The organism is Bradyrhizobium sp. 138 (assembly GCF_023074075.1).
Lineage (GTDB): Bacteria > Pseudomonadota > Alphaproteobacteria > Rhizobiales > Xanthobacteraceae > Bradyrhizobium.
The window spans coordinates 112967-166892 of sequence record NZ_JADPKT010000087.1; the positions used below are offsets into that span (position 1 = coordinate 112967).

43 protein-coding genes and 2 pseudogenes are annotated in these 53926 nt (G+C 65.4%); 24 read left to right on the plus strand and 21 right to left on the minus strand.

The features are described from left to right. Positions 1 to 94: 94 nt before the first annotated feature. Positions 95 to 238, minus strand: a complete 144-nt coding sequence (locus IVA79_RS30695) for a hypothetical protein (protein ID WP_247560179.1) — start codon at positions 236 to 238, stop codon at positions 95 to 97. 42 nt (positions 239 to 280) lie between these two features. Between IVA79_RS30695 and IVA79_RS37060 the strand changes: the two are divergent. The 3 genes and pseudogenes from IVA79_RS37060 to IVA79_RS30705 all read left to right on the plus strand — a co-directional run. After that, positions 281 to 436: pseudogene (locus tag IVA79_RS37060) on the plus strand (TRAP transporter large permease subunit); the annotation flags it as partial. Positions 437 to 758: 322 nt separating this feature from the next. Continuing rightward, complete coding sequence (locus tag IVA79_RS30700; protein ID WP_247560265.1) at positions 759 to 983, plus strand: hypothetical protein; 225 nt, start codon at positions 759 to 761, stop codon at positions 981 to 983. Between the two features lie 39 nt (positions 984 to 1022). Continuing rightward, positions 1023 to 1910: a DUF1259 domain-containing protein gene (locus IVA79_RS30705; protein WP_247560181.1), complete on the plus strand. Its 888-nt coding sequence runs from the start codon at positions 1023 to 1025 to the stop codon at positions 1908 to 1910. Between the two features lie 248 nt (positions 1911 to 2158). Here IVA79_RS30705 and IVA79_RS30710 read toward each other — a convergent pair whose 3' ends face one another. Beyond that, positions 2159 to 2812, minus strand: a complete 654-nt coding sequence (locus tag IVA79_RS30710; RefSeq protein WP_247560183.1) for a hydrolase — start codon at positions 2810 to 2812, stop codon at positions 2159 to 2161. A 128-nt stretch (positions 2813 to 2940) separates the two neighbouring features. Between IVA79_RS30710 and IVA79_RS30715 the strand changes: the two genes are divergently transcribed. Continuing rightward, the gene (locus IVA79_RS30715; protein WP_247560186.1) at positions 2941 to 3822 is read left to right on the plus strand and encodes a LysR family transcriptional regulator; all 882 of its coding nucleotides are present in this window, start codon (positions 2941 to 2943) and stop codon (positions 3820 to 3822) included. A gap of 83 nt (positions 3823 to 3905) precedes the next feature. Next, on the plus strand, positions 3906 to 4733 hold the full coding sequence (locus IVA79_RS30720; RefSeq protein ID WP_247560188.1) for a hypothetical protein: 828 nt from the start codon (positions 3906 to 3908) through the stop codon (positions 4731 to 4733). A 94-nt stretch (positions 4734 to 4827) separates the two neighbouring features. Here IVA79_RS30720 and IVA79_RS30725 read toward each other — a convergent pair whose 3' ends face one another. From IVA79_RS30725 to IVA79_RS30740, 4 genes are all read right to left on the minus strand, one after another. Beyond that, complete coding sequence (locus IVA79_RS30725) at positions 4828 to 5229, minus strand: nuclear transport factor 2 family protein (RefSeq protein ID WP_247560190.1); 402 nt, start codon at positions 5227 to 5229, stop codon at positions 4828 to 4830. 275 nt (positions 5230 to 5504) lie between these two features. Next, positions 5505 to 6089 (minus strand): DUF1254 domain-containing protein, encoded by a 585-nt coding sequence (locus tag IVA79_RS30730; RefSeq protein WP_247560192.1) that lies wholly within the window; start codon positions 6087 to 6089, stop codon positions 5505 to 5507. Next, positions 6086 to 6664 (minus strand): DUF1214 domain-containing protein, encoded by a 579-nt coding sequence (locus IVA79_RS30735; protein WP_247560194.1) that lies wholly within the window; start codon positions 6662 to 6664, stop codon positions 6086 to 6088. The genes IVA79_RS30730 and IVA79_RS30735 overlap by 4 nt, the downstream gene beginning before the upstream one ends. 9 nt (positions 6665 to 6673) lie before the next feature. Further along, a complete protein-coding gene (locus IVA79_RS30740) occupies positions 6674 to 8962 on the minus strand; it encodes a PBP1A family penicillin-binding protein (RefSeq protein ID WP_247560195.1) in 2289 nt (762 codons plus the stop codon). Between the two features lie 293 nt (positions 8963 to 9255). Here IVA79_RS30740 and IVA79_RS30745 point away from each other — a divergent pair, with 293 nt between their 5' ends. Together IVA79_RS30745 and IVA79_RS30750 are read left to right on the plus strand one after the other, a co-directional pair. Next, on the plus strand, positions 9256 to 9771 hold the full coding sequence (locus IVA79_RS30745; RefSeq protein ID WP_247560197.1) for a YcgN family cysteine cluster protein: 516 nt from the start codon (positions 9256 to 9258) through the stop codon (positions 9769 to 9771). Between the two features lie 155 nt (positions 9772 to 9926). Next, a complete protein-coding gene (locus IVA79_RS30750) occupies positions 9927 to 11510 on the plus strand; it encodes an MDR family MFS transporter (protein WP_247560199.1) in 1584 nt (527 codons plus the stop codon). Between the two features lie 4 nt (positions 11511 to 11514). Here IVA79_RS30750 and IVA79_RS30755 read toward each other — a convergent pair whose 3' ends face one another. Next, positions 11515 to 14013 carry a GAF domain-containing protein gene (locus tag IVA79_RS30755; RefSeq protein ID WP_247560201.1) on the minus strand — a complete coding sequence of 833 codons (2499 nt, stop codon included), beginning with the start codon at positions 14011 to 14013 and terminating at the stop codon, positions 11515 to 11517. A 446-nt stretch (positions 14014 to 14459) separates the two neighbouring features. Then, positions 14460 to 16100 (minus strand): annotated as a pseudogene (locus IVA79_RS30760) (thiamine pyrophosphate-requiring protein); the annotation flags it as partial. 355 nt (positions 16101 to 16455) lie between these two features. Here IVA79_RS30760 and IVA79_RS30765 point away from each other — a divergent pair. From IVA79_RS30765 to IVA79_RS30775, 3 genes are read left to right on the plus strand one after another with little or no spacing between them, the layout of a single operon-like run. Continuing rightward, the gene (locus tag IVA79_RS30765; RefSeq protein WP_247560204.1) at positions 16456 to 16920 is read left to right on the plus strand and encodes a (2Fe-2S)-binding protein; all 465 of its coding nucleotides are present in this window, start codon (positions 16456 to 16458) and stop codon (positions 16918 to 16920) included. Position 16921: 1 nt separating this feature from the next. Further along, the gene (locus IVA79_RS30770; protein ID WP_346658213.1) at positions 16922 to 19177 is read left to right on the plus strand and encodes a molybdopterin cofactor-binding domain-containing protein; all 2256 of its coding nucleotides are present in this window, start codon (positions 16922 to 16924) and stop codon (positions 19175 to 19177) included. Positions 19178 to 19183: 6 nt separating this feature from the next. Next, positions 19184 to 19819 (plus strand): hypothetical protein, encoded by a 636-nt coding sequence (locus IVA79_RS30775; RefSeq protein WP_247560209.1) that lies wholly within the window; start codon positions 19184 to 19186, stop codon positions 19817 to 19819. A 4-nt stretch (positions 19820 to 19823) separates the two neighbouring features. Here the strand turns inward: IVA79_RS30775 and IVA79_RS30780 are convergent, their stop codons facing one another. The 4 genes from IVA79_RS30780 to IVA79_RS30795 all read right to left on the minus strand — a co-directional run bounded on the left by IVA79_RS30780 (position 19824) and on the right by IVA79_RS30795 (position 23281). Then, entirely contained in the window at positions 19824 to 20216 is a 393-nt protein-coding gene (locus IVA79_RS30780; RefSeq protein ID WP_247560211.1) for a hypothetical protein, read from the minus strand. A 1314-nt stretch (positions 20217 to 21530) separates the two neighbouring features. Then, a complete protein-coding gene (locus IVA79_RS30785; RefSeq protein WP_247560213.1) occupies positions 21531 to 21695 on the minus strand; it encodes a Flp family type IVb pilin in 165 nt (54 codons plus the stop codon). A 307-nt stretch (positions 21696 to 22002) separates the two neighbouring features. Beyond that, positions 22003 to 22239 (minus strand): hypothetical protein, encoded by a 237-nt coding sequence (locus tag IVA79_RS30790; RefSeq protein ID WP_247560215.1) that lies wholly within the window; start codon positions 22237 to 22239, stop codon positions 22003 to 22005. Positions 22240 to 22297: 58 nt separating this feature from the next. Further along, complete coding sequence (locus IVA79_RS30795) at positions 22298 to 23281, minus strand: Ku protein (protein ID WP_247560217.1); 984 nt, start codon at positions 23279 to 23281, stop codon at positions 22298 to 22300. A gap of 236 nt (positions 23282 to 23517) precedes the next feature. Here IVA79_RS30795 and IVA79_RS30800 point away from each other — a divergent pair, with 236 nt between their 5' ends. The 13 genes from IVA79_RS30800 (at position 23518) to IVA79_RS30860 (ending at position 39511) form a co-directional block, all read left to right on the plus strand. Then, on the plus strand, positions 23518 to 23673 hold the full coding sequence (locus IVA79_RS30800; protein ID WP_167406553.1) for a hypothetical protein: 156 nt from the start codon (positions 23518 to 23520) through the stop codon (positions 23671 to 23673). 230 nt (positions 23674 to 23903) lie between these two features. Continuing rightward, the gene (locus IVA79_RS30805) at positions 23904 to 24569 is read left to right on the plus strand and encodes a response regulator transcription factor (RefSeq protein WP_063195961.1); all 666 of its coding nucleotides are present in this window, start codon (positions 23904 to 23906) and stop codon (positions 24567 to 24569) included. 92 nt (positions 24570 to 24661) lie between these two features. After that, entirely contained in the window at positions 24662 to 26038 is a 1377-nt protein-coding gene (locus IVA79_RS30810; protein ID WP_247560219.1) for a sensor histidine kinase, read from the plus strand. A 159-nt stretch (positions 26039 to 26197) separates the two neighbouring features. Further along, positions 26198 to 27598, plus strand: a complete 1401-nt coding sequence (locus IVA79_RS30815) for a hypothetical protein (RefSeq protein WP_247560221.1) — start codon at positions 26198 to 26200, stop codon at positions 27596 to 27598. 100 nt (positions 27599 to 27698) lie between these two features. Next, complete coding sequence (locus IVA79_RS30820; RefSeq protein ID WP_247560223.1) at positions 27699 to 27968, plus strand: hypothetical protein; 270 nt, start codon at positions 27699 to 27701, stop codon at positions 27966 to 27968. Between the two features lie 131 nt (positions 27969 to 28099). After that, positions 28100 to 29206, plus strand: a complete 1107-nt coding sequence (gene ccmI, locus IVA79_RS30825) for a c-type cytochrome biogenesis protein CcmI (protein WP_247560225.1) — start codon at positions 28100 to 28102, stop codon at positions 29204 to 29206. A gap of 37 nt (positions 29207 to 29243) precedes the next feature. After that, entirely contained in the window at positions 29244 to 29753 is a 510-nt protein-coding gene (gene ccmE / locus IVA79_RS30830) for a cytochrome c maturation protein CcmE (protein ID WP_247560227.1), read from the plus strand. Beyond that, on the plus strand, positions 29750 to 31732 hold the full coding sequence (locus tag IVA79_RS30835; RefSeq protein ID WP_247560229.1) for a heme lyase CcmF/NrfE family subunit: 1983 nt from the start codon (positions 29750 to 29752) through the stop codon (positions 31730 to 31732). Before ccmE ends, IVA79_RS30835 begins: the two co-directional genes overlap by 4 nt. A gap of 4 nt (positions 31733 to 31736) precedes the next feature. After that, the gene (locus tag IVA79_RS30840) at positions 31737 to 32219 is read left to right on the plus strand and encodes a cytochrome c-type biogenesis protein (RefSeq protein WP_247560231.1); all 483 of its coding nucleotides are present in this window, start codon (positions 31737 to 31739) and stop codon (positions 32217 to 32219) included. A 348-nt stretch (positions 32220 to 32567) separates the two neighbouring features. Further along, the gene (locus IVA79_RS30845) at positions 32568 to 34148 is read left to right on the plus strand and encodes a Do family serine endopeptidase (RefSeq protein WP_247560233.1); all 1581 of its coding nucleotides are present in this window, start codon (positions 32568 to 32570) and stop codon (positions 34146 to 34148) included. Positions 34149 to 34420: 272 nt separating this feature from the next. Continuing rightward, positions 34421 to 35101, plus strand: coding sequence for a response regulator transcription factor (locus IVA79_RS30850; RefSeq protein WP_247560236.1), 681 nt, complete (start codon positions 34421 to 34423; stop codon positions 35099 to 35101). After that, the gene (locus IVA79_RS30855) at positions 35085 to 36545 is read left to right on the plus strand and encodes an ATP-binding protein (RefSeq protein WP_247560238.1); all 1461 of its coding nucleotides are present in this window, start codon (positions 35085 to 35087) and stop codon (positions 36543 to 36545) included. Before IVA79_RS30850 ends, IVA79_RS30855 begins: the two co-directional genes overlap by 17 nt. After that, positions 36542 to 39511, plus strand: coding sequence for a bifunctional [glutamine synthetase] adenylyltransferase/[glutamine synthetase]-adenylyl-L-tyrosine phosphorylase (locus tag IVA79_RS30860; RefSeq protein ID WP_247560240.1), 2970 nt, complete (start codon positions 36542 to 36544; stop codon positions 39509 to 39511). The genes IVA79_RS30855 and IVA79_RS30860 overlap by 4 nt, the downstream gene beginning before the upstream one ends. Here the strand turns inward: IVA79_RS30860 and IVA79_RS30865 are convergent. The 5 genes from IVA79_RS30865 to IVA79_RS30885 are packed head-to-tail and all read right to left on the minus strand — an operon-like array spanning position 39486 to position 45454. Next, complete coding sequence (locus IVA79_RS30865) at positions 39486 to 39719, minus strand: formate dehydrogenase subunit delta (RefSeq protein ID WP_247560242.1); 234 nt, start codon at positions 39717 to 39719, stop codon at positions 39486 to 39488. The two genes, IVA79_RS30860 and IVA79_RS30865, sit on opposite strands and share 26 nt — an antisense overlap. Then, on the minus strand, positions 39709 to 40536 hold the full coding sequence (gene fdhD, locus IVA79_RS30870) for a formate dehydrogenase accessory sulfurtransferase FdhD (RefSeq protein ID WP_247560244.1): 828 nt from the start codon (positions 40534 to 40536) through the stop codon (positions 39709 to 39711). Before fdhD ends, IVA79_RS30865 begins: the two co-directional genes overlap by 11 nt. Before the next feature lie 4 nt (positions 40537 to 40540). Beyond that, positions 40541 to 43414 (minus strand): formate dehydrogenase subunit alpha, encoded by a 2874-nt coding sequence (gene fdhF, locus IVA79_RS30875; protein ID WP_247560246.1) that lies wholly within the window; start codon positions 43412 to 43414, stop codon positions 40541 to 40543. Positions 43415 to 43424: 10 nt separating this feature from the next. Further along, the gene (locus IVA79_RS30880; RefSeq protein WP_247560248.1) at positions 43425 to 44981 is read right to left on the minus strand and encodes an NADH-quinone oxidoreductase subunit NuoF; all 1557 of its coding nucleotides are present in this window, start codon (positions 44979 to 44981) and stop codon (positions 43425 to 43427) included. Further along, positions 44978 to 45454 carry a formate dehydrogenase subunit gamma gene (locus IVA79_RS30885; protein WP_247560250.1) on the minus strand — a complete coding sequence of 159 codons (477 nt, stop codon included), beginning with the start codon at positions 45452 to 45454 and terminating at the stop codon, positions 44978 to 44980. Before IVA79_RS30885 ends, IVA79_RS30880 begins: the two co-directional genes overlap by 4 nt. 226 nt (positions 45455 to 45680) lie before the next feature. Here IVA79_RS30885 and IVA79_RS30890 point away from each other — a divergent pair, with 226 nt between their 5' ends. Next, on the plus strand, positions 45681 to 46574 hold the full coding sequence (locus IVA79_RS30890; protein ID WP_247560252.1) for a LysR family transcriptional regulator: 894 nt from the start codon (positions 45681 to 45683) through the stop codon (positions 46572 to 46574). 97 nt (positions 46575 to 46671) lie between these two features. On the opposite strand, the gene IVA79_RS30895 is transcribed toward IVA79_RS30890, so the two are convergent. The 4 genes from IVA79_RS30895 to IVA79_RS30910 all read right to left on the minus strand — a co-directional run bounded on the left by IVA79_RS30895 (position 46672) and on the right by IVA79_RS30910 (position 52797). Further along, positions 46672 to 49002, minus strand: a complete 2331-nt coding sequence (locus tag IVA79_RS30895) for a PAS domain-containing sensor histidine kinase (RefSeq protein WP_247560254.1) — start codon at positions 49000 to 49002, stop codon at positions 46672 to 46674. Positions 49003 to 49228: 226 nt separating this feature from the next. Then, positions 49229 to 50602 (minus strand): cation-efflux pump, encoded by a 1374-nt coding sequence (locus tag IVA79_RS30900; protein ID WP_247560256.1) that lies wholly within the window; start codon positions 50600 to 50602, stop codon positions 49229 to 49231. Positions 50603 to 50807: 205 nt separating this feature from the next. Continuing rightward, complete coding sequence (locus IVA79_RS30905; RefSeq protein ID WP_247560259.1) at positions 50808 to 51776, minus strand: zinc-binding dehydrogenase; 969 nt, start codon at positions 51774 to 51776, stop codon at positions 50808 to 50810. A 25-nt stretch (positions 51777 to 51801) separates the two neighbouring features. Beyond that, the gene (locus IVA79_RS30910) at positions 51802 to 52797 is read right to left on the minus strand and encodes a nitronate monooxygenase family protein (protein ID WP_247560261.1); all 996 of its coding nucleotides are present in this window, start codon (positions 52795 to 52797) and stop codon (positions 51802 to 51804) included. Positions 52798 to 53926 lie beyond the last annotated feature (1129 nt).

Below are 53926 nucleotides of genomic sequence, written 5' to 3' on the forward strand. Positions count from 1 at the left end.
TTCGGTGGATCGATAGCTCCCGAGGCTTGCAGCATCAATGGTGCAATCGAGTTGCGATTGCGTCCTACTGTCGCTTGACAACTGCTGCCATCGCTCAAGCCGAGCGGCCGGCCGCAAGCTCGCGCGTGATCCACTCGGTGAAGGCGCGGATGGCGCGACGCTGCTGGCCTGCGCGGGGAAAGACCAGATGATGGCCGACATAGCGAATGTCGGTGGAACGTCTGGCAAGGGGCGCCACCAACCGCTTGGTCGCGAAACCTGCTCATCTTCTTCGTAATCATCGCCCCCGTTCGGCGTCGGCTATTACGCCGCCTGCGCCATCAGCCGCATCAGTCCCGACGAAGGCATCGGACCGATCGTCGGCTATATCGTGGCCTTGCTGATCGGCACGCTGGTGGTTGCTGCGATCCCCTGGATTTCGACCGGATTTCTGTGAGGCAGAAAGGTGAGAGCCCAGTCAAAGAGTGGCCGTCGATGTGGTTCCATCGAACGGTGACCCTTTCGTGATGCGCCTCGGGCAGGCGCCGGTTGACAGCTCTGCGGCCAGGGTTTTTCATTCGCGGTACCGGGGACCGTGCGATCTCCCCGTGAGGCGACACGCTCAAGCATCGCGTCCTGATCACCAAGGGCGCAGCATGTCTCCATACCCGATCTCATCCGAAAAATTGTTGGTTCATCGTGCGCGGCGGCCACGCCGAGGCGGCGCCGTGACACAGGCCGATCTCACCTGGGGCTGGGATCCCGCAAGGAGAACAATCATGCGTACAGGAATCTTTTACGCGGTCCTGTGTTTCGCGGCAGGGCTGTCGAGCGCATACGCTCTGACACCGGAGGAGCTCGTCGCCAAACTCCAGGCTGCCGGCTATTCGCAGGTTAGCGACATCAAGTCGACCGCCGAGGGGACGACCGCAAAGGCCGTGAAGAACGGCAAACAAGTGCGGCTCGTCGTCGACAGCGGCGGTCAGATCAAAGAGCAGAAATGAGGCGCCGGCGGGCGAAATCCAGCCTTGAGGAGCAGTTCAATGAGAAAGACGATTCCGGCTTTGATGGTCATCGGCGCCTGCTTCATCGCGACGGCTCAGGCGCAGAATGTCGATTGGCAGAAGATCGACGAAACGCTGGGCCGGAAGCCCAATGTTGCGGATGATGTTCATCGCTACGGCTTTCCCCGCACCGATCTCTCCGTGATTTTGGACGGGGTACCGATCAAGCCGGGGCTCGCGCTCGGCGGCTGGGTCGCGTTCAAACCTGCACATGGCGGCGCCATGGTCATGGGTGACCTCGTGCTGCTCGAGACCGAGGTCAATCCCGTCATGGCCAAGATGATCGCGAACGGTCTTGCGATCACGGCCGTGCACAATCATCTCCTGCGCGCGAGCCCGGCGACGTTCTACATGCACATCGCCGGCCACGGGGATCCCATCAAGCTGGCTTCGGCAATTCACGGTGCGCTCGCCGAAAGCAAGACCCCGCTGACGGGTGCGGCACCGGCCAACCCGGCGCCCGCCATCGACCTCGATACCGCGAAGCTCGACCAGATCATCGGCGTCAAAGGGCAGGGCAATGGCGGCATCTATCAGTTCAACGTGAAGCGGCGGGACCCGATCACGGAGGACGGCATGCCGCTGACCCCTGTCGGCGCGTTGGGCGTTGCGACCGCCATCAACTTCCAGCCAACCGGCGGAGGCAAGGCGGCCATCACCGGTGATTTCGTGCTGACCAGCGACGAGGTGAACCCGGTCATCGCCGCCCTGCGGACGCACGGGATCGAGGTAACCGCGCTGCACAGCCACATGCTGGATGAACAGCCGCGGCTCTTCTTCATGCACTTCTGGGCCAACGACGATGCCATCAAGCTCGCTGAAGGCTTGCGGGCGGCGTTGGACAAGACCGCCAGCACGAAAGGCTGAGACGTTGTACGCGACAAGCTGGAGTTTTGAGGCCAGACCATCGAATCGCCGCTGGAATCCTCAAAGGTTGGCGAAACTGGCCCGCGACGACTCGCGCAGATGGCGTCGAAGGTGCTGCAATCGAGTCCGCGGCCCGGCCCCGTGTTCCAGGCATGGACGACCCGCATAGGGAAGGGGGATGACGAGGCGCGACAAGCGGTCAGCTTTCGCCGCGCATCGCTCGTGGTTCTCGTCACCCCCCGGTTAGATCAGCGTGCGGCGCGCGGCACCGGCGTGTTGAGCAGTTGCTGCTCCCACAGGAAGGCGATGCCGCTTCCGGCGGAATGCTGCACGAGCAGCTGCGCAAGCTCGGCGGCATGCTCTGTCCGGGCCCAGTCGCGCTGCCACTCCGAAGCCACGGCCAGCCAGGTCACCATGTTCACGCCAGCCGCGATCATGCGCTGGATGGCGACCTCGTGGGCCTCGACCGACGTGCCGCCGGACGCATCGGTGACAACCGTCACGTCCCAACCTTCGCCGCGCGCCTGGATCGCCGGCATCGCAACGCAGACCTCGGTCCATAGGCCGGCGATGATGAGCTGCTTGCGGCCGGTGGCTTTGACAGCGTTGACCACCTTTTGATCTTGCCAGGTGTTGATGAAGGTCCGGTCGATCACCTCCTGACCGGGGAAGACATCCGTGATCTGGGGGAAGATGAGACCGCCGCGATCGGCGATCACGCTCGTCAGGATGGTGGGAACGCCGAAGGCCTTCGCGGCCTTCGCCAGCGCCGTCGAATTGTTGACCACCATGTGCGGATCGTGGCTGTTCAGATTCGCAAGCTGATAGGGCTGATGGTCGATCAGAACGAGCACCGAATCTTCGGGGCGAAGAAGCGAAGCAAGCCCGTTACGAAAGCTCATGAATATATCCTCTGTTGTGGGGGGACATGCGCCGACTGCGGCGCCGTGCCCAGACACTTGTCATTCCCCTTTGTGATACGATAGCGCCCTGTTCTGCCAAGCTGTGTCGCCAATTGAGGAACGCCGAGTTGGACATTGAAGACGTGACGACATTCGTCGAAGTTGCCGATGCCGGGGGCATTTCGGCCGCCGCGCGCCGGCTCGGGGTCTCGAAGTCGATTGTCAGCCGGCGGCTATTCCGGCTTGAGACGGAGCTGGGCGTCCAGCTTCTTGCAAGAACCACCCGTGGCGCCGCTCTCACAGAAGCCGGCATCACGTTTCGAAGCCATGCAGCCGTCGTCCGCGCCGAGATCGACACGGCCATGGAAATCATCCGGCCCGCGGGCGATCTTCGCGGCCGCCTGCGAATTGCCGTGCCGCTGACCTTCGGGCCGACCCATTTCGCGCCCATACTCGCAGAACTGGGGCGACGTCACCCGCAGCTTCACATCCACACCGCCTATAGCGATCGCTTCGTCGATATCATTGCCGAGGGATTCGATTGCGCCATTCGGGTTGGCTATCTTCCAGACTCCAACCTGATCGCGAGACGTGTCGGGCCGATCTACGGGAAACTTGTCGCGAGCCCGGACTACATCAAGGCGCACGGTGCCCCGGAGATGCTGGACGAGATCATCGCCCATGAAGCGCTGATGCAGGGCACTGAAACCTGGCAATTCATGGATGGCGACGACATCGTCACGGTTCATCCGCGCGGGCGCTTCAAGGCCGACAACGGCACAGCTCTCGCCGTCGCCGCGGCCGCAGGGCTCGGCGTCGCCTGGCTCCCCGATTGCGTGATCCGTGAATACCTGGCGTCGGGCGCGCTTGTTCCGGTCATGACACGCCATCCACCACCCTCGGCAGGTGCATACGTCGTTCGCCCGCCGGGCCAGCATCCCGCACGGAAGGTCCAGGCCCTCACTGAATTGTTGATCGAGCGTCTCGAAGAAAATCCGCCCCTTGCGTGAACCGCTCCTTGGCACACGGACACCAAATCACGAGAAGTCATCCGGGGCGGCCGGATCATGAACTCTCGCGGAGCGAGCCGTCGATGAGGACTGACGTGTCCGATACCCGGAAACTGACGCCCGCACTCTCGACGCCTGAGCGCAACCTGCTGAGGCGAGAAATAGATAAAGGACTGGCCGACATAGCGGCTGGCCGCGTCAGAGACCTCGGTGTTGACGCGCTCCTTGCCAAAGGAAGGGAGCTATTCCAGAAGCGCTCAAGCTCCAATGTAAGGCAATTCGGAGTTGATGGTCGAAAGACGCTCATCTTGCTGCTTCTCCTTTTCGCGATCCCCGCGGGCGACTGCTCCGCGCAGACACCGCCGCCGCCATTCGACGAACATGCGTTCGGGCGCGTGCGGCCGACGGTCGTGAAGAGATTGGCGACCCGCTTTTCGCTAGGCGCATTCGCTGGCCGCTTCGAGGAGACGTCGCTCGGCGCAGTCCGCCAAGCCGTGGGTGAAGGGACCATCCAACACCAGGGCGACGCTGGAGGTAGCATCTATTGGCTGTGTTATAAGCGCGCGCAGCATCGATTATGGGTGTCCAGCGGAGAGATAGGCGGCCCGGACCATCTCGTCACAGAGATCGTGGAAGAGCTCACCGAGAAAGACACCGAGACCTCGACCGATTGCGCCGTCATCCCGGAAAAGTTCGCGCCCCTCGTCTTCGACGGCAAGCTGCATTTGGGTATGTCGCGTTTGGAGGTAGTCAAGGCGCTGGGACCGCCGTCGAAATCGGAAGCTGCTCAGATGGTGTATTCTCACGAAGGAAAGCTCGCAAACGGTTTCGATGAGACCGCATGGTTCATTCTCCGATTTCGTGAGGAAAAGCTCGTGTCCATGCGCGGCGGCAAGACCACGACGAATTGAAGTCGCTGCTAGCAGCGTTCAAGCTTCACAGCGGGGGCTTCTTGCTAGTCTTTTTGCAGTCCGAGAACGGTGAGCCGTGACCAGACAGCGCTGACTACGCGTGTCCCTCACCCGTATTCTCGATAAAGCCGCCCTTTGGAGCCTTATGAGGCAAGTCCCATCCGAAGTAGACTTCCACCCGGACGATCTTGCCGCCGCGCACGGTGGTGACCTCACAGTTGCGAAACTTGTGGTCTCGGGCGGCTGCCTCATAGACGATAACTGCACGGTCTCCATCTTCGATCGCGAGCATCTCGTCAAACGAGGTAGTTTTCTCGCTGTTGGGCCAGCAGCGGCTCAGATAGGTTGCGCGATCCAGTTGATTGTCGATTGGACTGGAAAAGCGATAATCGTCTGATAGGAGTGCCTCGATCGCTGCCCGATCCTTGTCGACGTATGCCTTCAATCTGGCACGTGCCAGCTTGAGCGTGCTTTCGCGGCGCGACATCTCATTCATTCCTGTCTCCGAGGGTTAGCCTTGTGAGCGCCCGACTCGGGATAACGGCCGATGTCCGTTTTTGATCCGCATTCGAACCCTTCCGCAACGTCGGCTTCGGGGCAAAACCCGCCATCCGCTGTACGCACGACAACGTCCGCTATGGCCGAAAGCGTAAGCTGTGTTCCTGCATGCTGGTCGAGCGGGCTGATCCAAACGAACTATCAAATCCTTCCGAACGCGATCGATCGCGCTGCCGTACTCGCCGCTCCCTGACGTGCCGAACTGGCCGCGCTTCAGCGCCGGCCGCGCGGCGGCTCTGCCTTGGCGGGCTGCTCGGTCTGCGGTCCGCAGCTCGCGGCCTGAAGCGTCGCCTGCGCCTGCTGAATCAGGCCAGGCTCGGGGGCGAGCGCCTTCATCAGGATCAGGCCGGTGGTAGAGGGGGAATCGATGATCAGGCGGTCGGCCGCGGTGACCTCTTCATCCTCGGGCAGCTCGTTGTGCTGCGCTTCCGTCATCAAATCGAGCTCGATCACCTTGCGGCCCGCGGAGCGGTCGTTGATGGCGTAATAGGCGATCTCGTTTCGGGTGTAGAACGAGACCGAGGTGTAGGCCTGGCTCACCGGCACCGTCAGCTTGATCGGCCCGCCCGAGAGGTCGTAGCGGCAGATCGCCAGCGCGAAGGCCGGATCCATGAACGGCATCGGCGAGGTCTGCGGATCGGCGAGGGGAAGCTGCGTCACGCCGTTCAGCTTGGTCATCGGCGTCAGTCGTGAATAGGCATCCTGCGTCGCGATCCGCGGCAGCGCCAGCACGCTGACGAGATGGACCACGAGGCCCAGAACGATGCCGGCAACGATGGTGAACGCCAGGCGGATCATGAGCAGCCCACCGTCGAGATGGAAGGCATCGGCGCATCGCGCTGGGTGCGCGTCGCCACGCCCACCGGCGTGTCGTAGAGGCGCAGCATCAGGGCGTAGCGCTCGATGCCGCCGGTCGGCAGCCAGTTGCCGGCGCGCGAGCGCGAGGCGATGCGGACCTCGAACGAGCCGTCGGACGACCGCACGATCTCCTGGCTGGTGAAGCCGTAGCGCTGGAGCGAATTGGCGACGAGGTGGCCCTTGCGGTCGTACAGCGTCAGCGTCCAGAACCGCGCAGGCGGCGTCACGCCGGAAACGACGACGTCGCAGCGGCCGTCGAGCGCCTTCTTCTTGTCGTCGGTGGTGGCGGTGAAGGCGACGCCGTCGCCGGTGCCGATCGGCAGCTCGCCGTTGCGCACGATGGTGGCGCGCGAATAGGGATCGACGTCGGCGGTGCCGGTGCGCGGCCGCGCGGTCCAGGCGCCGATGGTCAGCGCGCCGATCTCGGTGCCGCGCGTCGTCGTCATCCAGGTCGCGCCGACGCCGACCACGGTCGCGAGCAGAAGGGCCGTCAATGTGATCAGGATCAGCCGCACTTGTTTCGATCAGTTCTTGCGCGGGACGGAGGCGTTGGCATTCTCTTCCGCATAGTTCTGCGGGAAGGCGAGCGCGCTCGTCGCCGAGGACGGCCCGGCCGGCTTGGTGCCGGCGTCGGCCGATTTCTTTGCGGTCTTGGCCGCGTCGTCCAGCAGCTTCTCGACGCGCACCAGGATGTCGGCGCCGCGCTTGGTCAACACCGGCGGCGGGCCCGGCTTGGTCTCCAGGATCTTCGGCGCCGCGTTGGCCTGCGCGTTGCTGACATGCTGCGGCGGCAGCTTCTGGCCCATGCCGATGCCGGGGATCTCCCGGACCTCAACGCCCTGATGCGCCGCGAGCATGATGTCGTGCCAGGTCTGCGCCGGCAGCGAGCCGCCGGTCATGCGGTTGGTCGGCGAATAATCGTCGTTGCCGTACCACACCGCGCAGGTGAAATTGCCGGTGTAGCCGACGAACCAGGCGTCGCGATACGCATTGGTGGTGCCGGTCTTGCCCGCAGTCGGAATGCCGTCGAGGGCCGCGCGGCGCGCGGTGCCTTCGCTGACGACGTGGCTCATCATGCCGGCCATGTCGGCGGCGACGGAGGCGGGGATCGCCTGCCGCGGCTTCGGCCCGTCGCGGTCCCAGCGCCAGACGAGGTCGCCGGCGCCGGTGCGCACCTCCAGCACCGAATGCGGCGTCACCGCCTTGCCGCGGTTGGGGAAGGTCGCGTAGGCGACCGCGTGCTCGAGCACGGTGACTTCGTCCGAACCGATCGGCAGCGACGGCGTGTCAGGCAGCGGCGCCTTGAGGCCGAAGCGGCGCGCGACCTCGACAATCTTGGCCCGGCCAACCTTGGCCGGGTTCTGTGCTTTGGGCTCGTTCTTCTGGCCGATCGCGATCGACAGCTTCACCGGCACCACGTTGATCGAGCGCGTGATCGCCTGCGTCAACGTCACCGAGCCGGAATAGGAATGGCCATAATTCTGCGGGCACCAATTGCCGATGCAGACCGGGCCGTCGACCACGATCGAGTTCGGCGTGAAGCCGTTCAGGAGCGCAGTGGTGTAGACGTAAGGCTTGAACGAGGAGCCGGGCTGGCGGTAGGCGTCGGTGGCGCGGTTGAACTGGCTGGCGCCATAGTCGCGGCCGCCGACCATGGCGCGGATGCCGCCGTCGAGATCGGCGACCACGGTCGCGGCCTGCGTCGCGTGATAGTCGCGGCCGAACTGGCGCAGCTGGTTCTCGACCGCGTCTTCCGCCGCCTTCTGCACGTTGGTGTCGATGGCGAGGCGCACCACGAAGACGCGCTCGGTGTACGATTTCGGGAAGGTGTCGACCAGCTTGCGCATCTCGTCGAAGGCGTAGTCGAGATAGTAGTTCGGCGAAGCTTCGTCGCGGCGGTCGACCGCGAAGGCGGGGTTGCGGCGGGCGCCGAACACCTGGCCCTCGGTCATGAAGCCGGCATCGACGAGATTGTCGAGCACGACGTTGGCGCGGGCGCGGGCGGCGGGCAGGTTGATGTGGGGCGCGTATTTCGTCGGCGCCTTGAACAGGCCGGCGAGCATCGCCGCTTCCGCCAGCGTCACGTCGCGCGCGGATTTGTTGAAGTAGAAATGCGCCGCGCCGTCGACGCCGAAGGTGCCGCCGCCCATATAGGCGCGGTCCAGATACAGCTTGAGGATCTCGTTCTTGGTCAGGCGCCATTCCAGCCAGACCGCGAGGAAGGCCTCGTTGACCTTGCGTTCGATGGTGCGCTCGTTGCTCAGGAACAGGTTCTTGGCGAGCTGCTGGGTGATCGAGGAGCCGCCCTGGCGGACGCCGCCGGCTTGCGCGTTGGTGACGAGTGCGCGCGCGGTGCCGGCGATGTCGATGCCGAAATGCTCGTAGAAGCGGCGGTCCTCGGTCGCCAGCGTCGCCTTGATCAGCACGTCAGGAAAATCTTCCAGCGGGATCGAGTCGTTGTGCTTGATGCCGCGGCTGCCGATCGGGTTGCCGTAGCGATCAAGGAACGTCACCGCCAGATCGGACTTCTTCAGCCAGTCCTCGTCCGCGGTCTCGCGAAAGGCGGGGATGGCGAGGGTGAGCATCACGACCAGGCCGCCGAGGCCGAGAGTCGCGGCCTCCGACAGCGGCTCGATGAACACCCAGCGCTTCCACCGCCCGACATAGAAGCGGTCCATGAAGGTCGAGTAGCGCTCGTAGAGCTCGCGGATGCCCTTGGCCGAGGAGAACAGCGAGGAGTCGATGCGCGCATCGAGGTCCAGGAAGAAGTTCCGGACCTTCTGCTTCCAATGCGGTGGTATGATCTGGCGCACCTAGAACCCTTGAGGCTCGCTGCGAAAGCGTTCAAGCACCCGGCCGGGGCGGCATCGAGACGTCTTGGGGGAACGTTGCGGCAAACCCAAGGCGCCCGGCCAGCATCCGAGGGACTTGCTGTTCCTTCTAGCCGAGCGGAGCCCATAAACCAATGGTCACGCTCGCGATTTTGAACAACAGGCCTAATTGACCCCGGGGCATTACGGGCCTCAAAGGGGCCTTGCTTGCACCACCCCAGCGGCACGCTCTAGATGGCGTTGCTAGTTGCTCTTTCGAACCTTTGTTGAGGCGCATGACCGCAGCTCCCAAACGACCTTCAGGCCAGGAAGGATTCTTCTGGAAAACCAAGACGTTGGAAGAGATGTCTGGGTCCGAATGGGAAAGCCTGTGCGACGGCTGCGGGCGCTGCTGCCTGAACAAGCTCGAGGACGAGGACACCGGCGACATCTATTTCACCCATATCGGCTGCAAGCTGCTCGATGGTGCGAGCTGCGCCTGCAAGGACTATCCGAATCGGTCCGACAAGGTTCCGGATTGCGTTCGCCTGACGCCGGCCAATGTCCGCACCCTGAACTGGCTGCCGCCGAGCTGCGGCTACAAGCTCGTTGCCGAGGGCCGCGACCTCTATTGGTGGCATCCGCTGGTGTCGGGCGACCCCAACACCGTGCACGACGCCGGCGTCTCCGTGCGCGGCCGGGTCGAGGGCAGCGAGGAGGAGATCCCGGACGAGGAGCTCGAGGACCACATCGTGCAATGGCCGGCCCTGCTGCCGAAACGGGCCCGCCTGAAGCGACGCCCGAAGGACTGATCCGGCGCACGCCGCCATTCAATTGTTCGGGATGACCCGCGGGTGGGATGCTCCCATGCGCCGCGGTGCCTGCCTGGGAAGAACTTTGCTGTCTACATTGGCTGCATAGAACGAATCCTTCGCGGCGTTGCGCCGCCCCACGACGTCCGATCGAAATGAACAAGTTCGAACGGCAGACCAGTTCTGCCGACATCCAGACTTTGCCCGACGATATCGCCGAGGAGCTGTCTCGGCTTCCGAGCGAGGTCATCAGCGTCGATGACGCCCCGTCGATCGCGCCGCCGGCGCCGCTGTCGAAGGACGAAGTCCGCACCATCGTCATCAGCCTGATGCTGACGATGTTCCTGGCCGCCCTCGACCAGACCATCGTCGCGACCGCGCTGCCGACCATCGGACGCCAGTTCCACGACGTCTCCAATCTCTCCTGGGTCATCACCGCCTATCTGCTCGCCTCGACCGCGGTCGCGCCGGTGTTCGGCACCTTGAGCGACATCTACGGCCGCCGCGCCATGATCATCATCTCGCTCAGCCTGTTCGTGGCGGGCTCGGTGCTGTGCGCGATCGCGCCGAACATGCCGATGCTGATCCTGGCGCGCGGCCTTCAGGGTCTCGGCGGCGGCGGCATCATGCCTGTCGTGCAGACGGTGATCTCCGATGTCGTCAGCCCGCGCGAGCGCGGCCAGTACCAGGCCTATTTCTCCAGCGTCTGGATGGTCGGCGGAATCTTAGGCCCGGTCATCGGTGGTGTGTTCGCCGAGCATCTGCACTGGTCGATGATCTTCTGGATCAATCTGCCGCTCGCGGCCGCCGCAATCGCGCTGCTGCTGCCGAACATGAAGAAGATCCCGGTGTTCCACCGCAAGCGCAAGGTCGACTGGCTCGGCGGCGTGCTGCTGATGGCCTCCGCCGTGGTCTTCATGCTGGTGCTGACCTGGGGCGGCTCGCGTTATCCGTGGCTGTCGCCGACCGTGCTGGCGATGGTGGGCGGCGCCGTCGCGCTCGCGGTCAGCTTCGTGTGGCACGCCCGGCGGGCCGACGAGCCGTTCCTGCCGCTGCCCTTGCTGACCGGATCGGTCGCGCCGTTCGCGCTGACGGCCGGCGGCTGCGGGCTCGGGGCGATCACCGGCCTCACCGTGCAGCTCCCGCTCTATTACGAGCAGGTCTATCATCTCACCGCCAGCGAGGCGGGCCTTGCGCTGATTCCGCTCGCGGCGGTCTCGACTTGCGGCGCGGCGATTGCCGGCCGCACCATGGCGCGCGCCAAGCATTACAAGCGCGTCGCCATCATCGGTACGTCCTGGGCCGCGCTGTGCGGCCTCGGCCTCACGCTCACCACCCTGCCGCTGTGGGGTCTGCTGACGCTGATGGCGGCCTTCGCGCTCGGGCTCGGCACCACCTTTCCGGTGTGCGTGGTCTCGCTGCAGAACTCGGTCGCGCGCCCGCAAGTCGGCACCATCACCGGCGCGATGAACTTCTTCCGCTCGTTGATGTCCTCGTTCACGGTCGCCGCGTTCGCGGCAATCCTGCTGATCGCGCTCGGCATCGACGTTCCGCTCGCCGGCGAGCATCACGCCGCGGGCGCCGTCGCGATACCCACTGAGGACATGCGGCACGCCTTCCGTTACGTGTTCGGCGCCGCCACCGCGCTGATGAGCATTGCCGCGCTGTGCCTGATCGCGATGGAGGAGCGGCCGCTGGCCGGGCCCACGGCGAAGCAACCGGTCGAGATGGCGGAGTAGGGGCTCAGCCACCGCCATCCGGAAAGCTGCTCTTGCGCGGCAGCAGAAGCGTGAATTCGGTAAACTTGCCCGGCTCGGTCGCGACGTCGATGGTGCCGCCATGCTGCTTCACCACGATGTCGTGGCTCATCGACAATCCGAGCCCGGTGCCTTCGCCGGCCGGTTTGGTGGTGAAGAACGGATTGAACATCTTCTCCTTCACCTCGTCCGGGATGCCCGTGCCGTTGTCGCGAATGCGGATCTCGACGTGATCGCCGCGGTCGCGGGTCGCGGCGGTCACGACCGGCGTGTAACCGGCCGCCTCGTTCTCCGCCTTGCGCTTGGCGACCGCATGGAATCCGTTTCCGATCAGGTTCAGCAGCACCCGGGTGATCTCCTGCGGGAACACATCGGCCGAGCCGGCCGCCGGATCGAGGTCGCGTTCGAGCGTCACGTCGAACTGCGGCTTCTCGGCCCGCGCGCCGTGATAGGCGAGGTTGAGGCTTTCCTCGACCACCGCGTTGATGTCGCTCAGGCGGTGCTCGCCGCCGCCCTCGCGCGAATGCAGCAGCATGTTCTTCACAATGGAATCGGCGCGCCGTCCGTGCTGCACGATTTTTTCGAGATTGTCCTTCAGCAGCCCCGTGAGCTCGTCGACCTCGCTGCGGATATCGTCCGCAAGGGCCGCGGGTGCGAGCACCTCGTTCAGCTCCTCGGTCAATTCGGCGGAGAGCGATGCGAAATTGTTGACGAAGTTGAGCGGGTTCTTGATCTCATGCGCGATGCCGGCGGTGAGCTGGCCGAGCGATGCCAGCTTCTCGGTCTGGACCAGCCGGTCTTGCGCGGCGCGCAGATCGTCGAGCGATTTGGCGAGCTGGCTTGTTCGATCCTGCACCTCGTTGAACAGGCGCGTGTTCTCGACCGCGATCACGGCCTGGTCGGCGAAGGTCTTGAGCAGGTTGATCGCCTTGTCCGGGAAGTGACCGGGCTGCGGCCGCGTGACGGCAATGGTGCCGATCGCAACGCCATCGCGCAGCATCGGCACCACGAGGATGCTGCGATAGCCTCGCGTCTTCGCCAGCTCCTTCATGGCGTCGGTGAGGTCGGGTTCGTTCTGCATGTCGCTGCGGAAGGCATACTCGCCGCTCCTCGCCACCCGGCTGTGAATGCCTGACGCCGACAGCGGCGCCGGGAACGAGCTGAGCAGATCGGCGTTGCCGGCCTCATTGTCGGTGGTGAAGGCGGCCAGATGCAGCATGCCATCGAGGAGGCGGGTGACGGTGGAGGAGTGCCCGCCGATCAGCGCCTTGGCGCTGTCGGAGATGGCCTGGAACACCGGCGTGACGTCGGCGGGCGAGGCCGCGATCACTTTGAGAATGTCGGCGGTCGCGGTCTGGCGTTCCAGCGCTTCCTTGGTGGCGTTGAACAGGCTGACATTCTTGATCGCGATCACCGCCTGGTCGGCGAAGGTCTGCAGCAGCCGGACATGATGATCGCCGAACGCGCCCGTCGCACGGCGCGTCGCAATGATGATGCCGATGGCCTCGCCCTCGCTCATCAATGGCGTGAACAGCATGCTGCGATAGCCCCGCGCACGCGCGATGTCGCGCGCCGCCGGCTCGAGCTCGGTGTCCGGCAATTGCGCCGCGGCGCCATGGGCCACGAGGGAATAGGGCGGGAATCGCGCGAACGGCACCGGGAACGAGGCCTGCAGCACGCGATCGCCGGCCGGATCGGTCGGCGTGAACGCGGCAAGGTGCGCGGCGCCGTCGACATAGCGCAGCACAGCCGTGGAAAAGCCGCCGATCAGCCGGTTGGCGTTGGCGGCGATGGCCTCGAACACCGGCTGCACGTCGGAGGGCGAGGCCGCCATCACTTTCAAAATGTCCGCCGTCGCGGTCTGGCGTTCGAGTGCCTCTTTGGTCTCGTTGAACAGCCGCGCATTCTCGATCGCGATCACGGCCTGGTCGGCAAAGGTCTGCAGCAACTGCACGAGGTCGGGCGCGAACGCGCCTGGCTCAGCGCGCGTGACGCTGATCATGCCGACGGGCGTGCCACGGTTCATCAGCGGCATGAACAGCACGCTGCGGAAGCCGCGCATCCGCGCCAGCTCGCGGTTCAGCTCGGGGACGTCATCGGCTTCGCTGTCGGGAAACTGGATGGTCTCGCCGTCACGCACCAGGGCGAAGGTCGGGAAGTCCGCGATCTTGCGCGGAAACGAGGCCTTGAGCCCTTTGTCCGCCTCCGGGCTGGTCGGCGTGAACGCCACGAGATGCAGCTCGTCGCCGATGAATTGAAGCACGGTGGCGGAGAAGCCGTCGAGCAAGCGCTTGGAACTTGATGCAATCGCAGCGAACACGGGGCGGGCATCGGAGGGCGAGGCCGCGATATTGCGCAGAATCTCGGCGCTGGCGCTCTGGCGATCCCGCGCAATCGCCAGCTCGCTGCGCAGCTGCGAAGTCTCGGCTGCAGCCGATCGCAATCGGCGCTCCAGTTCCTCGATTTCGTTGGAAGGGGTGGTCATTCCTGATCCGGCTCGATGCCGCGACAGGCGCGGCACCGGGCCGGATTATCACATCTTCCGCGGCCGGAGCCAGCGCCTGCGGCCGCGGCACCAACTGAAACCAGCCTGGTCGAGAGGCAGTGGCGGAGTCGCCTCTCCCGAGTAGGGCGATCTATATGGCGTGTACGATCGGGCGGCATTGGCACTGGGCTCCCTCTCCCGCTTGCGGGGGAGGGTTGGGGTGGGGGTGTCTCCGCGTCGGGATTGTTGAGGATTGCTGAGAATGTCCCTGCGTGGCGCGAGCCCTCACCCGCCGCGCTCTGCGAGCGCGTCGGCCTCTCCCGCAAGCGGGAGAGGCGGAGCAAACCGCGACGGTCCTCGCGTATTTATCTACGATTGCCCTGTCTCCCGTCGGGGATAGGTGGACGGCGGCGCAAGCAGTTGGGCTTAATCATGGGCGCCCCGTCTCACGTGCCCGGCCGCGATACCTCGGTCTCCTTGCTGGTGATGAACTCCAGCAGCACCGGGATGCCCTCCTGCGTCTTCTGGATACCGCGCTTGATCGCGGGCACGATGTCCTCCGGCCTCAATACTCGCTCGCCGTAGCCGCCGAAGGCGCGCGCCATTGCGGCATAGTCGCCGGAAATGTCGGTCGAGCGATATTTTTCGGTCGAGACCGGCATCACCTTCAATTCGATCGCCATCGAGAAATTATTGAGCAGGATCGACATGATCGGAATGCGCTCGCGCACCGCCGTCTCGAAATCCATGCCCGTGAATCCAATGGCAGCATCGCCCCAGACATTGATGCAGAGCTTGTCGGGCTTGGCGAGCTTGGCGCCCATCGCAAGGCCGAGGCCGTAGCCGAGCTGCGTGGTCTTGCCCCAGCCGAGATAGGTGAGGGGCGCGACCGACTTCCAGAACGGCGAGAGCTGGTCGCGCGGGCTGCCGGCATCATGCGTGATGATGGTGTTCTCGACGTCGACGGTGTGCTGCAAATCCCAGAGCACGCGATAGGGGCTGAGCGGCGCATCGTTGCTGGTGAGTTTTGGCATCCATTTCGCCAGCCACTCCTTGTGCGAGGCCGCGATCTCGGCCGCGACTGCGGAAGCATCGCGATCAGCAGTGACGGTCTTGCCGATCTCCTCCAGCAGCGCGTCGAGCACGAGGCCGGCGTCACCGACGAGGCCGATCCTGGCCTCCACATCCTTGTTGAGATGATTGGGATCGAGCGTGGAATGGATGATGGTCTTGCCCTTCGGCATCGCGATGCCGAAGTTCGTCTCGGTGAAGGAGCAGCCGATGCCGAAGATGACGTCGGCCTCGCTCAGAAACTTCGGCACCGCGCGCGGCACCGCGAGCCCGCCCGAGCCGAGCGAGAGTGGATGGGTTTCCGGGAACGACGATTTGCCCCCTAAGCTGGTGGTGACGGGGATCGCCAGCCGCTCCGCGAGCCGCTTCAACTGCGGCCAGGCTTGCGCGTAATGCACGCCCTGGCCGGCATAGATCACAGGCCGTTTTGCATTCACGAGCAGGCCGGCGGCATGCTTCACATGCACGGGGTCGGCGCCGTAGCGGGTGCGCAGCACCGGCGTGTAGTCGAGCGGCTCCGGCACCTCCTCGTTCCACATGTCGGAGGGGATTTCGACGATCACGGGCCCGCCGCGGCCATTCTTCAGCTTGGTGAAGGCGCGGCGGAAGATGTTGGCGACTTCCGCGGCGAGGATGATTGGCTCGGACGATTTCGCGAACGGCTTCATCGCCTCGCTGGAATTGAAGTTCGGCTCGATATGGGAGAGCCTGCGCTGATAGCCCATCGGCAGCACCAGCACCGGCACGGATTCGCCAAAGCACTGCGCAACGCCGCCCATGGCATTCTCGGCGCCCGGGCCATGCTGCATGCAGAACGCGCCGATGCTGCGGCCCGACGTCACCCGCGAGATCGCATCCGCCATGTGGATGCCGACGCGCTCCTGCCGCACCATCACCGGGCGGATCTCGGCCTTCGCCGCATGCTCGATCAGGTGGTTGACGGGATAGCCGCAGAGGATCTCGATGCCCTCGCGCCTCATGATTTCCGCAATGGCGGTGCCGAGCTTCATGGCGTCTCTCTCCCTGGCAAGGCCGGTTGATCCGGCTTGAGAGAGAGAGGATCAGGAATTGCGGGAAGCGTAAAGCGCAGTTGATCTCGCCCGCAGGTAGGTCAGCCATGCAGGACGAGCGATCGCTACTCTGCGGTTCGCAGCTGCCCTCGGTATTGATCAAAGTGTCGCGCGACGAGAAGGCGCACGCCATGCGACTTGGCGCTGAAGCAACAGGCAGCACAGCACATGCAGCCGGCCACCGAGTCAAACCTTTATCGTGCGAATTCGAAACTGAGCGCCGGTGCTGCAGGCTTTGGGTTTGACAGTTTTGAAGCTGCGGGAGCACCGTAGCTTCGGCGTTATGTAGGGACATATCGACATGATCGAGCTCACGGTGAACGGGATCAAGCGCCAGGTCGACGTCGTTGCGGAGATGCCTCTGCTCTGGGTGCTGCGCGACGAGCTCGGCATCACCAGCGCCAAATACGGCTGCGGGGTCGCGCAATGCGGCGCGTGCACCGTCCAGATCGATGGAATGGCGGTCAGATCCTGCCAGGCGCATATCGGCGAGGTCGCCGGCAAGTCGGTCGTCACGCTCGAAGGGCTCGAGAAGAAGGAGCAGCATCCGGTCTTGCAGGCCTGGATCGAGCATCAGGTCCCGCAATGCGGCTACTGTCAGACCGGCCAGATCATGCAGGCTATCTCCCTTCTGGATCTGATCTCCCAGCCGACGGACGAGGAGATCAACCAGGTGATGTCCGGCAATCTTTGCCGCTGCGGCACCTATCCGCGCATCCGTGCGGCGATCCATGCGGCTGCGGCCAAGAAGATGGCGGAGAAGTGAGATGGGCCACATGCAGACCCTTTCGCGGCGAGCTTTCGTTTTCGGCTCCGCTGCCGTCGCCGGCGGCATCGCTTTTGGTGCCTATGGCAGCGCCGAAGCGGCCGTGCCCAGCGCCGACGGCAATCCGCTGGCCGCCGGCCTCGGCGCGAATTCGGTGACCTTCAATCCCTGGGTCGAGATCAGCCCGGACAAGATCACGCTGATCGCGCAACACGCGGACATCGGCCAGGGTGTCGGCTCGGTGCAGCCGATCATGATCGCCGAGGAGATGGACCTCGATCCCGGCCAGTTCGAAATCCGGTTCGCCGGTCCAAGTCCCGCTTATTTCAACACGGGCTTTGCCGACGAGTTCGCGCCGTTCGTGGCCGCGGACCAAAGCCCGGCTGCGGAGGAAGCGCGCGCGGCGACGCTCGAATGGCTGCGAAAGTCCGGCCTGCAAATGACGGGTGGATCCAGCACCATTCCGGACACTTATCAGAAGCTGCGCGTCGCCGGTGCGGTGGCGCGCGAGACGCTCAAGGCCGCCGCAGCCAAACGCTCGGGCGTCGCAGTGGCCGACCTTCGCACGCAATCGGGCCATGTGGTCCTGCCCGACGGAACCAGGATCGCCTATGGCGCACTCGCGGCAGATGCCGCGAAAATTCCGCCGGTGCTCGATGCACAGCCGCGCGACCCGTCCAAATGGCGGATGCTCGGCAAGCCGATGATGCGCCTTGACGTTCGCGAGAAGGTCATGGGCGAGCTGAAGTTCGGCATCGATATCAAGATGGACGGGATGCTCTACGCCTCCGTCAAGCTGAACCCCAACAAGGGGCAGCCGCTGAAATCCTACGATGCCGGCAAGGCGCGGGCGATGCCGGGGGTGAAAAAGATCCTCGAAATCAAGAATGGCGTCGCGGTGATCGCCACGAACAGCTGGTACGCGATGAAGGCGGTCGACGCCATCGCTTGCGAGTGGGCGCCCTCGGCCTATCCCTCCGAGCAGGCCGATCATTGGAAAGTGCTGGAATCCTCGTTCAAGCCGGAGTTCCTCGGCAAGGAGTGGCGAAAGACCGGCGACATCGAGAGCGCCCTGAAGACGGGCAAGCTCGTCGAAGCCGAATATCGCGCGCCCTATGTGGCGCATCAGCCGCTCGAGCCGCTGAACGGGGTCGGCCTCGTCACCGACAAGGGTATGGAAATCTGGGTTGGCCATCAGAGCCCACGCTTCGTGCAGTGGGTCGCATCGACGGCGATCGGCCTCAAGCCGGAACAGGTCACCTTCCACAATCAGTGGAGCGGTGGAAGCTTCGGCCACCGTCTCGAATACGAGAACGTCCGCGTTCTCGCCGAGATTGCAAATCAGATGAAGGGAACGCCGATCAAACTCGTGTTCTCGCGCGAGGAGGATTTCCTCCAGGACATTCCGCGGCAGATCGCGATCGCACGGCATCGCGGCAGCATCGACAAGGGAAAGATCGTCGCGGCCGATCTGCAGCTGGCTTCGACTACTCCGCTCAAGGGGCTGCTCGAGCGTTCGGGGACGCCCTCGAAGGATCCCGACGGGCAATTGGCCGCCGGCCTGTGGAACGTCTATTACGACATTCCCAATTTTCGGGGCACGAGCTACGAAGCGCAGGGACTTTCGCCGAGCACGACGTGGCGCTCGGTCGGTGCCTCGACATCCGGCTTCTTCACCGAAAGCTTCATCGACGAATTGATCCATGCGGCGGGCCTCGATCCCCTGAAGGCGCGCATCGCGATGTGCACCGTGCCGCACTATCGCAAGGTGCTGGAAACGGTCGCGGAGATGTCGGATTGGAACGGACCGCTCGGTAACGGCCGAGGGCGCGGCGTCGCCTTCGTGGAGTCGTTCGGGACACCGGCCGCCGAAGTCGTCGAGGTGACGGCGACGGACCGCGGCATCAGGGTCGACAAGGTCTGGGTCGCGGTCGATGTCGGCAAGGTCGTCGATCCCGTCAATTTCGAGAACCAGGTGCAGGGCGGCGTCATCTGGGGACTTGGCCACGCCATCAATTGCGAGCTGACTTATGCCAAGGGCGCGGTGCAGCAGACCAACTACAATCACCACGAAGCCATGCGGATCTATCAATGCCCGGTCATCGAGGTTCGCGGGCTCGAGAACGATCCGAAGGTGAGGGGAGTCGGAGAGCCGCCGGTGCCTCCCGCAGCGCCTGCGCTCGCCAATGCGATCTTCGCGGCGACCGGAAAACGCATCCGCGAGATGCCTTTCAACAAGTTCATCGATTTCGTGTGAGGGTGGATGATGAAGGGATTTTTGATCGCGGTGGTCCTCATCGCTTCGTCGGTTGCAGCCCTCACGGGACTTGTCGCGGCCAAGGACGAAGCCAGCAAAGACATCCTGCCGCCGGGCAGTGTGAGCCGGGCGGCGGGGTTGGAGGCCTGGAAGCGGATCGAAGCGGTGGTGACTCATCCGCGTTGCGCCAACTGCCACGTCGATGCCAAGGCCATTCCGATCTGGACGCCGGCAGGCGAAACCAGGCCTCGCGTGCATGGAATGAACATCCACGGCGGAGAGAGCCGCATCGGCGCGGAGGCGATCCCGTGCTCGACCTGTCACATGACCTCGACACAGGCGAACGAGCCGGCACCGGCACCGCCGCGCGCCGGCATCGACTGGCAGCTCGCCCCGGTCGCTTTCATCTGGTTTGGCAAGAGCGGCGCCGAGATCTGCGCGCAGCTGAAGGATCCCAAGCGCAATGGCGGCCGCGACGCCGCCGGCCTCGTCGAGCACCTGCGGCACGATGCATCCCTGAGCGGATTCATTCCCCGCGGCTGGGCTCCCGGCGCAGGCCGCTCGACGCCGCCGGGGACCTTCGAGGATCACGTCAAGGACATGGCGACGTGGGGTGCGGCGGGACAGCCCTGTCCGAACTGACGCGTTATCTGCAGTTTTGGCAGATCATCAGCTTTCGCTTCAAGGCCGCATCTTCCTGGTCGAGGTCATTCGCATCCGCATTGGATCTGGTGTCCCGTGCCGCGCGCGATCGCGGCGCCGCCCGGCTCGGTGTGTCGTTGTCATCGGCGGTGCCGACGCTGAAGCCATCATAGTCGGTGGCCGGATTCGGCTGCGGCCCATGGACGACGGATGGTGAGGCCTCCCTGCCGGCGGCCGCCGGTGGAATCCTCGAATTCTCGGTGTTCGCGCGCGGCGGTGAGGCGGTTGGCGGAACAAGCGAAACCGGCGGCGCGACCGACGTCTGTCCCCTCGCGCTGCCCTGCGACCAGACGCCGATCAACATCAGGCCGAGAGCCAACAGCGTCACGCTTCTCATCTGCATCCTTTAAGCCGCTCTGGTTCATCGATTGGCGGCATCGCTCGTCGAGCGGCGCCGTGGTGAAGGATATCAGGACTCGCATGGCGTCAAAAGCGTGGCGGGAATCTCGGCTGCGGCGATCCTTCGAGACGCCCGCCTTCGGCGGGCCCTCAGGATGAGGACGGAGTGCGCGACTACAATTTCACGGGGCAAGGGTGCTGCTTAGCCTCATCCTGAGGAGACCGCCACCGGGTCCGCGCAAAGCGCGGCCCGATGACAGGCTCCGCGGTCGTCTCGAAGGACGAGGCGCGCGCACGGGCGCCGCCAAACGTCATATGCGATTGCCTGCCCCGGAGCTGGCCCCGTCCCACCCACCATCCGTTGTGGTGCCCGACGGCCAAAACACGCAAGCCGTGGGTCGATATCTCCCGGCAAAAATATTCGAATTTACAGAAGTTCGGTTTTGCCGTACAAGCCTGGCCATCCCGCCCGCCACAAGGGGCGTTTCGCGATCGTCACGAGACGCGGGCCGGGATGCGGTGGCCGCGACGGCGTCGGCGCGTCATGTTGGTTGCAGGGCGGGAAACCGTGAGCAGCGACGGGCGCGATACGACACGGCGCTGACAGCGTCTTCGCATGGTCTCGACGGTGAGCGCACGCCAGCCGTGGAGAACCCAGCGAGGATGTGCGCGGACGGAGAAGTCGTGTGGTCCTGACGCCCGGGGTTCTGGCGTCAAGTCAAGCGGTGATGTAGCGGCCAACCGGCACGCGCATCAGTCATCTGCAAGGCGACGGGGGCAATAGTGCAACGCTCCCCGAGGAGAGCACGAAGGACACCGTGAAAACCATCCGCGCAGGGAAGGCCGGGCGACCGGCATCACCTGTCGTCCACCCCGTGCGCGTTCTTTCGCACACGCGGGACTTCGGGTGCCAGCCGGCGCCCGGCCTTCCCTGCGCCCTTGCTCTAGATAAGGGCGGAAGAAGACAGCAAAGCTCGGGCGAATCAAGCCGCGAGAATGCGAAGGTATGCCTGCGATGTCGTAGGATGGGTAGAGCACTTGCGAAACCCATCATGTTTCAACGGAGAAGAAGTATTGATGGGTTTCGCTTCGCTCTACCCATCCTACGAACTCCCGCAAGCAGCGGTCTCGTGCCCCGGACGTAGCGCAGCGCGCCGCGTCTTTGCGGCGTGGTGCGCTGCAGAGCCGGGGCCCATGTCTCAGAGCGCGATCATCGGAAAGATGGCTCCCGGCTCTGCGCCGCAACGTGAAGGACGTTGCAGCGCGTCCGGGACACGGATCATGCGTGCCGTCGCCCACACTATCCGCCCGGTTACTTCGTGGCGGCGTCGATCGCGTTGAACTTGTTGCTGAGCAGCGCGCTGCCGGTGCTGTTCACGATGGTGACGATCGCGAGCGCGATCCCCGCGGCAATCAGGCCGTACTCGATCGCAGTTGCACCATTTTCATCGGCAAGGAACGACCTCAGCAAACGCATTGCCAACTCCTGTTCGTCCGATCCAACGTAGGGTCGCATCGTCATCGGACTCATCAATAGATCGAATAAGTCTTATGCGCGCCAAAAGAATTAAGCCCGGGCAAGTCGCGCCTCCGCTGATACGACGACACCCCTTAAATTAAGGTTCCATCGGTCCGTCCAAATGGATTCAAATCGGCAGACCCCCGCCGGCAGGGGTGGTGAAGTGCGCCAGCCGCAGGTCCTGATGCGAGCCGGGAGGCCGGTCGCGCCGGGCAGGCGAGTGCCGGTTAACGGATTGTTGAGGCTGTTTGCCAAGCCATCGCGCTCATCCGCGCCGGCCGCCGGCATTCAGCGCCCGCAACATCGCGATGCGGGCGAACATCATCCAGCCGCCGCCCGTCTCGGCGGCCTTGATCAAGGTCTCGATGGCGGTCTGCCAATGTGCCTCGTGCTGGGCGTCCTCGGGCAAGCGCATGATGTAGTCCGCCGCTTGCTGAAGCGTGAGCAGCTCGCGTTTGCTGTCGACGCGAACGGGATCGTCGAACGCCGTCGACCAGGGCATGTCAGGCCGCCCGATCCGCGAGGAGTGACGTCACGGTGTGATTGCAGATGCGATGCTGTCAGCCTGCCTTCTTCGTCCGCGCCGGGGCGCGCACCGGCTTGTCGGCGGCCTTTTTCGAAGCGTCCTTCGCCGTCTTCGCCGCAGCATCCTTGCCGCCCTTGCCGGCGATGGGGAGCAGCATCTCGCGCTGGCCCTCGACGCGCTTCTTCGGCTTCTTGGCCTTGGAGGTGTCCTTGGCCACCTTCGCCGCAGGCGCGGCATCCTTTTCGTTCGCGATGCTCTTCTTCAGCGCGTCCATCAAATTGATGACGTTGCCGCCGCTCTTCGGCGTGGCCCTGGCTGCGATCGGCATGCCCGAGCGCTTCTTGTTGATGAGATCGATCAGGGCGGTCTCGTAATGGTCCTCGAACAGCTCGGGCTCGAACGCGCCGGACTTCTTCTCGACGATGTGTTTTGCCAGGTCGAGCATGTCCCTGGTGAGCTTCACGTCCTGGATGTCGTCGAAATATTCGGTCTCGCTGCGGACCTCGTAGGGATAGCGCAGCAGCGTGCCCATCAGCCCGCTCTCGAGCGGCTCGAGCGCGATGATGTGCTCGCGGTTGGTCAGCACCACGCGGCCGATCGCGACCTTGTCCATGCTGCGAATGGTCTCGCGGATCACGGCATAGGCGTCGTGGCCGACCTTGCCGTCCGGCACGAGATAATAGGGGCGGATCAGGTAGCGGTTGTCGATGTCGGCCTTCGGCACGAACTCGTCGATGTCGATCGTGTGGGTCGAGTCGAGCGCGATGTCGTCGAGCTCGTCCTTGGTGACCTCGATATAGGTGTCGGTGTCGACCTTGTAGCCCTTGACGATGTCCTCGGAGGTCACCTCGTCACCGGTCTCGGCGTCGACCTTGAGGTACTTGATCCGGTGGCCGGTCTTGCGGTTGATCTGATTGAAGGAGACCTTCTCGGTATCCGAAGTGGCCGGATAGAGCGCGACCGGACAGGTCACGAGCGACAGACGCAAAAAACCCTTCCAATTGGCGCGGGGGGCCATGGGCTACTCCAAACGCAACAGGGACAGACGATCAGGATACCATCGGGGAACAACGAATCAAAGCAAGGTCGGTTGCTGAATCTTGCAACTGCGTTAACCGGTCGCTGGGCCCTGCGGCCGTTGCCCGATCCGGGGCCCAAAAGCCGGAACATCATATCCCATCACGCGTTGGCTCGGGACATCGGCTGCGAGGACGTCGCGGCTATCGGAAGCGACATCCAGAGATTGAGGGCATCATGGCAACCACGCGAGAGCAGCATCAGATCGTGGAAACTCCGACCGAGGCGCGTCAGGGCGAGCCTGGGCCCTCGGTGGCGGCGCTGCTCGCCATCTCGACCGGCCTTGCGATCCTGATCCTCGCCGTCGTCTGGTTCGTGTTCTTCCGGACCTGACGGCCGAATTCACGGGAAGGGCGGACCTTCCGGCCCGCCGCGGTAAGCGGCATATTGCGCCCGCCATGCTGCCGGCTCGTCCGGTCGCAGGGCGGGCGCAGTCGCATTGGCTGCAAACACATCGTATATGACCAAAAAGTAACGCAGGCAGTTCCCGGCGTTCATATTCAGTTCACGCCGGAATTGCTCATCTGGTGCGGTGTTGATGCGGCCTTTGTCTGGAGAGAAGCGTGCGCCTGCTCGTTGTTGAGGACGACCCCGATCTCAATCGGCAGCTCACCAAGGCGCTGACCGACGCCGGCTATGTCGTCGACCGCGCCTTCGACGGCGAGGAGGGGCACTATCTCGGCGATAACGAGCCGTATGATGCCGTCGTGCTCGACATCGGCCTGCCGAAGAAGGACGGCATCTCGGTGCTGGAGGCCTGGCGTCGCAACGGCCGCACCATGCCGGTCCTGATCCTCACCGCACGCGATCGCTGGAGCGACAAGGTGCAGGGATTCGACGCCGGCGCCGACGACTATGTCCCCAAACCGTTCCACCTCGAGGAGGTGCTGGCGCGCATCCGCGCGCTGCTGCGCCGCTCGACCGGCCATGCCCAGAGCGAGCTCAGCTGCGGTCCTGTCACGCTCGACACCAGGACCGGCCGGGTCAGCGTCTCCGGCAATCCGGTCAAGATGACCTCGCACGAATATCGGCTTCTGGCCTATTTGATGCACCACTCCGGGCGGGTGGTCTCCCGCACCGAGCTGGTCGAGCACCTCTACGACCAGGATTTCGACCGCGACTCCAACACCATCGAAGTCTTCGTCGGCCGCATCCGCAAGAAGCTCGACGTCGACATCATCCAGACCGTCCGCGGCCTCGGCTATCTCCTGACCCCGCCGGCCGCCTGACGCGTTCGGGCTTGACGGGCAGCCCGCAAGGGGCCTTGGTCCGGACATGAGCTCTGACGCCCTGCCATCCTGCGCTCCCCGGGATCATTCCGATGCGCGCTAGTTCGCTTGCGAACCGCCTGTTCCTGTCGGCGACCGCTTGGCTCGTGGTGATCCTGGCCATCACCGGCGTGGTGCTGTCGTCGGTCTACAAGAGCGCCACCGAGCGCGCCTTCGACCGCCGGCTCAATCTTTATCTGCGCACCCTGATCGCCGAGGTCGCCACCCCCGACGAGCCGCCGGACCGTCAGTTCCAGTCGCTTGGCGAGCCCCTGTTCGAGCTGCCGCTGTCCGGTTGGTACTGGCAGATCACGCGGACCGACACTGAGAAGCCGGAAGTGCGCTCCTCGCGCTCGCTCTGGGACAAGAAGCTGCCGAAGCTGGAGGAGCAGGGCGCCGAGCTCACCGCCGCCGGCATTCGCCTCGGCTATGTCGACGGGCCCGAGGGGCAGAACCTGCGCATGGTCGAGCGGCCGGTCGATCTCGGCGCCGACGGCAAATATCTGGTCAGCGTCGCCGGCGACGACACCGAGATTTTCGACGAGACGCGCAGCTTCGACTACTATCTCGGCGGCACCTTCACCGCGCTCGGCATCGTGCTGCTGCTGACCACCGTGTTCCAGGTCCGCTTCGGCCTCGCGCCGCTCAAGCGCATCTCGGAGTCGATCGCCGACATCCGCTCCGGGCGGGCGGAGCGGCTGGAGGGCGAATTCCCGGTCGAGATCGCGCCATTGGCGCGCGAGACCAACGCGCTGATCGAGGCCAATCGCGAAATCGTCGAGCGTGCGCGCACCCATGTCGGCAATCTCGCCCATGCGATCAAGACGCCGCTCTCGGTCATCGTCAACGAGGCCGGCGCCCACGTCGCCGATCCCTTCGCGGCCAAGGTGATGGAGCAGGCGGATGTGATGCGCGACCAGGTCGCCCACCATCTGGAGCGTGCGCGTATCGCCGCGCGCGTCTCGGTGGTCGCGACCGTAACGGAGGTGGCGCCCGTGATCGAGGCGCTGCGACGGACCATGGAGAAGATCCACCGCGATCGTGACATCGTGGTCGAAGCCAAGGCCGATCCGTCGGCAAGATTTCGCGGCGAGCGTCAGGATCTGGAGGAGATGGTCGGCAATCTCGTCGACAATGCCTGCAAATGGGCGACCTCGCGCGTCTTCATCGAGGTCCTGGTGGAGACGCCGCACCAGTCTGGCGCCGGCCCGCGTCTGCGGATCATCGTCGATGACGACGGCCGCGGTCTGTCGGAGGCCGAGCGCGCCCAGGTCTCCCGACGCGGCCAGCGGCTCGACGAATCCAAGCCCGGCTCGGGACTGGGGCTGTCGATCGTGACCGACCTTGCCGCGCTCTATGGCGGCAGCCTCGCGCTCGGCGGCGCGCCGACCGGCGGCCTGCGCGCCGACCTGGTCCTTCCGGGAGTATAATCCCTTGTTCCGACGTGGTTTTTCGACCTCGCCAAGGCCCGCCCGAAGCCAACCGGAAGGATTCCGTTCGACTTCCTAAACGGCTTCTTAAGTGGGCCCCCCTATGATCGCGCCCGGACGCATCCATGTCCGCCATTTTACCGTGCATTACCCGGGCGCATGAGCCAGACATCGATCGAGCGGCTGAGGGAATATCTCGCGCAGCTCCCGCCGCAGGCGCAGGCCCTGCTGATGCGGGAGTTCGAGCGCGCCCTCGAGCGCGGCCAGGACACGGCGGTGGCGACACTCGTGCTCGAGCAGTTGCGCAAGATCGTCCGCAAGACCCAAGCCGATGAGGTCGCGCCGCCGCGTACGGACGATCTGTCGCGGCTGCTGTTCCAGGCACTGGAACCGTTCCTGGTCGAGGCGGGCGCCCCTGTCAGGGTCGGGCAGATCCGGCGCTCCTCGCTGCAGCCGATCTGGCAATGGCTCGGCCGCGACGGCGCCCCGGACAAGGTCAACGAACTCGAGACGGCGCTGGCTCGCATGCCGGCCGACAGTGCAGGGCAGGTCGAGGCGCTGGCCTCGAGGCTCCAGGCGGTGGCCGCGGACGCCATCTTCGAGCTGACGGGCCCCGGCGGCGGCGACAAGTCGCGCGCGCTGGCCCGGGTCGGCCCGCCCAACGTGATCGAGGACCTCTATTCGATCGGGGCGGTGCTTCAGGTCCGGGAGGCCATCGCCAGCCTGAACGAGAAGCTGCCGCGCACCTTGCGCGCGTTCGGCGATTCCCAGATCGCCTCGGTGACGTCGGCGCTCAACATTCCGGTGCTCCAGACCCCGCAGATGCTGCCCTTCGCACTGTCGGTCGTGGTGCAGCGGATGACCGCCCCGTGGCAGATCATTCGCCTCGCCATCAAGATGGCTGCGTCCGACGACGAGATCCGCGTCGCGGCAACGCCCTATGGCGTCGCCGTCACGATCGCGCTGCACGATTTGTCCTGCGTTGCCGCCACCCTGCGCATGGACATCAAGCGCGGCCATTTCGACAACGTTGCCGGCAATCTCAAGGCGTTGCACGACGGCGTGCGCGGCCTGCGCACCGAGCTCGACCTGCGCAACGATTCCGCCTGGGGCAAGCAGTTGACCTCGATCCGGGCCGACATCTCCAATGCCCTGCAATCCGAGATCGACAGCGTTCCCGGCCGCGTTCGCCGCATCCTGCGCCAGCGCCCCGAGAAGGACATTCCGCCGGGCGCGCGGATCGACGGCACCGAGGTGGAGGAAACCGCGGCGCTGATCGACTTCGTCGCGACCTGCCGCAACTATGCGAGCGAGCTCGCGATCAACGAAGTGACGCTGCGCACCTATTCCGATCTCCAGCAATATGTCGAACGCTCGACCGAGCAATTGGTGCAGTCGCTGCGCGCCGCCGATCACAAGGTCCGTACCTACAGGCAACAGCAGGTGCAGGCCGCGATTCGCTTCTGCCAGGTGCTGTTCGGCGACGATTACGCCTCGCTGATGAGCCGGGCCGCGGAGAACGCAGCGACGGGCGAGCGCAAATCGTCGCGCGCAAGCTGATCCAAGCGCATATTTTTGTGATCACAATTTGTGGTTGACGGTCCCGGTGGCGCGCCGTACGGTCCCCGTGCAAATTCGGGGAACTTCCATCTGTGGGCGCATGAAACCCGTTATCAGCTCCATCGAAATTGAGAACCGCGTCGTTGTTGCCAAGTATCAAAGATTGATGGTCGGTGCCAAAGTGGTGCTGGTCGAGAAGGCAAGCGGTCGGCACCTGTCCGAGACGATCACGAGGGTCGCATCTCCGGTTCCGGTCGGTGCGCTGCGCATCAGATTGCCGGATGCAGTCAGGCCGGGAACATACTTCCTGAAGGCTTTCAACGGGCACGGCGAGGCCGCCGCGCAAAGCGTGGATTTCGAGATCGGCTAAGCCGTTGGTCCTTCACAGTTTCGAGACGACGCGCGGTCGTGCCGAATTGACAATTGTCAATTGCCGCATCGTCTGGCCGTGGTGTAAAGGCACCTATGGGCGCGGTTCGTGCGCTGCCGGAAGCTTGCCTGATGACGCTATGGTTCGTGTTCGCGCTGATGACGGTCGCGGCGATTTTCGCCGTGCTCCTGCCGCTTGGCCGCAACGGACGCGCGCAAGCTCAGGGCAGCGAGGTCGCGGTTTACAAGGACCAGTTGGCCGAGATCGAGCGTGATCTCGCCGCAGGCTTGATTGCCGCACCCGAGGCCGAGGCGGCGCGCGTCGAGATCAGCCGCAGGCTGCTCGCCGCGGCGGCCAGCGAGCCGGCAATTGCGCCGCAGTCGAGCCTCAAATGGCGGCGCGCGGCGGCCGTGCTCGCGCTCGCGGGCCTGCCGCTGGTTGCGACCGGCGTCTACATGCCGCTCGGCTCGCCCAAGCTTCAGGACTTTCCGCTGGCACAACGGGAGCGCGCGCCGGGCAAGGTGCAGTCGCTTGAGAATCTCGTCGAGCAGGTCCAGCAGCATCTGGAGAAGAATCCAACCGACGGCCGCGGCTGGAATGTGCTTGCGCCGGTGCTGCAGCGGCTCGGCCGTTTCGATGATGCGGTGCGCGCCTATCGCAATTCGCTCACCTACAATGGCGAAAGCGCGGAGCGCCGGGCCGATCTCGGCGAAGCGATCGCGGCTGCCGCCGGCGGCGTGGTGACCGCCGAGGCCAAGACTGAATTCGAGCGCGCCCATGCTCTGGACGCCGACGATCCCAAGGCGAACTACTTCCTCGGCCTCGCCGCCGAGCAGGACGGCCGCAAGGATGATGCTGCCAACATCTGGCGCGCGCTGCTTGCGAAAGCGCCCGCGGATGCGCCGTGGCGGGCCCTGGTGCAGTCCTCACTGGCGCGAGTCGGTGGCGGCGGCACGATGCCGGCGCTGTCCGATGAAACGATTGCCGCTTCCAAGGATATGGCCGAGGGCGATCGCAACGCGATGGTGCGCGGCATGGTCGAACGCCTGGCCACCCGGTTGAAGCAGAACGGCGACGACGTCGAGAGTTGGCTGCGCCTGGTGCGCGCCTATCTCGTGATGGGCGAACGGGACAAGGCCATGGGGGCATCGACCGATGCCCGGCAGGCGGTTGCCAGCGATGCCGAGCGGCTTCGCCAGCTCAACGAAGGCCTCAGGACTCTCGGGCTCGGTGGATGACGATGCCGGGACGACAGACGCGGAGAACGGATACGCCATGACGCGCAAGCAGCGACGGATGACCATCATCGGCGGCTCGCTCGCCGTGCTCGCGCTCGCGGCCGCGCTGGTGCTCAACGCACTTCGCGACTCCATCGTGTTCTTCTCGACGCCGACCATGGTCGCCGAGAAGCACGTCGAGCCCGGCAAGCGGTTTCGCCTCGGTGGGCTGGTGCAGCCTGGTTCGCTCCAGCGCGGCGACAATCTCGCGGTGACCTTCGAGGTCGCCGACGGTGGCGCCAAGCTTCCGGTGGCCTACAAGGGCATTCTGCCGGACCTGTTCCGCGAAGGGCAGGGCGTCGTCGCCGAAGGCGCGCTCGACGCCAATGGCGTGTTCAAGGCCGATACCGTCCTTGCCAAGCATGACGAGACCTACATGCCCAAGGACGTCGCCGACGCCTTGAAGAAGCAGGGGCACTGGAAGGACGATTACGACGGCAAGGGGGGAAGCGGCAGCAAGCCCGCGGCCACGACGGCGCAGGGCAGTCCGCAAGGAGCGGTGCGGTGATCGCGGAGTCGGGACATTACGCGCTGGTGCTGGCGCTTGGGCTCGCGCTGATCCAGTCTGTCGTGCCTCTGATCGGCGCGCGCCTGCGCGATGCCGCGCTCATGAACGTGGCGCGCTCCACCGCGCTGGCGCAGCTGCTGTTTGTCGGCGCCTCGTTCACGGCGCTGGTGATGCTGCACGTGAACTCCGACTTCTCCGTTGCCAACGTCTACGAGAATTCCCACTCGATGAAGCCGCTGCTCTACAAGATCACCGGCGTGTGGGGAAACCATGAAGGTTCGATGCTGCTGTGGGTGTTGATCCTCGCGTTGTTCGGTGGGCTGGTCGCGGCTTTCGGCAACAATCTGCCGCTGTCGCTGCGCGCGCATGTGCTGGCCGTGCAGGCCTGGGTCGCCAGCGCTTTCTACCTCTTCATTCTCGTGACCTCGAATCCGTTCCTGCGCATCGCGAGTCCGCCGATCGAGGGACGCGATCTCAATCCGGTGCTCCAGGACATCGGGCTCGCCGTGCATCCGCCGATGCTCTATCTCGGCTATGTCGGGTTCTCGATCTCGTTCTCCTTCGCGATCGCGGCGCTGATGGAAGGGCGGATCGACGCGGCCTGGGCGCGCTGGGTGCGGCCGTGGACGCTGGTCGCCTGGATCTTCCTGACGCTCGGAATCGCCATGGGTTCGTACTGGGCCTATTACGAGCTCGGCTGGGGCGGCTGGTGGTTCTGGGATCCGGTCGAGAACGCCTCGCTGATGCCGTGGCTCTCCGGCACCGCGCTCTTGCATTCCGCCCTGGTGATGGAGAAGCGCAACGCGCTGAAGGTCTGGACCATCCTGCTGTCGATCCTGACCTTCTCGCTGTCGCTGCTCGGCACCTTCCTGGTGCGCTCGGGCGTCATCACCTCGGTGCACGCCTTCGCCACCGATCCCACCCGCGGCGTGTTCATTCTGCTGATCCTCTGCCTGTTCATCGGCGGCAGCCTGGCGCTGTTCGCGGGCCGCGCCACCTCGTTGAAGCAGGGCGGCCTGTTCGCGCCGATCTCGCGCGAGGGCGCGCTGGTCCTGAACAATCTGTTGCTCACGGTCGCCTGCGCGGTCGTGCTGTTCGGCACGCTCTATCCGCTGGCGATGGAGATGCTCGCCGACTTCAAGATGTCGGTCGGTGCGCCCTTCTACAATCTCACCTTCGCGCCGCTATTCACCCTGTTGCTGCTTGCCGTGCCGTTCGGGCCGATGCTGGCGTGGAAGCGCGGTGATCTGCTCGGCGTGACGCAGCGCCTGCTCGCGGCCGGCGTTGCCGGGCTCGTCGTGATTGCCATCACCTGGGCCTGGGTACGCGGCGGCAGCGCGCTGGCGCCGCTTGCGATCGGGCTCGGCGTCTTCGTCATCGCCGGTGCAGTCACCGACATTGTCGAGCGGACCGGCCTCGTGCGGCTGCCGTTCGCAACGGCGCTACACCGGGCGCGCGGTCTGCCGCGCTCGGCCTGGGGCACGGCGTTTGCGCATGCCGGTCTTGGCGTGGCGCTGATTGGAATCGTCTGCGAGACCACCTGGAACAGCGAATATATCGCGACGATGAAGCAGAATGACGTCGCCCACATCGCCGGCTTCGACGTGAAGCTCGACGGGTTGCTCCAGCGGCAGGGCCCGAATTACCGCGAGATGATCGCCGAGTTCAACGTCAGCCGCGATGGCGAGACCCTCAGCGTCATGACGCCCTCCAAGCGCAGCTTCACCACCCGCGGCTCGTCGACCACCGAGGCCGCGCTGCTGACGCGCGGCGCGAGCCAGCTCTACATCTCGCTTGGCGATGCCACGGCCCAGGACGCCATTGCCGTGCGCATCTATCACAAGCCGCTGGTGCTCCTGATCTGGTGGGGGCCGGTGCTGATGGCGTTCGGCGGCGTGCTGTCGCTGTCCGATCGGCGCCTGCGGGTCGGCGCGCCGAAGCCGGCGCGGGCCAAGCAGCGCCTTCAGCCGGCGGAGTAATCCGATGCGCCGGATGATGGCTGCGTTCGCCTTGCTGATGCTGCTGGCTTTGCCTGCGGCGCACGCGGTGCAGCCCGACGAGATCATGTCGGATCCCGCCAAGGAAGCCCGTGCACGCGAGCTGTCGCGCGAGCTGCGCTGCATGGTTTGCCAGAACCAGTCGATCGACGATTCCGATGCGCCGCTGGCGCGCGATCTGCGGCTCCTGGTGCGCGAGCGCATCGGCGCCGGCGACAGCAATTCGCAGGTGCTCGACTTCCTGGTCGCGCGCTATGGCGAATTCGTGCTGCTGAAGCCGCGCTTCGAGCGTCAGACCGTGCTGCTGTGGCTGCTCGGGCCGGTGCTGCTGATCGGCGGTGGCCTTGCGCTATGGCTGCAAATCCGGCGTCGCTCGCGAAGCGGTGCAGATGTACCAGCACCGCCACTTTCGCCCGACGAGAAAGCGCGGCTTGCTGCGTTGATGTCGGACGATGCCAAATCGTCCTAGATGTCTCGAGCTTTGAGATCGTCCTATACGCCGAGGCACGGGATTCCGCGGTCGATCTGTCGCAGCAGGCCGAGACCTTGAAGCGCGAGGTCGGCGCGTTCATCGTCAGCGTCAGAGCGAGCTAGCCGCGCTAAAAATCGTACTTTCGCGCTGTTGCGGGAACTCGATTAAGTTCCTGTAAGATCACGATTTTCGGCCTGCGCTAAACTGCCGCATCCGCTTCGTCCCTTCATTACAAAAGTTTAACCCCGCCGCCAGCGCGCGGTAAGGCGGGAGCCCCCATCTTCAGGTCCGTAAGGTGCCGCCCTTGGGCACCAAATGGATTTCAAGGCCCCTGGAGATCTCTGCATGACCGACCGTATCGACCTCTCAAACCTTCCGTCCTACCGGCAGCCGCGCCGGCCGGTGTTCTCCGCGCGCAAGTTCGCGCTGATGGCCTCGGTCGTCGCCGGTCTCGGCGCGGCCGTCTATGGCTTCAGTCCCTCGACCTCGCCGGCCGACCTATTCTCCAGCCCGGCGCATGCGCAGGTCAACAACGAGGTCCGCAAGGTCGAGCGTCCGGTCGGATTCGCCGACATCGTCGAGCGCGTGAAGCCGTCGGTGATCTCGGTGAAGGTCAACATGAAGGAGAAGACCGCGAGCAACGATGACGGCGACGATTCCTCCTCGCCGTTCCAGCCGGGCTCGCCGATGGAGCGCTTCTTCCGCCGCTTCGGCGGTCCGGACGGCATCCCCGGTCTGAAGGGCGGCGGTCGTGGCCGCGTGGTGCAGGGCCAGGGCTCCGGCTTCTTCATCTCGGCCGACGGTTTCGCCGTGACCAATAACCACGTGGTCGACGGCGCCGACAAGGTCGAGGTCACCACGGACGACGGCAAGACCTACACCGCCAAGGTGATCGGTACCGACCAGCGCACCGATCTCGCCTTGATCAAGGTCGAGGGCAGCTCGAACTTCCCGTTCGCCAAGCTCGCCGACGCTAAGCCGCGGATCGGCGACTGGGTGCTCGCGGTCGGCAATCCCTTCGGCCTCGGCGGCACCGTGACCGCGGGCATCGTTTCGGCGAGCGGCCGCGACATCGGCAATGGTCCTTATGACGATTTCATCCAGATCGACGCGCCCGTGAACAAGGGCAATTCCGGCGGTCCGGCCTTCGATACCAACGGCGAGGTGATGGGTGTCAACACCGCGATCTACTCGCCCTCCGGCGGCAGCGTCGGCATCGCCTTCTCGATCCCGGCCAATACCGTCAAGAGCGTGGTCGCCCAGCTCAAGGACAAGGGCTCGGTCAGCCGCGGCTGGATCGGCGTGCAGATTCAACCCGTCACGTCCGACATCGCCGACAGCCTCGGCATGAAGAAGGCCGAAGGCGCGCTGGTGGCGGAGCCTCAGGCCAACGGTCCGGCCGCGAAGGCGGGCATCGAGTCCGGCGACGTCATCACGTCGGTCAACGGCGAATCCGTCAAGGACGCCCGCGAGCTTGCCCGCACCATCGGCGGCATGGCGCCCGGCGCGACCGTGAAGCTCAACGTGCTGCACAAGGGCCAGGACAAGGTCGTCAACCTCACCCTCGGCCAGTTGCCGAACACGGTCGAGGCCAAGGCCGACGTTGATCAGGACAGTGGCAAGGGTGCAACCAAGGGCACCGACGTGCCCAAGCTCGGCATGACCGTCGCACCCGCCAATACCGTGGCCGGCGCCGGCAAGGAAGGCGTCGTGGTTACGCAAGTCGATCCGAAGAGCGCCGCGGCCGAACGCGGCTTCAAGGAAGGCGACGTGATTCTCGAAGTCGGCGGCAAGAGCGTCGCCACCGCCGGCGAAGTCCGCGACGCCATCACTACCGCGCGGACCGACAACAAGAACAGCGTCCTGATGCGCGTGAAGAGCGGCGGCCAGTCGCGCTTCGTCGCGGTGCCCCTCGCCAAGGGGTAAGCCTCGGGATGTCATGAGATGAAGGGTGTCGCCGGCATCAGTCGCCCCCGCCGCCGGCGCCCTTCGGGGAAGCAGCGTAACAATCGCTTCCCCTGTCTACCTTCCGGTGGAATTACGCCCCCCTCCGTCGGAAGGCCTAGGGCGGTGAAGTCCCCCCAGCTTCACCGCCCGCCTTTTTCTCGATGCCAGAGTCTCCCACTCGGCTTGCATGCGATTGCCGCTCGCGCCATGTTTAGAGAAGGTTGACCTCCTTGACCGCCGCCGAACGCACGATGCGCCTCCTCATCATCGAAGACGACCGCGAATCCGCCGATTACCTTGTGAAGGCGTTTCGCGAAGTCGGACACATTGCCGATCACGCCGCCGACGGCGAGGAGGGCCTCGCCATGGCCGAAAACGGCGATTACGACGTGCTGGTGGTCGATCGCATGCTGCCCAAGCGCGACGGCCTGGCGCTGATCGGCGCGCTCCGCGACAAGGGCAACACGGCGCCGGTGCTGATTCTCTCCGCGCTCGGACAGGTCGACGATCGCATCAAGGGCCTGCGTGCCGGCGGCGACGACTATCTGCCAAAGCCCTATTCCTTCGCCGAGCTGCTGGCCCGGGTCGAGGTGCTGTCGCGCCGCCGCGGCGGTCCCGCCGAGGACACGCTCTACCGCGTCGGCGATCTCGAGCTCGACCGGCTCTCCCATCGCGTTGCCCGCGGCAAGGACGAGCTGACGCTGCAGCCGCGCGAATTCCGCCTGCTCGAATACCTCATGAAGCATGCCGGACAGGTGGTGACGCGCACCATGCTTCTGGAGAACGTCTGGGACTATCATTTCGATCCGCAGACCAACGTGATCGACGTGCACATTTCGCGGCTGCGCTCCAAGATCGACAAGGGCTTCGAGCGCCCGCTGCTGCACACGATCCGCGGCGCCGGGTACATGATCCGTGACGGCATTCGGTAAACTCGTCCGCACCACGGCGTTCCGGCTCACGCTGGTCTATCTGCTGCTGTTCGCGATGTTCGCGGCTTCGCTGCTGGCCTATTTCGCCTGGAATACGCGGCGGCTGATCACCGAAGAGATCACGCAGACGGTCAATGCCGAGACCTCGGAGATCTCCGAGATCTACGGCCGCCGCGGCCTGCGCGCCCTGGTGCTGGCAATCGAGTATCGGGCGCTGCGGCCCGGCGCCAATCTCTACCTCGTGACCACGCCGACCGGGCAGGCGATCGCTGGCAATGTCGGCTCGCTGGCGCCCGGTGTGATGGCGACGCGCGGCTGGTCGGAGACCGCCTACCGGCGGATCGAGGACGCCGATGACCGCGACCATCGTGCGCTGGTGCGCGTCACCGAATTGGAGAATGGCTTCCGGCTGCTGATCGGCCGCGACCTTGCCGAGCGGCGGCGGCTGTTCGGCATCGTCGCCAAGGCCGCGCAATGGTCGGTCCTGATCGTCGTGGTGCTCGGCCTCGGCGGCGGCGTCTTCGTCGCGCGCCGTGTGCTGAGGCGCATCGACGCCATGACGGGGACCGCACAGCGCATCATGACCGGCGATCTCAGCGAGCGCCTGCCGGTCGGACGCAGCGGCGACGAGCTCGATCGTCTCGCCGAAAATCTCAATGCCATGCTGGAGCGGATCGAGGCGCTGATGGCGGGGCTGAAGGAGGTCTCCGACAACATCGCCCACGATCTCAAGACGCCGCTGACGCGCCTGCGCAACCGCGCCGAGGAGGCGTTGGCGAAATCGGGCTGCGAGGCCGACTACCGGGCGGCGCTGGAGCGGACCATCGAGGAATCCGACGGTCTGATCCGCACCTTCAACGCGCTCCTGATGATCGCGCGTGCCGAGTCCGGACAGGCTCGCGGCAACATGGATGATTTCGACGCGGCCGAGGTCGCGGGTGGCATCCATGAGCTCTACGAGCCGCTTGCCGAAGATGACGGCATGACCTTGAAGGTCAAAGCCGAGCCGACGCCGGTTCATGCCAATCGCGAACTGATCAGCCAGGCGCTCGCCAATCTGGTCGAGAATGCGATCAAATACGGCAAGCCGGTTGCGCAGACGAGCGGAACCGTGGTCAGCATGGACGCGAGGCCGATCACGATCGAGGCGAGGCGTGACGGCGACCAGGTGCTGCTCAGCGTCACCGATCGCGGCCCCGGTATCCCCGAGGCCGACCGCAAGCATGCCGTCGAGCGATTCGTGCGGCTGGAAGCCAGTCGCACGCTGCCGGGCTCCGGCCTCGGCCTCAGCCTTGCCTCGGCGGTTGCGACATTGCACGGCGGCGAATTGCGGCTGGGCGACGCCCAGCCCGGTCTCGTCGCCACGCTGGTGCTGCCGGCGCACGCCGGTGCCGGCGACAGGGTTGCTCCGCCAATACCGGATGTGCCACAGAAGGTGGCATGAACCACTCCGCGCCGGGAAACGCGGACAAGCATGGTGAGAGGCTGGCCGCGCGCTTTGCGGAAGCTCCCCATATTGCCGCTTCCACAACCGACGACCGACGTTTCGAAAGCTGGCTGAGCGAGCTTGAGCCGGCCCAATCGGCCCGTCTCGAAGCGCTGCTGGCTCATCCCTTCGCGAGGGATATCGTGGCCGGTATCGCGGAATTCTCGCCCTATCTGTTCGATCTGGTGCGCGCCGATGCCTTGCGCCTGATCCGGCTGCTCGAATGCGATCCGGATGCGCATCTGACGGCGCTGATCGCGGACGCGAGGAGCGCGGTGCTCGCGGCGGCGGATGAGGCCGAGGTGATGCGGCTGCTTCGCCGCATGAAGGCCGAGACCGCGCTGCTGACTGCCTTGTGCGACATCGGCGGCGTGTGGCCGGTGATGCGGGTGACGGCGGCGCTGACCGATGTCGCGGTGTCCTCAGTGCAGGCGGCGCTGCAATATCTGCTGCGGCAGGAAGCCGCACGCGGCAAGCTCTCGCCGCCCAATCCAGAGGCGCCCGAAGAGAGCTGCGGGCTGATCGTGCTCGCCATGGGCAAGATGGGCGCGGGCGAGCTGAACTATTCCAGCGACATCGATCTCATCGTGTTCTTCGATCCCGATGCGACGACGCTGGCCCCAGACATCGAGCCGCAGCCGTTCTTCGTGCGGATCACGCAAGGCATGGCGCGCATCCTGCAGCAACGCACCTATGACGGCTACGTGTTCCGCGTCGATCTGCGGCTGCGGCCCGATCCGTCCTCGACGCAGGTGGCGATCTCGCGGGACGCTGCGCTGAACTATTATGAACGGGAAGGGCGCACCTGGGAGCGCGCCGCGATGATCAAGGCGCGCGCCTGCGCCGGCGATGCCAGGGCGGGCGAGGCGTTGCTCGCCGAGATCGCGCCCTTCGTCTGGCGTAAGCATCTCGACTTCGCGGCGCTCGCCGACGTCCACGACATGAAGCGGCAGATGCAGACCTATCGCGGCCAGAGCGAGGTCGCGGTGGAGGGGCACAACGTCAAGGTCGGCCGCGGCGGCATCCGCGAGATCGAGTTCTTTGCCCAGACCCAGCAATTGATCGCCGGCGGCCGTCATCCGGCATTGCGGGTGCGGCCGACGCTGAGGGCGCTCGACATTCTCGCCTCGAGCAATTGGATCACCCCTGCTGCGCGCGACGAGCTGACCGAGGCGTACCAATTCCTGCGCCGCGTCGAGCATCGCCTCCAGATGATCGCCGACGAGCAGACCCATACGCTGCCCGAGGACAAGGACGCGGTCGAGCGCTTCGCGCGCTTCTTCGGCTATCCGGATCGCGAGGCCTTTGCCCGCGACCTGCTGCGCCAGCTCAAGATCGTGCAGGGCCATTACGAAAAGCTGTTCGAGGGCGACGATCCGACCGGCACCGCGAAACTGCCGGCGCTCGACTACAGTGCAGGTCCGGACGATCCGCGCCTGCTCCAGCATCTCGTGGCGCTCGGCTTCAAGAAGCCTGCCGCGGTCGCGCAGACCGTGCGCGATTGGGTCACCGGCGACTATCGCGTGTTCCGCAATGAGGCGACTCGGAACGCCTTCGTCGAATTCGTGCCGGCCCTGATCGACGGTCTTGCCCGTGCCGAGGAGCCGGATCGCGCCGTCGTGGCGTTCGATCATTTCCTCGGTGCGCTCCAGCGCGGTGGCCGGCTGATCACGCTGCTCGGCCAGAACCGCGATCTCGTCGCGCTGGTGGCGCTGGTGCTGGGCGCAGCGCCCCGGTTAGGGGAGATGCTGGCACGGCAGCCGCAGCTGATGGATGGCCTGATCGATCCGCGCTTCTTCGGCGCCATGCCGGACCGGCAGGAATTGTCGGGACGGTTGGCTGCGACCGTGCAGGATGCCGGCTCATACGAAGAGTTCCTCGATCGCCTGCGCCTGTTCGGGCAGGAGAGCCTATTCCTGATCGGCACGCGGATTCTCTCCGGCACCGTCTCGGCGCAGCAGGCGAGCACGGCCTTTGCCGATGTCGCCGAAGGCATCGTCCACACCGTGCATGGCCTCGTCGCCGACCGCTTTGCCGCCCAGCATGGCCGCATCAAGGATCAGGAGACCGCGATCATCGCGATGGGCCGGCTCGGCAGCCGCGAGATGACGGCGTCGTCCGATCTCGACCTGATCCTGCTCTACGATTTCGACGCCGACGATCCGGACTCCGATGGGCCGAAATCGCTGCAGGGCGCGCACTACTTCGCCCGCCTGACCCAGCGCCTGATCAGTGCGTTCACGACGCGCACCAATTACGGCGTGCTCTACGAGATCGACATGCGGCTGCGGCCCTCGGGGCGCGCCGGCCCCGTGGCCTCGAGCCTGGTTTCATTCGCGGACTATCAGGCCAACGAGGCCTGGACCTGGGAGCACATGGCGTTGACGCGCGCCCGCGTGGTGTCGGCTTCGCCCGAATTCCGGATGCGGATCGAGCGCGTCATCCGCGACGTGCTGACCCGCCGCCGCGATGCCGCCATCACCGCCAACGACGTCGCCGACATGCGGCGTGCGATCGCCCAGGAGAAGGGCGAGGGCGATTGCTGGGATCTCAAGCATGCCGCCGGCGGCATGGTCGATATCGACTTCATCGCGCAATATCTCCAGCTCGTGCACGCCCATGAGAAGCCTGACATTCTCGACGTCAGCACCATGCAGGTGCTGGAAAATGCCTGCCGGCTCGGCGTGCTCCCGCAGTCGGAGACCGAGGTCCTGCGTGCCGCAGCCCGGCTCTATCACGACCTGACGCAGATCCTGCGGCTCTGCGTCAGCGACCGTTTCAAGCCGGAAACCGCCGGCACCGATCTGCAGCGCGTGATGGCGCGGGCCGGTGACACCCCGGACTTCTCCTCGCTGGAGGCGCGCGTGAAGGAGACCCAGAGCGAGGTGCGGCGCGTGTTCAGGGCGCTGCTGGAAGGGGCGTAGCCTGCTTCAGCGCGGCGATCGCCTCGCGCACATCAGGCTCCAGGCCCGCGCCGCCGGCATCGAGATGGGCGAAGATCGCGCGCTTCATCCGGGGATCCCAGAACTTCTTGATATGCTCGGCGATGCCCGGCACGGCCTTGCCGTGGCCCTGGCTCTGGAAGAATCTGCCGATCTGGTTGGCCATGTAGATCAGGCGGTCAGGCGACATCGGCAACCTCCGTGGCATGGCGAGCCACGATCCGGCTGCCATGCGTAAATATCTCGAATCCGTCCTGCCGGGCGATCGCGATCAACGTGATGCCGGCGGCTTCCGCGGTGCGCACCGCGAGCGCGGTCGGCGCGGAGACCGCGATCATCACCGGGACGCCGATCGCGGCCGCCTTCTGCACCATCTCGACCGAGACGCGGCTCGTCAGCAGCACCATGCCGCCGCTCGCGTCGTTGCGGCTGCGCGCCAGCGCGCCGGCGAGCTTGTCCAGCGCATTGTGGCGGCCGACATCCTCGCGTAGCGCGACGATGCTGCCGGCAGGGGACCAGAATGCGGCGGCGTGCACCGCGCGTGTCTGCAGATTGATCGATTGCAGCGGCGCGATGGCCTGCACCGCCATCATGATCTGCTCGGGCGTGAAGCTCTGCCCGTGCGATACCACCGCCGCAGGCCGCACGGCTTCGGCAATGGATTCGATACCGCAGATGCCGCAGCCGGTGGGGCCGGCGACATGGCGGCGGCGCTCGCTGATGAGCGCCGCATCGTCCGCCGTCAGCCACATCCTGAGCTCGATGCCATCGTCGAGGCGAACGATGTCAAGTGACTTGATGTCGTCGACCGATTTGATGATGCCTTCGTCCAGACTGAAGCCGACGGCAAAATCTTCCAGGTTCTGGGGCGTTCCCATCATGACGGCGTAGGTGCCGCCATTATAGGTCAGCGCCAGCGGCGTCTCCTCCGGAATGAATCGCGTGCCTTCGGACGCCACACCGTTGCGCCAGATTTCGCGATCGACCGCCTGAACCGCGACGTGCATGCCGTTACTCCGCCGCCTCGGCCGGCGCGATGCGGCGGGAGTGCCGCGCCTGCGCGTCATAGGCCTTCTGCCAGTCGGACGGGCCGTTCGAGGGCGAGACCTGCACCGCCGTGACCTTGTATTCGGGGCAGTTGGTCGCCCAGTCCGAATAGTCCGTCGTGATGACGTTGGCCTGCGTGTCCGGATGATGGAAGGTGGTGTAGACGACGCCGGGCGCGACCCGGTCGGTGATCTCGGCGCGCAGCGTGGTCTCGCCGGCGCGGCTCTTCAGCCGCACCCAGTCGCCGTCGCGCACGCCGCGCTGCTCGGCATCGTGGGGGTGGATTTCGAGCCGGTCCTCGGCATGCCAGACCACGTTGTCGGTGCGCCGTGTCTGCGCGCCGACATTGTACTGGCTGAGGATGCGGCCCGTGGTGAGCAGCAGCGGGTAGCGCGGACCGGTGCGTTCGTCGGTCGCGACATATTCGGTCACGACGAACTTGCCCTTGCCGCGGACGAAGCCGTCGATATGCATCACCGGCGTGCCCTCGGGCGCCGTGTCGTTGCAGGGCCACTGCACCGAGCCGAGTTCGTCGAGCTTGGCATAGGAGACGCCGGCAAAGGTCGGGGTCAGTGCTGCGATCTCGTCCATGATCTCCGAGGGGTGGCTGTAGTTCATCTCGAAGCCCATCGCCTTGGCAAGGCCTATGGTGACCTCCCAGTCGGCCATGCCGTTCTTCGGCGTCATCACCTTGCGCACGCGCTGGATGCGGCGCTCGGCGTTGGTGAAGGTGCCGTCCTTCTCGAGAAAGCTCGAGCCGGGCAGGAAGACATGGGCGTAGTTCGCGGTCTCGTTCAGGAAGAGATCGTGGACGATGACGCATTCCATCGCCGACAGCGCCGCCACCACGTGGCTGGTATTGGGATCGGACTGCAGGATGTCCTCGCCCTGCACGTAGATCCCCATGAACGTGCCTTCCACCGCGGCGTCGAACATGTTGGGAATACGCAGGCCCGGCTCGGGGTTGAGCTTGACGTTCCACAGCGCCTCGAACTGGTCGCGCACGGCATCGCCGGAGACGTGACGGTAGCCCGGCAGCTCGTGCGGGAACGAGCCCATGTCGCAGGAGCCTTGCACGTTGTTCTGGCCGCGCAGCGGGTTCACGCCGACGCCGGCGCGGCCGATATTGCCTGTCGCCATCGCGAGGTTGGCGATCGCGATCACCGTGGTCGAACCCTGGCTGTGCTCGGTGACGCCGAGGCCGTAATAGATCGCGCCATTGCCGCCGGTGGCGTAGGTGCGCGCCGCTTCGCGCAGATCCTTCGGATTGACGCCGGTGAGGATGGCGGTGGCTTCCGGGCTGTTGTTGGGCTGGGCGACGAAAGCCGCCCATTCCTCGAACTCGCTCCAGTCGCAGCGCTCGCGCACGAAGGCTTCGTTGACGAGGCCTTCTGTCACGATGACATGCGCCAGCGCGGTCATCACCGCGACGTTGGTGCCGGGCATCAGGGGCAGGTGCAGCGCCTTCACATGCGGCGATTCCACCATCTCGGTGCGGCGCGGATCGATCACGATCAGCTTGGCGCCCTGGCGCAGCCGCTTTTTCAGCCGCGAGGCGAACACCGGATGAGCGGAGGCCGGATTGGCCCCGATGATCAGGACGACGTCGGTGTCCTCGACCGAGTCGAAATCCTGCGTGCCTGCGGAAGTGCCGAATGTGGTGGCGAGGCCATAGCCGGTCGGCGAGTGGCAGACGCGGGCGCAGGTGTCGACGTTGTTGTTGCCGAAGCCGGCGCGGATCAGCTTCTGCACCAGATAGGTTTCTTCGTTGGTGCAGCGGGACGAGGTGATGCCGCCGATGGCGTCGCGGCCATATGTCTTCTGGATGCCGCGCATCTTGGCGGCGGCAAACGAGAACGCCTCGTCCCAGGACACTTCGCGCCAGGGATCCTCGATCCGCTCGCGGATCATGGGTTTCAGGATGCGTTCCTTGTGGTTGGTGTAGCCCCAGGCGAAGCGGCCCTTGACGCAGGAATGGCCGCGATTGGCCTTGCCGTCCTTGTAGGGCACCATGCGAACCACTTCCTCGCCGCGCATCTCGGCCTTGAAGGCGCAGCCCACGCCGCAATAGGCACAGGTGGTGACGACGGAGTGCTCGGGCTGGCCGATCTCGATCACGGATTTTTCGGTCAGCGTCGCGGTCGGGCACGCCTGTACGCAGGCGCCGCAGGAGACGCATTCCGAGCCGAGGAAGCTCTCGCTCATGCCCGGCGACACCCGGCTGTCGAAGCCGCGGCCGGAGATGGTCAGCGCGAAGGTGCCCTGCACCTCCTCGCAGGCGCGCACGCAGCGCGAGCAGACGATGCACTTGGAAGGATCGTAGGTGAAGTACGGGTTGGACTCGTCCTTCGGCATCCAATGGTCGTTGCTGCAGCCGTCGGACTTGGCGAAGACATGGTTCTCGCCCTCATAGCCGTAGCGCACGTCGCGCAGGCCGACCGCGCCGGCCATGTCCTGCAATTCGCAATCGCCGTTGGCGCCGCAGGTGAGGCAGTCGAGCGGATGGTCGGAGATGTAGAGCTCCATCACGCCCTTGCGCAGCTGCTTCAGTCGCTCGGTCTGGGTGTGCACGACGAGGCCGGGCATCACCGGCGTGGTGCAGGACGCCGGCGTGCCGGCGCGGCCCTCGATCTCGACGAGGCAGAGCCGGCAGGAGCCGAACGCGTCGACCATGTCGGTGGCACAGAGCTTCGGGATCTGGTGGCCCGCGTCCATCGCGGCCCGCATGATCGAGGTGCCCTCGGGCACGGTGACCTCGTTGCCGTCGATGGTCAGCGTCACCATCGTTTCCGATTTGGAGGCCGGCGTGCCGAAGTCGATTTCTTCGATCAGAGACATTGTCGTGCTCCTATTCCGCGGCCTGAAGCGTGGTCGGCGCCGGGATGAAGTCTTCCCGGAAATGCTTCAATGCGCTGAGCACGGGGTAGGGCGTGAAGCCGCCGAGCGCGCAGAGCGAGCCGAATTTCATGGTGTTGCAGAGGTCCTCGACCAGCGCGAGGTTCTCGCTCACGCGCTCGCCGTTGATGATCTTCTCGATGGTCTCGACGCCGCGGGTGGAGCCGATCCGGCACGGCGTGCACTTGCCGCAGGATTCGACGGCGCAGAACTCCATGGCGAAGCGCGCCTGCCTGCGCATGTCGACGCTATCGTCGAACACGACGATGCCGCCATGGCCGATCAGGCCGTCGCGCTGGGCGAAGGCCTCGTAGTCGAACGGCGTGTCGAACAGCGCGCGGGGGAAATAGGCGCCGAGGGGACCGCCGACCTGCACGGCGCGGACCGGGCGGCCGGTGAACGTGCCGCCGCCGATGTCGTCGACGAGCTCGCCCAGCGTCACGCCGAAGGCGGTCTCGAACAGTCCGCCATGGCGGATGTTGCCGGCGAGTTGGATCGGCATCGTGCCGCGCGAACGGCCCATGCCGAAATCGGCGTAGGCCTTGGCGCCCTCGGCGAGGATGAAGGGGATGGCGGCGAACGACAGCACGTTGTTGATGACGGTCGGCTTGCCGAACAGGCCGTGATGGGCGGGCAGCGGCGGCTTGGCGCGGACGATGCCGCGGCGGCCTTCGAGACTCTCCAGCAGCGAGGTCTCCTCGCCGCAGACGTAGGCGCCGGCGCCGACGCGGACTTCGAGATCGAAGCAGTACGTGGAACCGCCGATCTTGTCACCGAGATGGCCGCCGCGCCTGGCGGCGACGATGGCAGCATCCATCGCCTCCACCGCATGCGGATATTCGCTGCGGATGTAGATGTAGCCCTTGGTCGCGCCGACGGTGAGGCCGGCGATGGTCATGCCCTCGATCACCAGGAAGGGATCGCCTTCCATGATCATGCGGTCGGCGAAGGTGCCGCTGTCGCCTTCGTCGGCGTTGCAGACGATGAACTTGCGGTCGGCCTTGGCTTGCGCGACCGTCTTCCACTTGATGCCGGTCGGGAAGCCCGCGCCGCCGCGGCCGCGCAGGCCCGATGCCGTGACTTCGGTGAGGATCGCATCCGAGCCGAGCGACAGGGCACGCTCAAGTCCCTTGTAGCCGTCGTGCGCGCGGTAGTCGTCGAGCGAGCGCGGATCGATCACGCCGCAACGGGCGAAGGTGAGGCGGGTCTGGCGCTTCAGCCAGGGGATCTCGTCGGTCGCGCCGATCCGCAACAGATGCGGCGTGTTGCTGGCGAGCGCATCGAGCAGGGAGGGCACGTCGGCCTCCGTGACAGGGCCGAAGGCGATGCGGCCCTGCGGTGTCGCGACCTCGACCAGCGGCTCAAGCCAATACAGGCCGCGCGAGCCGGTCCTGACGATCTCGACCGCCACGCCGCGCTCGCTTGCTGCCTGCTCCAATGCCAGCGCGACCTCGTCTGCGCCGACGGCGATTGCGCCGGCATCACGTGAGACGAACAGACGCAAGCTCATCGCTGTGCCTCCGCAACCAGTGCATCGAGGCGCTTCTGATCGAGCCGGCCGATCAGGCGGCCATCGAGCATCGCGGACGGTGCGGTCGCGCACAGGCCGAGGCAGTAGATCGGCTCCAGCGTGACGCGATCATCCGCCGTCGTGTTGCCGAGCGACACGCCGAGCTTGGCTTCTGCGCGCGCCGCCAGCGCATCGCCGCCTGCGGCCTGGCAAGCCTCCGCGCGGCAGAGCTTGAGCACATGACGGCCAGCCGGCTTGTGGCGGAAGTCATGGTAGAACGTGAACACGCCATGCACTTCTGCGCGCGACAGATTGAGCGCTTGCGCCACCATGGGGATGGCCGCCTCCGGCACGTAGCCGAACGCCTCCTGCAGCGCATGCAGGATGACCAGCGTCGCGCCCTCCAGGTTGGCATGTTCGGTGATGATTTCGGCGCCGCGCGTCTCGTTCCAAGGCTCAAAAACCGCTGTCATTCTTCGTTCTCAACCAGAGCGTTTCCTCTGGCGCAAACTAGTTGGAATCATTCGCAGATCAATAAAGCTGTCCCGTGCTGCGATTGCGGATTCGGATCGATTTGCAACCGCGATCGATCGATGCGAAATGGCAATGAAAGTTGGAGCGGCTGCCGGTTTTTTGCGTGTTGGTGCGAGCCCAACGTGTTAGCTTGCATGCCACGATGGAATCCGAGGGGACGACCGGTTGATCGACAAGCTTGAACTGCTGCTGGCGCTGGCGAAGGAGCGTCATTTTGGACGCGCCGCGGAGGTCTGCGGCGTGACGCAGCCGACGATGTCGACCGGGCTCAAGCAGCTCGAGGAGATCCTCGGCGTGATGCTGGTCCAGCGCGGGTCACGGTTCCAGGGCTTTACGCCGGAAGGCGAGCGGGCGCTGGACTGGGCGCGGCGGATCGTCGGCGATGCCCGCGCGATGCGCGAGGAGATCAACGGGCTGAAGCATCAGCTCTCCGGCGAGATCCGCATCGCGGCGATTCCGACCGTGCTCGGCATGGTCGCCGCGCTGACGACGCCGTTCCGCGCCCGGCATCCCGAGGTGCGCTTCCGCATCCAGTCCACGACCTCGTCCGAGGTGCTGGGGCTGCTCGAAAATCTCGAGGTCGATGCGGGGCTGACCTATATCGAGAACGAGCCGATCGGCAAGGTGCGCACCATTCCGCTCTACAATGAGAGCTATCGTCTCCTGACCGCGCCGGATGCGATGTTCGGTGACCGCGAGACGGTGACGTGGAAGGAGGTCGGGCAGGTGCCGCTATGCCTGCTGACGCCCGACATGCAGAACCGCCGCATCATCGACCGAGCGCTGCGCTCGGTCGGCGCCGAGGCGACGCCGACGCTGACCTCGAACTCGCTGCTGGTGCTGTTCACGCATGTCAAGACGGGGCGCTGGGCAAGCGTGATGCCGGCCAAGCTTGCCGAGACGCTCGGTCTTTCGGACACGGTGCGCTCGATACCGATCACCGATCCCGACGTCAATTACAGCATCGGCATGGTGATCCCACAGCGCGATCCGATGACGCCGCTAATCGCAGCCCTGGTCAACGTCGCGCGCGAAGTCGCGCCGTCGCTGCAATTATAGAGCATCGTGAGATCGAGCGGGTCGGCAGTGTCGGTGCCCACCCCTCCCTACGGGAGAGGTGGGCCCTCGGCTCGCATCGATTCAATCAAAGCTCGTCCTAAGCCGCGGCCGATATGCCGGACGCCGCCTTGACCGCGTCGCGCGGCAGGGTCACCCGCACGACGGTGCCGACTTCGAGCTTGGAGCGCAGCCGCATCGAGCCGCCGTGGAGCTGCGCCAGCGAGCGGGCGATCGCGAGGCCGAGGCCCGAGCCGTGATAGGTCTTGGTGAGCTGGCTCTCGACCTGCTCGAACGGGCGGCCGAGCCGCGCCAGCGAATGCGGCGCGATGCCGATGCCGGTGTCGGCGATCATCAGCACGATCCGGTCGTCGAGCTGCCGGCTGCGCACCACGATGCGCCCGCCATCCGGCGTGAACTTCACGGCGTTGGAGAGCAGGTTGACGATGATCTGCTTGGTGGCGCGGCGGTCGGCGACGACGGAGATCGATTTTGCGATGTCGGCGTCGAGCGTGAGGTGCTTGTCCTGGGCCCGGCCGGTGACGACCCGCAAGGATTCCGCCAGCGTCTGCGACAGGTCGAGTTCTTCCATGTCGAGCTTCATGCGGCCGGCCTCGATCTTGGACATGTCGAGGATGTCGTTGATGACCTCGAGCAGATAGTGGCCGCTGGTCAGGATGTCCTGGCAGTATTCCTGGTACTTCTCGCTGCCGAGCTCGCCGAACATGCCCGAGCCCATGATCTCGGAGAAGCCGATGATGGCGTTGAGCGGCGTGCGCAGCTCGTGGCTCATGTTGGCTAGGAATTTCGACTTGGTCTGGTTGGCTTCCTCGGCGCGGGTCTTCTCGCGCTGGTACTTCTCGGCGAGATCGGCGAGCTCGACCGCCTGGCGCTCCAGCGCGGCCTGCGAACGCTTCAGGTCGATGACGGTGGCCCGCAGGCGCAGATCGTTGTCGACCAGCTTCTGCTCGTGCTCCTTGATGCGGGTGATGTCGGTGCCGACCGAGACGTAGCCGCCATCCTTGGTGCGGCGCTCGCTGATGTGCAGCCAGCTGCCGTCGTCGAGCTGCGCCTCGAAGGTGCGCGCGCCCGGGCCTTGGGCCGCGGTCTCGTTGTGGCGGGTGCGCACCTCCGGCATGCGGCCGACCTCGAGCACGGTCTCGTAGGAGGTGCCCGGAATGACGGCGGTGTCGGGCAGCTTGTGCAGGCGCTGGAAGTGCGAGTTGCAGAGCACCAGGCGGTCGCTCGCGTCCCACAGCACGAAGGCTTCCGGAATCGTCTCGATGGCGTCGCGCAGGCGGAGATCGGCTTCGACCGTCTTCTCGGCGAGGCTCTTCTGCTCGGTGATGTCCACGGCGATTCCGATCAGATGCACGCTGGAATCGGTCGCCCCGCGCGTCTTCTCGCAGCGGACGCGCAGCCAGATCCAATGGCCGTCGACATGCTGCATGCGGAAGGTCTGGTCGATGTGGTCGATCTTCTCGGAGATGAGCTGATCGGCGATCGCGAACAGGTCGATGTCGTCGGACTTCACCAGCGCGTTGACCTCGCCGAAGGTGAGGAGCTCGTTGCGGCCGTCGAGGCCGAGCATCGAGAACATCGATTGCGACCAGAAGATCCGGCCGCGCGACAGGTCCCAGTCCCACAGCCCGCAGCGGCCGCGGTTGAGCGCGGTGTCGATCCGGCCGCGCACGGCGTCGTTGATGAGGTCACCCTCGCGGGCGCGGGTGGACTGCCAGTGGAAGGCGAAGCCGAGGATCAGGACGACGAAGCCTGTGGTCGCCGACAGAGTCACCGACAGCGCGGCGTCCGAGCCCCAGATCGGCTCGTTGCGTTCCTGGATCACGGTGACGAAGCCGGGCATCGACTTGATCTGCCGCGAGGTCGCCATCGCGGCGTTGCCGCTCGGCAGCGTCATGTCGGAGATGTTGCCGTCGCGCGTCGGCGCCGCGAGCAGTTGCGCCGTGGTGATGGCATCGAGCAGGCGGTCGTTGCCGGAGGGATCGCTGTCGATCGGGATGCGGGCGAGGACGCGGCGGTCGATGCCGGCCGAGGTGACGATGACGTGGCGACCCGAGGCCGTGCCCCAGGACGGGATCAGGTCTGGCAGCAGCGTCGGCAGGTTCTCGATGTTCTTGAGCCGCTCCTGCCGCACCGAGGTGAGGCGGTCGATGCGTTCGGCGAGCAGATCGGCGAGCGCGGAGATGTCGTGGCGGATCGCCAGCCGCTTCTGGCGCGTCTGATCGACGACCTGCACGAACGCGCCGAGGCAGATCGTGATCAGGAACGCGATGATGAGCGTCGGCACGGCGCGACGAAGCGCCGGCTCCGCGATCAACAGCCGATGATAGGCAGGTTTCGCGATCGATTGCGCCAATCCCTTGATCGAATCGGATTGGACGCACGCGTTCGCGGCGTCTGCACGCGACATGCCTTCGGCCCCCTGAAAACCAGCTTGCAACTGAAGTCCGGAAGCAGCCCCACATCGCTTCCGAATCACACTGATTTGAATCCAGTTTTCGCGGGCTGTCGAGAGTCAACGAATCGTTAACGCGAAATTATTCTTATCCAATGCGCAGTTTGCGCATCGTGCGTCCGCAAACTCACGGGCGCGAGGAGTCCGAAACGAGAACGGGTGACTCGTCTCGTGCGCCGCGTCACGCGCGCGGCGGCTCGGCGTGACTGATCACGCGCTTTACGCTCGGGAACGCGCGCCGCAGCGCGCGCTCGATCGCGTCGACCTGCTCGTGCACCTTGATCACGCTCATCGATGGCGTGGCGCGGCAGTGGAAGTTGACGATCTCGCCGGCATCGGTGTTGCGGACGCGGACATTGTGGATGTCGTGGATCTCGCCGCCGGCGGCGTATTCCGTCAGCGCGGCGGCGATGGTCCGCACCCGTTCCTGTGTGGCATCGACCCCGAACGGCAGTTCCGGTTCCAACGGCTCGATATGGACGTCGACCTCGACGTCCTCGCCGAACTCCTCCTGGATGTTGCGCTCCAGGGTGTTGGCGACGTCATGGGCGGCGTCGAGCTGCATTCCGCCGTCGACCTCGAGGTCGATGCCGACGATCAGCTTGGCGCCGAGATCGTGCACCGTGACGTGGTGGATGGCGAGCCCGGAATTGCGCGCGATCACCATGATGCGGTCGCGCACGGTCTCGTTGTCGCGCGCGACAGGCACCGCAGCGAAAGTAAGGTCGGCATCGCCGAACGCCGTGCTGACGGCGGCCTGCGCGTTGCGCTTGATGTCCTCGACGCGGTCGATCGGGTAGGTCCGCGGCACCTTTGCGATGGTGTCGATGAACGTGGTCGCCCCGACCATGCGCACACGCAGCCGCTCGACGTCAATCACGCCGGGCACGCCGCGGATCGCGGCCGTGGCTTTTTCCTGCGCGCCCTCCGGGGCGCGGTCGACCAGCGTCTGCACGGTCGAGCCGGCCATGCGCAGGCCGAGCGCGGCGATCATCACGGCGACCGCGGCGGCCGCCGCGGCGTCGCCCCACCAGAAGCCGAGGGCGGCGAGGACCAGGCCTATGATCACCGCGGACGAGCCCATCACGTCGGAAGCGAAATGCAGCGCATCCGCCGCCAGCGCCTGGCTCCGCGTCTCGCGCGCGGCACGATGCAGGGCGCGGGCGCGCCAGAGATTGACGAGGATGTCGATCACCAGCACCACGAAGGGCACGGCCGAGACGGTCGGCGGCGGGGTTCCCTCGCGCAGCCGGCCATAGGCCTCGACCAGGATGCCACCGGCGAGCACGTAGAGCAGGGCGGTGACGCCCAGCGCCGAAATGCTCTCCAGCTTGCCGTGGCCGTAATGGTGCTCCTCGTCCGCTGGCTTGTCAGACACCCGCACCACCGCCCAGGTGATGATGGTCGCGATCAGATCGATCGCGGAATGCAGGGCCTCGGAGATCAGCGCGAGCGAACCGATCGCGATACCGACCACGAACTTGGCGGCCGCCATGCCGCCGCTGGCGAAGATAGAGATCGCCGCGACCGAGGTTTTGTTGGGCTGGGAGGTCATGGCGGGGATTTAGCAGGGCGTGAGTGAACATCAAGCGATGATCCACAGCCGTAGTCGCTAGTGAGTTGCAGGAGCGATCCACGTCTTGCGCCGGCCCGTAGGGTGGGCAAAGGCGCGTTAGCGCCGTGCCCACCATTCGTCAGTGATAGATGCAGATCGTGGGCACGCTCCGCTTTGCCCACCCTACGGCCGGTGTCCGCGCGCCTCACACCGTCACCACGATCTTCCCGAGATGCTTGTTTGCCTCCATGTGCTCGAACGCCTTGTCGATGTCGTCGAACGCGAACACCTTGTCGATCGGCAATTGAAGTTTCCGCGACTCCACCGCGCCCCAGATGTCCTTGCGGACCTCGTCGAAGATCTCGCGGACCTCCTCGATGGTGCGGGTGCGGAAGGTGACGCCGACATAGTCGATCCGGCGCGCCGCATGCAGGTCGAAGTTGAAATCGGCATGGGTGCCGCCGAGCCGGCCGACATTGACGATGCGGCCCTTCACCCTGGTCGCGGCGAGGTTCTGATTGGCGACCTTGCCCGAGACCTGGTCGACGATGAGGTCGACGCCTTCGCCGTTCGTCGCCGTCAGCACCTCGTCGACCCAGTTCGGATCGGAGCTGTCGACCGCGAGGTCGGCGCCATAGTCCTTCAGCCGGCCGCGGCGAGCGGCGTCCGTCGACGAGCCGATCACGAGCTTTGCGCCTTTGAGCTTCGCGATCTGCATCGCCATCAGGCCGACGCCGGAGCTGGCGCCCTGGATCAGCACGCTCTGGCCCGGCTGCACGCCGCCGATGGTGACGACGGCGTTGTGCATGGTCGCGAGCGCGACGGGCAGGGTGGCCGCCTCCTCGAAATTCATGTTCGAGGGCGCGCGGAACAGCCGGCCGTGATCGGCCAGTGTGTATTCCGCGAATGCCGCGCCGCCCGAGCCCATGATGCGGTCGCCGATCTTGACGCCCTTTGCATCAGGCCCGAGTTCGGCGACCTCGCCGGCCCATTCCATCCCGAGCACGGTGCCGGCGCCGCCGGCCGCGCCATGGACGTGCCCCCTGCGCATGCCGGTGTCGGCGCGGTTGAGCCCGCAGGCGCGGACACGCACCAGCACTTGCGTGCCCTTGGGCTTTGGTTGAGCGACGTCGGAAATCCGAGCGCCGTCAGGGCCGTAGACGTAAGCCTTCATGAATTGCTCTCGCTTCTTGAAGTGACTATTCCGCAGCCTGCGCCGCCGGCTGAACGATCATGCCCTCCAATCGTCCGCGGATGATCGCTTCCGCCTCGCGCACGATGCGGGAGATGAGCTCGGCGCAGCTCGGGATGTCCTGGATCAGGCCCTGCACCTGGCCGGCCGACCAGATGCCCTCGTCCGAATTGCCGGTGGCGTACACCATCTTGCCGCGGGCGCCCGCGACGAGCTCGCGGATGTCCTCGAACTTGGCGCCTTGCTTCTCCATCGCGACGACCTTGGTCGAGATCTCGTTTTTGGCGACGCGCGAGGTGTTGCGCATGGTGCGGAAGATCAGCTCGGTCTCACGCTCGTCATTGGCGACGATCTTCTCCTTGATGAGCTGATGGATCGGGCTTTCCCTGGTGGCCATGAAGCGCGTGCCCATGTTGATGCCGTCGGCACCCAGCGCCAGCGCGGCGACGAGGCCGCGGGCATCAGCGAAACCGCCGGAGGCGATCATCGGGATCTTGATCTTGTTGGCAGCGGCCGGGATCAGGATCAGGCCGGGTGTGTCGTCCTCGCCGGGATGGCCGGCGCATTCGAAGCCGTCGATCGAGATGGCATCGACGCCCATCCGCTCGGCCGAGAGCGCGTGGCGGACGCTGGTGCATTTGTGCACGACTTTGACGCCGTGCTTCCTGAACTCGTCGACATGCTCCTGCGGCTTGTTGCCGGCGGTCTCGACCACCTTGATGCCGGCCTCGATGATCGCGGCGCGATACTCGGCGTAAGGCGGCGGCTTGATCGCGGGCAGGATGGTGAGGTTGACGCCGAACGGCTTGTCGGTGAGGTCGCGGCAGCGCGCGATCTCCTTGGTGAGATCCTCCGGCGTCGGCTGGGTCAGTGCTGTGATGAAGCCGAGCGCGCCGGCATTGGCGACGGCGGCGACCAGCTCGGCGCGGCCGACCCATTGCATGCCGCCCTGGACGATCGGGTGCTCGACGCCGACGAGCCTAGTGAACCGTGTCTGCAACATGATGTGTTTCCCCCGCCTTTCGTGGCGCTCTGTTATCGGTTGATGGCGGCAGGATGCCGCCGGGGTCGGGAAATGTCTATTGGATCGGCTTGCGGTGGGAGCGGGGCGATCATGCGGAGGTGAGGGGATTCCGTGGGGCGGATAATTGGGACGCAACGAGGGGACGTGGCAGCGCCACTCCGTCTCGTGTCCCGGACGCGCTGCAGCGCGTAGCGTTGCTGCGCAGAGCCGGGACCCATGTTCCACGAACGATCCGAGAGATGGGCCTCGGCTCTGCAGCGCACCGTCCCGCTGGACGATGTTTCGCATCGCCATCGAGACGCTGCGCTGCGTCCGGGGCACGGACAAATGATTGACCGCTCGTTTCGTCAGCTGTCAAACCGCAGACACACCTTCTCGCTCTCGCGGCTCATCTCGCCCGAGCTTTGCTTGATCGCATGGCCCTTATGGAGACAAGGGCGCAGGGAAGGCCGGGCGCCGGCGGCACCCGTAGGTCCGTGCGCGAAAGATGCACACGGGGTGGACCACAGGTTGGCCGAACGCCCGGCCTTCCCTGCGCGATGGTTTACGGCGTACTTCGTGCTCTCCCCGGGGAGCGATGCACTATTGCCCCCGTCGCCATGCAGATGATCGATGCGCGCACCGGTTGGTCGCCGCATCACCGCAGGACTTGACGCACAGACCCCGGGCGTCAGGACCACACGACTTGGCCGTCCGCGCACGTCTTCGCATGTCGCTTCGAGTGCTGGCGTGTGATCACGCCCGAAGCCATGCGAAGACGCTGTCGGCGCCGGGTCGTATGCGCGGAAAGCCCTTTTGCTCACGGTTTCCCGCCCTGCAATGGGCTTCGCGCCCGACGCCGTCGCGTCCATCGCTGCCCAGCCCGCGGTTCGTGACGATCGCGATCCGCCCCTTGTCTCGGGCCGGGGTGTTTCGCTTGTACGACAAATCCGAATTTCGGTAAAGTGGAATATTTGCGCCGGCGGGCTTGACAGGCGGGGTGGAGGATTTGGCGGGGTGTTTTGCCCGACGAGGCTGAGCAAGAACTCGGCATTTTGGGGAGTTGATGTACGATTCTGTTCATGACGAATCGCACATTCAAGACGGGCGAGAGCCGAGAGCAACTCAG

What these genes read in the sequence shown, in the direction of transcription:
- IVA79_RS30700 (WP_247560265.1), top strand. Translation starts at nt 759, where the DNA reads ATGCGTACAGGAATCTTTTACGCGGTCCTGTGTTTCGCGGCAGGGCTG.
- IVA79_RS30705 (WP_247560181.1), top strand. Translation starts at nt 1,023, where the DNA reads ATGAGAAAGACGATTCCGGCTTTGATGGTCATCGGCGCCTGCTTCATC.
- IVA79_RS30710 (WP_247560183.1), bottom strand. Translation starts at nt 2,812, where the DNA reads ATGAGCTTTCGTAACGGGCTTGCTTCGCTTCTTCGCCCCGAAGATTCG.
- IVA79_RS30720 (WP_247560188.1), top strand. Translation starts at nt 3,906, where the DNA reads ATGAGGACTGACGTGTCCGATACCCGGAAACTGACGCCCGCACTCTCG.
- IVA79_RS30725 (WP_247560190.1), bottom strand. Translation starts at nt 5,229, where the DNA reads ATGAATGAGATGTCGCGCCGCGAAAGCACGCTCAAGCTGGCACGTGCC.
- IVA79_RS30730 (WP_247560192.1), bottom strand. Translation starts at nt 6,089, where the DNA reads ATGATCCGCCTGGCGTTCACCATCGTTGCCGGCATCGTTCTGGGCCTC.
- IVA79_RS30745 (WP_247560197.1), top strand. Translation starts at nt 9,256, where the DNA reads ATGACCGCAGCTCCCAAACGACCTTCAGGCCAGGAAGGATTCTTCTGG.
- IVA79_RS30750 (WP_247560199.1), top strand. Translation starts at nt 9,927, where the DNA reads ATGAACAAGTTCGAACGGCAGACCAGTTCTGCCGACATCCAGACTTTG.
- IVA79_RS30755 (WP_247560201.1), bottom strand. Translation starts at nt 14,013, where the DNA reads ATGACCACCCCTTCCAACGAAATCGAGGAACTGGAGCGCCGATTGCGA.
- IVA79_RS30765 (WP_247560204.1), top strand. Translation starts at nt 16,456, where the DNA reads ATGATCGAGCTCACGGTGAACGGGATCAAGCGCCAGGTCGACGTCGTT.
- IVA79_RS30770 (WP_346658213.1), top strand. Translation starts at nt 16,922, where the DNA reads ATGGGCCACATGCAGACCCTTTCGCGGCGAGCTTTCGTTTTCGGCTCC.
- IVA79_RS30775 (WP_247560209.1), top strand. Translation starts at nt 19,184, where the DNA reads ATGATGAAGGGATTTTTGATCGCGGTGGTCCTCATCGCTTCGTCGGTT.
- IVA79_RS30780 (WP_247560211.1), bottom strand. Translation starts at nt 20,216, where the DNA reads ATGAGAAGCGTGACGCTGTTGGCTCTCGGCCTGATGTTGATCGGCGTC.
- IVA79_RS30785 (WP_247560213.1), bottom strand. Translation starts at nt 21,695, where the DNA reads ATGCGTTTGCTGAGGTCGTTCCTTGCCGATGAAAATGGTGCAACTGCG.
- IVA79_RS30790 (WP_247560215.1), bottom strand. Translation starts at nt 22,239, where the DNA reads ATGCCCTGGTCGACGGCGTTCGACGATCCCGTTCGCGTCGACAGCAAA.
- IVA79_RS30795 (WP_247560217.1), bottom strand. Translation starts at nt 23,281, where the DNA reads ATGGCCCCCCGCGCCAATTGGAAGGGTTTTTTGCGTCTGTCGCTCGTG.
- IVA79_RS30800 (WP_167406553.1), top strand. Translation starts at nt 23,518, where the DNA reads ATGGCAACCACGCGAGAGCAGCATCAGATCGTGGAAACTCCGACCGAG.
- IVA79_RS30810 (WP_247560219.1), top strand. Translation starts at nt 24,662, where the DNA reads ATGCGCGCTAGTTCGCTTGCGAACCGCCTGTTCCTGTCGGCGACCGCT.
- IVA79_RS30815 (WP_247560221.1), top strand. Translation starts at nt 26,198, where the DNA reads ATGAGCCAGACATCGATCGAGCGGCTGAGGGAATATCTCGCGCAGCTC.
- IVA79_RS30820 (WP_247560223.1), top strand. Translation starts at nt 27,699, where the DNA reads ATGAAACCCGTTATCAGCTCCATCGAAATTGAGAACCGCGTCGTTGTT.
- ccmI (WP_247560225.1), top strand. Translation starts at nt 28,100, where the DNA reads ATGACGCTATGGTTCGTGTTCGCGCTGATGACGGTCGCGGCGATTTTC.
- ccmE (WP_247560227.1), top strand. Translation starts at nt 29,244, where the DNA reads ATGACGCGCAAGCAGCGACGGATGACCATCATCGGCGGCTCGCTCGCC.
- IVA79_RS30840 (WP_247560231.1), top strand. Translation starts at nt 31,737, where the DNA reads ATGCGCCGGATGATGGCTGCGTTCGCCTTGCTGATGCTGCTGGCTTTG.
- IVA79_RS30845 (WP_247560233.1), top strand. Translation starts at nt 32,568, where the DNA reads ATGACCGACCGTATCGACCTCTCAAACCTTCCGTCCTACCGGCAGCCG.
- IVA79_RS30850 (WP_247560236.1), top strand. Translation starts at nt 34,421, where the DNA reads ATGCGCCTCCTCATCATCGAAGACGACCGCGAATCCGCCGATTACCTT.
- IVA79_RS30860 (WP_247560240.1), top strand. Translation starts at nt 36,542, where the DNA reads ATGAACCACTCCGCGCCGGGAAACGCGGACAAGCATGGTGAGAGGCTG.
- IVA79_RS30865 (WP_247560242.1), bottom strand. Translation starts at nt 39,719, where the DNA reads ATGTCGCCTGACCGCCTGATCTACATGGCCAACCAGATCGGCAGATTC.
- fdhD (WP_247560244.1), bottom strand. Translation starts at nt 40,536, where the DNA reads ATGCACGTCGCGGTTCAGGCGGTCGATCGCGAAATCTGGCGCAACGGT.
- fdhF (WP_247560246.1), bottom strand. Translation starts at nt 43,414, where the DNA reads ATGTCTCTGATCGAAGAAATCGACTTCGGCACGCCGGCCTCCAAATCG.
- IVA79_RS30880 (WP_247560248.1), bottom strand. Translation starts at nt 44,981, where the DNA reads ATGAGCTTGCGTCTGTTCGTCTCACGTGATGCCGGCGCAATCGCCGTC.
- IVA79_RS30885 (WP_247560250.1), bottom strand. Translation starts at nt 45,454, where the DNA reads ATGACAGCGGTTTTTGAGCCTTGGAACGAGACGCGCGGCGCCGAAATC.
- IVA79_RS30895 (WP_247560254.1), bottom strand. Translation starts at nt 49,002, where the DNA reads ATGTCGCGTGCAGACGCCGCGAACGCGTGCGTCCAATCCGATTCGATC.
- IVA79_RS30900 (WP_247560256.1), bottom strand. Translation starts at nt 50,602, where the DNA reads ATGACCTCCCAGCCCAACAAAACCTCGGTCGCGGCGATCTCTATCTTC.
- IVA79_RS30905 (WP_247560259.1), bottom strand. Translation starts at nt 51,776, where the DNA reads ATGAAGGCTTACGTCTACGGCCCTGACGGCGCTCGGATTTCCGACGTC.
- IVA79_RS30910 (WP_247560261.1), bottom strand. Translation starts at nt 52,797, where the DNA reads ATGTTGCAGACACGGTTCACTAGGCTCGTCGGCGTCGAGCACCCGATC.